The organism is Exiguobacterium sp. EF_C8 (assembly GCF_054956715.1).
On the sequence record NZ_CM143264.1, the window covers coordinates 200,001 to 257,547 of the forward strand.

General features: G+C 47.8%; 57 protein-coding genes, 7 tRNA genes, 2 rRNA genes, 1 pseudogene and 1 riboswitch (2 of these 68 only partly in view). Of the genes and pseudogenes, 50 read left to right on the forward strand and 17 right to left on the reverse strand.

The features are described 5' to 3' along the window. The 19 genes from ACY2IG_RS01150 to ACY2IG_RS01240 form a co-directional block, all read left to right on the forward strand. Positions 1-2,175: ribosomal RNA gene (locus ACY2IG_RS01150) — 23S ribosomal RNA — on the forward strand; it begins 739 nt to the left of the window's first position. Positions 2,176-2,221: 46 nt separating this feature from the next. Further along, positions 2,222-2,337, forward strand: a 5S ribosomal RNA gene (gene rrf / locus ACY2IG_RS01155). 11 nt (positions 2,338-2,348) lie between these two features. Next, positions 2,349-2,423 (forward strand) — tRNA-Asn (locus tag ACY2IG_RS01160). Positions 2,424-2,425: 2 nt separating this feature from the next. Next, positions 2,426-2,500, forward strand: a tRNA-Glu gene (locus tag ACY2IG_RS01165). A 13-nt stretch (positions 2,501-2,513) separates the two neighbouring features. Then, positions 2,514-2,586: transfer RNA gene (locus ACY2IG_RS01170), tRNA-Thr, on the forward strand. A 38-nt stretch (positions 2,587-2,624) separates the two neighbouring features. Beyond that, a tRNA-Tyr gene (locus tag ACY2IG_RS01175) sits at positions 2,625-2,708 on the forward strand. A 4-nt stretch (positions 2,709-2,712) separates the two neighbouring features. Then, positions 2,713-2,785 (forward strand) — tRNA-Lys (locus ACY2IG_RS01180). Between the two features lie 6 nt (positions 2,786-2,791). Beyond that, positions 2,792-2,863, forward strand: a tRNA-Gly gene (locus ACY2IG_RS01185). Positions 2,864-2,872: 9 nt separating this feature from the next. Beyond that, positions 2,873-2,948, forward strand: a tRNA-Ala gene (locus ACY2IG_RS01190). 211 nt (positions 2,949-3,159) lie between these two features. Then, entirely contained in the window at positions 3,160-4,068 is a 909-nt protein-coding gene (rocF, locus tag ACY2IG_RS01195) for an arginase (protein WP_056064598.1), read from the forward strand. A gap of 124 nt (positions 4,069-4,192) precedes the next feature. Then, positions 4,193-4,756: an RNA polymerase sigma factor SigW gene (gene sigW / locus ACY2IG_RS01200; protein ID WP_056064595.1), complete on the forward strand. Its 564-nt coding sequence runs from the start codon at positions 4,193-4,195 to the stop codon at positions 4,754-4,756. A gap of 16 nt (positions 4,757-4,772) precedes the next feature. Continuing rightward, entirely contained in the window at positions 4,773-5,393 is a 621-nt protein-coding gene (locus tag ACY2IG_RS01205) for an anti-sigma factor (protein WP_308102266.1), read from the forward strand. Between the two features lie 79 nt (positions 5,394-5,472). Next, positions 5,473-6,333 (forward strand): diadenylate cyclase CdaA, encoded by an 861-nt coding sequence (gene cdaA, locus ACY2IG_RS01210; RefSeq protein WP_056064589.1) that lies wholly within the window; start codon positions 5,473-5,475, stop codon positions 6,331-6,333. Continuing rightward, a complete protein-coding gene (locus tag ACY2IG_RS01215; protein WP_056064586.1) occupies positions 6,333-7,619 on the forward strand; it encodes a CdaR family protein in 1,287 nt (428 codons plus the stop codon). The genes cdaA and ACY2IG_RS01215 overlap by 1 nt, the downstream gene beginning before the upstream one ends. A 29-nt stretch (positions 7,620-7,648) precedes the next feature. Beyond that, a complete protein-coding gene (gene glmM / locus ACY2IG_RS01220; RefSeq protein WP_029343107.1) occupies positions 7,649-9,004 on the forward strand; it encodes a phosphoglucosamine mutase in 1,356 nt (451 codons plus the stop codon). A gap of 411 nt (positions 9,005-9,415) precedes the next feature. Beyond that, positions 9,416-11,212 carry a glutamine--fructose-6-phosphate transaminase (isomerizing) gene (glmS, locus tag ACY2IG_RS01225; protein ID WP_056064583.1) on the forward strand — a complete coding sequence of 599 codons (1,797 nt, stop codon included), beginning with the start codon at positions 9,416-9,418 and terminating at the stop codon, positions 11,210-11,212. Positions 11,213-11,287: 75 nt separating this feature from the next. Continuing rightward, on the forward strand, positions 11,288-11,854 hold the full coding sequence (locus ACY2IG_RS01230; RefSeq protein WP_308102265.1) for a hypothetical protein: 567 nt from the start codon (positions 11,288-11,290) through the stop codon (positions 11,852-11,854). 23 nt (positions 11,855-11,877) lie between these two features. Beyond that, complete coding sequence (locus ACY2IG_RS01235; RefSeq protein ID WP_462618252.1) at positions 11,878-12,645, forward strand: alpha/beta hydrolase; 768 nt, start codon at positions 11,878-11,880, stop codon at positions 12,643-12,645. A 38-nt stretch (positions 12,646-12,683) separates the two neighbouring features. Next, positions 12,684-13,283 (forward strand): short chain dehydrogenase, encoded by a 600-nt coding sequence (locus ACY2IG_RS01240; RefSeq protein WP_329469766.1) that lies wholly within the window; start codon positions 12,684-12,686, stop codon positions 13,281-13,283. A gap of 39 nt (positions 13,284-13,322) precedes the next feature. Here the strand turns inward: ACY2IG_RS01240 and ACY2IG_RS01245 are convergent, their stop codons facing one another. Further along, on the reverse strand, positions 13,323-13,496 hold the full coding sequence (locus tag ACY2IG_RS01245; protein WP_155960197.1) for a hypothetical protein: 174 nt from the start codon (positions 13,494-13,496) through the stop codon (positions 13,323-13,325). Between the two features lie 129 nt (positions 13,497-13,625). Between ACY2IG_RS01245 and ACY2IG_RS01250 the strand changes: the two genes are divergently transcribed. The 4 genes from ACY2IG_RS01250 (at position 13,626) to ACY2IG_RS01265 (ending at position 16,629) form a co-directional block, all read left to right on the forward strand. After that, positions 13,626-14,186: an isochorismatase family protein gene (locus tag ACY2IG_RS01250; protein ID WP_308102262.1), complete on the forward strand. Its 561-nt coding sequence runs from the start codon at positions 13,626-13,628 to the stop codon at positions 14,184-14,186. 13 nt (positions 14,187-14,199) lie between these two features. Next, on the forward strand, positions 14,200-14,682 hold the full coding sequence (locus ACY2IG_RS01255) for a GNAT family N-acetyltransferase (protein ID WP_462618253.1): 483 nt from the start codon (positions 14,200-14,202) through the stop codon (positions 14,680-14,682). Further along, a complete protein-coding gene (locus ACY2IG_RS01260; RefSeq protein WP_308102261.1) occupies positions 14,679-15,572 on the forward strand; it encodes a phosphotransferase family protein in 894 nt (297 codons plus the stop codon). The genes ACY2IG_RS01255 and ACY2IG_RS01260 overlap by 4 nt, the downstream gene beginning before the upstream one ends. A 64-nt stretch (positions 15,573-15,636) precedes the next feature. Beyond that, complete coding sequence (locus ACY2IG_RS01265) at positions 15,637-16,629, forward strand: NAD(P)/FAD-dependent oxidoreductase (protein WP_056064559.1); 993 nt, start codon at positions 15,637-15,639, stop codon at positions 16,627-16,629. Between the two features lie 59 nt (positions 16,630-16,688). Here the strand turns inward: ACY2IG_RS01265 and ACY2IG_RS01270 are convergent, their stop codons facing one another. Then, positions 16,689-17,021 (reverse strand): winged helix-turn-helix transcriptional regulator, encoded by a 333-nt coding sequence (locus tag ACY2IG_RS01270; RefSeq protein WP_369814222.1) that lies wholly within the window; start codon positions 17,019-17,021, stop codon positions 16,689-16,691. Positions 17,022-17,143: 122 nt separating this feature from the next. Between ACY2IG_RS01270 and ACY2IG_RS01275 the strand changes: the two genes are divergently transcribed. The 12 genes and pseudogenes from ACY2IG_RS01275 (at position 17,144) to ACY2IG_RS01330 (ending at position 26,342) form a co-directional block, all read left to right on the forward strand. Further along, on the forward strand, positions 17,144-17,998 hold the full coding sequence (locus ACY2IG_RS01275; RefSeq protein WP_035411591.1) for an SDR family oxidoreductase: 855 nt from the start codon (positions 17,144-17,146) through the stop codon (positions 17,996-17,998). Between the two features lie 74 nt (positions 17,999-18,072). Next, positions 18,073-18,927: a PPK2 family polyphosphate kinase gene (locus ACY2IG_RS01280; RefSeq protein WP_035411588.1), complete on the forward strand. Its 855-nt coding sequence runs from the start codon at positions 18,073-18,075 to the stop codon at positions 18,925-18,927. A 194-nt stretch (positions 18,928-19,121) separates the two neighbouring features. Then, positions 19,122-19,547, forward strand: a complete 426-nt coding sequence (locus ACY2IG_RS01285) for a DMT family transporter (protein ID WP_035411585.1) — start codon at positions 19,122-19,124, stop codon at positions 19,545-19,547. 12 nt (positions 19,548-19,559) lie between these two features. After that, positions 19,560-20,222, forward strand: a complete 663-nt coding sequence (locus ACY2IG_RS01290) for a Crp/Fnr family transcriptional regulator (protein WP_056064548.1) — start codon at positions 19,560-19,562, stop codon at positions 20,220-20,222. A gap of 12 nt (positions 20,223-20,234) precedes the next feature. After that, positions 20,235-20,705: a DMT family transporter gene (locus tag ACY2IG_RS01295; protein WP_035411580.1), complete on the forward strand. Its 471-nt coding sequence runs from the start codon at positions 20,235-20,237 to the stop codon at positions 20,703-20,705. Positions 20,706-20,707: 2 nt separating this feature from the next. Beyond that, the gene (locus ACY2IG_RS01300; protein WP_056064543.1) at positions 20,708-21,409 is read left to right on the forward strand and encodes a YjjG family noncanonical pyrimidine nucleotidase; all 702 of its coding nucleotides are present in this window, start codon (positions 20,708-20,710) and stop codon (positions 21,407-21,409) included. A 107-nt stretch (positions 21,410-21,516) separates the two neighbouring features. Continuing rightward, the gene (locus tag ACY2IG_RS01305; protein WP_374120248.1) at positions 21,517-21,954 is read left to right on the forward strand and encodes a GNAT family N-acetyltransferase; all 438 of its coding nucleotides are present in this window, start codon (positions 21,517-21,519) and stop codon (positions 21,952-21,954) included. A gap of 102 nt (positions 21,955-22,056) precedes the next feature. Continuing rightward, the gene (locus ACY2IG_RS01310) at positions 22,057-22,599 is read left to right on the forward strand and encodes a sigma-70 family RNA polymerase sigma factor (RefSeq protein WP_312452036.1); all 543 of its coding nucleotides are present in this window, start codon (positions 22,057-22,059) and stop codon (positions 22,597-22,599) included. Then, positions 22,574-23,929, forward strand: coding sequence for a DUF4179 domain-containing protein (locus tag ACY2IG_RS01315; RefSeq protein ID WP_308102258.1), 1,356 nt, complete (start codon positions 22,574-22,576; stop codon positions 23,927-23,929). Before ACY2IG_RS01310 ends, ACY2IG_RS01315 begins: the two co-directional genes overlap by 26 nt. A 65-nt stretch (positions 23,930-23,994) precedes the next feature. Next, entirely contained in the window at positions 23,995-24,477 is a 483-nt protein-coding gene (locus ACY2IG_RS01320) for a GNAT family N-acetyltransferase (RefSeq protein ID WP_308102257.1), read from the forward strand. Between the two features lie 97 nt (positions 24,478-24,574). Further along, a complete protein-coding gene (locus ACY2IG_RS01325; protein ID WP_056064534.1) occupies positions 24,575-25,642 on the forward strand; it encodes a YcjF family protein in 1,068 nt (355 codons plus the stop codon). A gap of 118 nt (positions 25,643-25,760) precedes the next feature. Next, a pseudogene (locus ACY2IG_RS01330) lies at positions 25,761-26,342 on the forward strand (peroxiredoxin-like family protein). A gap of 60 nt (positions 26,343-26,402) precedes the next feature. Here ACY2IG_RS01330 and ACY2IG_RS01335 read toward each other — a convergent pair. Continuing rightward, positions 26,403-27,521 (reverse strand): glycosyltransferase family 4 protein, encoded by a 1,119-nt coding sequence (locus tag ACY2IG_RS01335; RefSeq protein ID WP_462618254.1) that lies wholly within the window; start codon positions 27,519-27,521, stop codon positions 26,403-26,405. A 193-nt stretch (positions 27,522-27,714) separates the two neighbouring features. On the opposite strand from ACY2IG_RS01335, the gene ypfJ reads away from it, so the two are divergent. Both ypfJ and ACY2IG_RS01345 read left to right on the forward strand, forming a co-directional pair. Then, a complete protein-coding gene (ypfJ, locus tag ACY2IG_RS01340; protein WP_056064528.1) occupies positions 27,715-28,557 on the forward strand; it encodes a KPN_02809 family neutral zinc metallopeptidase in 843 nt (280 codons plus the stop codon). Positions 28,558-28,640: 83 nt separating this feature from the next. Continuing rightward, complete coding sequence (locus ACY2IG_RS01345) at positions 28,641-28,808, forward strand: hypothetical protein (protein WP_155960196.1); 168 nt, start codon at positions 28,641-28,643, stop codon at positions 28,806-28,808. Positions 28,809-29,080: 272 nt separating this feature from the next. On the opposite strand, the gene ACY2IG_RS01350 is transcribed toward ACY2IG_RS01345, so the two are convergent. Together ACY2IG_RS01350 and ACY2IG_RS01355 are read right to left on the reverse strand one after the other, a co-directional pair. Continuing rightward, positions 29,081-29,449: a nuclear transport factor 2 family protein gene (locus tag ACY2IG_RS01350; protein ID WP_308102255.1), complete on the reverse strand. Its 369-nt coding sequence runs from the start codon at positions 29,447-29,449 to the stop codon at positions 29,081-29,083. Positions 29,450-29,471: 22 nt separating this feature from the next. After that, positions 29,472-29,957: an Rrf2 family transcriptional regulator gene (locus ACY2IG_RS01355; RefSeq protein WP_308102254.1), complete on the reverse strand. Its 486-nt coding sequence runs from the start codon at positions 29,955-29,957 to the stop codon at positions 29,472-29,474. A gap of 208 nt (positions 29,958-30,165) precedes the next feature. Between ACY2IG_RS01355 and cydD the strand changes: the two genes are divergently transcribed. The 3 genes from cydD (at position 30,166) to ACY2IG_RS01370 (ending at position 34,365) form a co-directional block, all read left to right on the forward strand. Next, positions 30,166-31,896: a thiol reductant ABC exporter subunit CydD gene (gene cydD / locus ACY2IG_RS01360; protein ID WP_308102253.1), complete on the forward strand. Its 1,731-nt coding sequence runs from the start codon at positions 30,166-30,168 to the stop codon at positions 31,894-31,896. Further along, positions 31,893-33,602: a thiol reductant ABC exporter subunit CydC gene (gene cydC / locus ACY2IG_RS01365; RefSeq protein ID WP_462618255.1), complete on the forward strand. Its 1,710-nt coding sequence runs from the start codon at positions 31,893-31,895 to the stop codon at positions 33,600-33,602. Before cydD ends, cydC begins: the two co-directional genes overlap by 4 nt. 124 nt (positions 33,603-33,726) lie before the next feature. Further along, positions 33,727-34,365: a cyclase gene (locus ACY2IG_RS01370; RefSeq protein ID WP_462618256.1), complete on the forward strand. Its 639-nt coding sequence runs from the start codon at positions 33,727-33,729 to the stop codon at positions 34,363-34,365. Positions 34,366-34,402: 37 nt separating this feature from the next. On the opposite strand, the gene kynB is transcribed toward ACY2IG_RS01370, so the two are convergent. The 4 genes from kynB to kynU are packed head-to-tail and all read right to left on the reverse strand — an operon-like array spanning position 34,403 to position 38,570. Next, the gene (kynB, locus tag ACY2IG_RS01375) at positions 34,403-35,026 is read right to left on the reverse strand and encodes an arylformamidase (protein ID WP_462618257.1); all 624 of its coding nucleotides are present in this window, start codon (positions 35,024-35,026) and stop codon (positions 34,403-34,405) included. Positions 35,027-35,039: 13 nt separating this feature from the next. After that, entirely contained in the window at positions 35,040-35,879 is an 840-nt protein-coding gene (gene kynA / locus ACY2IG_RS01380) for a tryptophan 2,3-dioxygenase (protein ID WP_462618258.1), read from the reverse strand. A 23-nt stretch (positions 35,880-35,902) separates the two neighbouring features. After that, positions 35,903-37,282, reverse strand: coding sequence for an amino acid permease (locus ACY2IG_RS01385; protein WP_426272607.1), 1,380 nt, complete (start codon positions 37,280-37,282; stop codon positions 35,903-35,905). Between the two features lie 10 nt (positions 37,283-37,292). Then, on the reverse strand, positions 37,293-38,570 hold the full coding sequence (gene kynU / locus ACY2IG_RS01390) for a kynureninase (protein WP_035411535.1): 1,278 nt from the start codon (positions 38,568-38,570) through the stop codon (positions 37,293-37,295). A gap of 108 nt (positions 38,571-38,678) precedes the next feature. Between kynU and ACY2IG_RS01395 the strand changes: the two genes are divergently transcribed. From ACY2IG_RS01395 to ACY2IG_RS01405, 3 genes are all read left to right on the forward strand, one after another. Beyond that, positions 38,679-39,308, forward strand: a complete 630-nt coding sequence (locus ACY2IG_RS01395) for a TetR/AcrR family transcriptional regulator (protein ID WP_290756060.1) — start codon at positions 38,679-38,681, stop codon at positions 39,306-39,308. Positions 39,309-39,357: 49 nt separating this feature from the next. After that, positions 39,358-39,810: a DUF4385 domain-containing protein gene (locus ACY2IG_RS01400; protein WP_056064504.1), complete on the forward strand. Its 453-nt coding sequence runs from the start codon at positions 39,358-39,360 to the stop codon at positions 39,808-39,810. A 67-nt stretch (positions 39,811-39,877) separates the two neighbouring features. Next, positions 39,878-40,177, forward strand: coding sequence for a hypothetical protein (locus ACY2IG_RS01405; RefSeq protein WP_329469789.1), 300 nt, complete (start codon positions 39,878-39,880; stop codon positions 40,175-40,177). Positions 40,178-40,256: 79 nt separating this feature from the next. Here the strand turns inward: ACY2IG_RS01405 and ACY2IG_RS01410 are convergent, their stop codons facing one another. The 5 genes from ACY2IG_RS01410 to ACY2IG_RS01430 all read right to left on the reverse strand — a co-directional run bounded on the left by ACY2IG_RS01410 (position 40,257) and on the right by ACY2IG_RS01430 (position 45,398). Continuing rightward, a complete protein-coding gene (locus tag ACY2IG_RS01410; protein ID WP_056064497.1) occupies positions 40,257-41,453 on the reverse strand; it encodes an MFS transporter in 1,197 nt (398 codons plus the stop codon). A gap of 221 nt (positions 41,454-41,674) precedes the next feature. Continuing rightward, positions 41,675-42,286, reverse strand: a complete 612-nt coding sequence (locus ACY2IG_RS01415) for a nitroreductase family protein (RefSeq protein ID WP_462618259.1) — start codon at positions 42,284-42,286, stop codon at positions 41,675-41,677. 69 nt (positions 42,287-42,355) lie between these two features. Further along, complete coding sequence (locus ACY2IG_RS01420; protein ID WP_035411503.1) at positions 42,356-42,907, reverse strand: hypothetical protein; 552 nt, start codon at positions 42,905-42,907, stop codon at positions 42,356-42,358. Positions 42,908-43,037: 130 nt separating this feature from the next. Continuing rightward, positions 43,038-44,729: a DHA2 family efflux MFS transporter permease subunit gene (locus ACY2IG_RS01425; protein ID WP_056064486.1), complete on the reverse strand. Its 1,692-nt coding sequence runs from the start codon at positions 44,727-44,729 to the stop codon at positions 43,038-43,040. A gap of 12 nt (positions 44,730-44,741) precedes the next feature. Next, a complete protein-coding gene (locus ACY2IG_RS01430) occupies positions 44,742-45,398 on the reverse strand; it encodes an HlyD family secretion protein (RefSeq protein WP_056064483.1) in 657 nt (218 codons plus the stop codon). A gap of 192 nt (positions 45,399-45,590) precedes the next feature. Here ACY2IG_RS01430 and ACY2IG_RS01435 point away from each other — a divergent pair, with 192 nt between their 5' ends. Then, complete coding sequence (locus ACY2IG_RS01435; RefSeq protein WP_290748409.1) at positions 45,591-46,196, forward strand: TetR/AcrR family transcriptional regulator; 606 nt, start codon at positions 45,591-45,593, stop codon at positions 46,194-46,196. Between the two features lie 41 nt (positions 46,197-46,237). On the opposite strand, the gene ACY2IG_RS01440 is transcribed toward ACY2IG_RS01435, so the two are convergent. Both ACY2IG_RS01440 and ACY2IG_RS01445 read right to left on the reverse strand, forming a co-directional pair. Continuing rightward, positions 46,238-47,329 carry a diguanylate cyclase gene (locus ACY2IG_RS01440; protein WP_235514047.1) on the reverse strand — a complete coding sequence of 364 codons (1,092 nt, stop codon included), beginning with the start codon at positions 47,327-47,329 and terminating at the stop codon, positions 46,238-46,240. Positions 47,330-47,466: 137 nt separating this feature from the next. Next, positions 47,467-47,922, reverse strand: a complete 456-nt coding sequence (locus ACY2IG_RS01445; protein WP_056064474.1) for a MarR family winged helix-turn-helix transcriptional regulator — start codon at positions 47,920-47,922, stop codon at positions 47,467-47,469. A gap of 165 nt (positions 47,923-48,087) precedes the next feature. Then, positions 48,088-48,276: riboswitch (Lysine riboswitch) on the forward strand. Between the two features lie 131 nt (positions 48,277-48,407). On the opposite strand from ACY2IG_RS01445, the gene ACY2IG_RS01450 reads away from it, so the two are divergent. The 6 genes from ACY2IG_RS01450 (at position 48,408) to ACY2IG_RS01475 (ending at position 56,087) form a co-directional block, all read left to right on the forward strand. After that, positions 48,408-49,889 (forward strand): amino acid permease, encoded by a 1,482-nt coding sequence (locus tag ACY2IG_RS01450; RefSeq protein ID WP_313586646.1) that lies wholly within the window; start codon positions 48,408-48,410, stop codon positions 49,887-49,889. A 151-nt stretch (positions 49,890-50,040) separates the two neighbouring features. Further along, positions 50,041-51,801, forward strand: a complete 1,761-nt coding sequence (locus ACY2IG_RS01455) for a solute:sodium symporter family transporter (protein WP_308102241.1) — start codon at positions 50,041-50,043, stop codon at positions 51,799-51,801. Positions 51,802-51,861: 60 nt separating this feature from the next. Further along, positions 51,862-52,044 (forward strand): hypothetical protein, encoded by a 183-nt coding sequence (locus tag ACY2IG_RS01460; RefSeq protein WP_035411695.1) that lies wholly within the window; start codon positions 51,862-51,864, stop codon positions 52,042-52,044. A 69-nt stretch (positions 52,045-52,113) separates the two neighbouring features. Continuing rightward, positions 52,114-53,061, forward strand: coding sequence for a peptide-methionine (S)-S-oxide reductase MsrA (gene msrA, locus ACY2IG_RS01465; RefSeq protein WP_056064465.1), 948 nt, complete (start codon positions 52,114-52,116; stop codon positions 53,059-53,061). A 68-nt stretch (positions 53,062-53,129) separates the two neighbouring features. Beyond that, complete coding sequence (locus ACY2IG_RS01470; RefSeq protein ID WP_290785907.1) at positions 53,130-54,425, forward strand: DUF2252 domain-containing protein; 1,296 nt, start codon at positions 53,130-53,132, stop codon at positions 54,423-54,425. A gap of 225 nt (positions 54,426-54,650) precedes the next feature. Further along, complete coding sequence (locus ACY2IG_RS01475) at positions 54,651-56,087, forward strand: amino acid permease (RefSeq protein WP_462618260.1); 1,437 nt, start codon at positions 54,651-54,653, stop codon at positions 56,085-56,087. A 47-nt stretch (positions 56,088-56,134) separates the two neighbouring features. On the opposite strand, the gene ACY2IG_RS01480 is transcribed toward ACY2IG_RS01475, so the two are convergent. Then, positions 56,135-57,547 carry the 3' portion of a glycerol-3-phosphate dehydrogenase/oxidase gene (locus ACY2IG_RS01480; protein ID WP_462618261.1) on the reverse strand. The gene runs 249 nt beyond the window's last position, so the window shows 1,413 of its 1,662 coding nt (coding positions 250-1,662); its start codon lies beyond the right edge, outside the window; it ends in the stop codon at positions 56,135-56,137.

The following is a 57,547-nucleotide window of genomic DNA, read 5'->3' on the forward strand; positions in this document are numbered from 1 at the left end:
TGTCCAGGATGAAGGTCAGGTAACACTGACTGGAGGTCCGAACCCACGCACGTTGAAAAGTGCGGGGATGAGGTGTGGGTAGCGGTGAAATGCCAATCGAACCTGGAGATAGCTGGTTCTCCCCGAAATAGCTTTAGGGCTAGCCTCGAGGTTGAGAGTTCTGGAGGTAGAGCACTGATTGGACTAGGGGCCCCCACAGGGTTACCGAATTCAGTTAAACTCCGAATGCCAGCAACTTATACTCGGGAGTCAGACTGCGAGTGATAAGATCCGTAGTCAAGAGGGAAACAGCCCAGACCGCCAGCTAAGGTCCCCAAGTGTATGTTAAGTGGAAAAGGATGTGGCGCTGCCTAGACAGCTAGGATGTTGGCTTAGAAGCAGCCACCATTCAAAGAGTGCGTAATAGCTCACTAGTCGAGTGGCGCCGCGCCGAAAATGTAACGGGGCTAAACATACCACCGAAGCTGCGGATTCCGTAAGGAATGGTAGGGGAGCGTTCCAAACCGCTGTGAAGCTGTACCGGAAGGAGCAGTGGAGCGTTTGGAAGTGAGAATGCCGGTGTGAGTAGCGAAAAGAGGGGTGAGAATCCCCTCCGTCGAAAGCCCAAGGTTTCCTGAGGAAGGCTCGTCCGCTCAGGGTTAGTCTGGACCTAAGCCGAGGCCGAAAGGCGTAGGCGATGGATAACAGGTTGATATTCCTGTACCGCCGATCCACCGTTTGAACAATGGGGGGACGCAGGAGGATAGTGACGCATGCGGATGGAAGTGCATGTGCAAGTTTCAAGACCGTCTGATTGGCAAATCCGTCAGGCACCACAGTCAAGGAACGACGCGGAGTCCCGTAGGGACGTAGGTCACGATTTCACACTGCCAAGAAAAGCCTCTAGTGAGGGGGAAGGCGCCAGTACCGTAAACCGACACAGGTAGGCGAGATGAGAATTCTAAGACGCGCGGGATAACTCTCGTTAAGGAACTCGGCAAAATGGTCCCGTAACTTCGGGAGAAGGGACGCTCTACACATGTAGAGCCGCAGTGAATAGGCCCAAACGACTGTTTAGCAAAAACACAGGTCTCTGCTAAATCGCAAGATGACGTATAGGGGCTGACGCCTGCCCGGTGCTGGAAGGTTAAGGGGATGGGTTAGCGCAAGCGAAGCTTTGAACCGAAGCCCCAGTAAACGGCGGCCGTAACTATAACGGTCCTAAGGTAGCGAAATTCCTTGTCGGGTAAGTTCCGACCCGCACGAAAGGCGTAACGATTTGGGCACTGTCTCAACGAGAGACCCGGTGAAATCATAGTACCTGTGAAGATGCAGGTTACCCGCGACAGGACGGAAAGACCCCATGGAGCTTTACTACAGCCTGATATTGAGGCTTTGTGCATGATGTACAGGATAGGCGGGAGACGTCGAGCCCGGAGCGCCAGCTTCGGAGGAGTCACCCTTGGGATACCGCCCTTCATGCATAGAGTCTCTAACTCGCAGCCGTGATCCGGCTGGAGGACCGTGTCAGGCGGGTAGTTTGACTGGGGCGGTCGCCTCCTAAACAGTAACGGAGGCGCCCAAAGGTTCCCTCAGAATGGTTGGAAATCATTCGTAGAGCGCAAAGGCAGAAGGGAGCTTGACTGCGAGACCTACAAGTCGAGCAGGGACGAAAGTCGGGCTTAGTGATCCGGTGGTTCCGCATGGAAGGGCCATCGCTCAACGGATAAAAGCTACCCTGGGGATAACAGGCTGATCTCCCCCAAGAGTCCACATCGACGGGGAGGTTTGGCACCTCGATGTCGGCTCATCGCATCCTGGGGCTGGAGTAGGTCCCAAGGGTTGGGCTGTTCGCCCATTAAAGCGGTACGCGAGCTGGGTTCAGAACGTCGTGAGACAGTTCGGTCCCTATCCGTCGTGGGCGCAGGAAATTTGAGGAGAGCTGTCCTTAGTACGAGAGGACCGGGATGGACGCACCGCTGGTGTACCAGTTGTTCCGCCAGGAGCATCGCTGGGTAGCTACGTGCGGACGGGATAAATGCTGAAAGCATCTAAGCATGAAGCCCCCTCCAAGATGAGATTTCCCTTTGAGTAATCAAGAAAGACCCCTCAGAGACGATGAGGTAGATAGGTCACGGGTGGAAGCATGGCGACATGTGGAGCTGAGTGATACTAATCGGTCGAGGCCTTGTTCTAGCAGATGCTTGTTGATGACTTCAGTTTTGAGGGCGCGAGCCCGTCGTCTGGTGACGATAGCCAAGTGGTCACACCCGTTCCCATGCCGAACACGGAAGTTAAGCACTTGAACGCCGAAAGTAGTTGGGGGCTTCCCCCTGTGAGGATAGGACGTTGCCAGGCAATTCATTTATTCCGCAATAGCTCAGTGGTAGAGCAACCGGCTGTTAACCGGTAGGTCGTAGGTTCAAATCCTACTTGCGGAGCCAATGGCCCGTTGGTCAAGCGGTTAAGACACCGCCCTTTCACGGCGGTAACACGGGTTCGAATCCCGTACGGGTCACCATTATACTTTTTGTGCCGGTGTAGCTCAGCTGGTAGAGCAACTGACTTGTAATCAGTAGGTCGCGGGTTCGACTCCTGTTGCCGGCACTGTTTTTTCTCAATCGTATAAGTTTCCTAGACAAACTGGGGGGGTAGCGAAGTGGCTAAACGCGGCGGACTGTAAATCCGCTCCCTCGGGTTCGGCGGTTCGAATCCGCCCCCCCCCACCATGTCGAGCCATTAGCTCAGTTGGTAGAGCATCTGACTTTTAATCAGAGGGTCGCAGGTTCGAATCCTGCATGGCTCATTTCTTGCGGAAGTAGTTCAGTGGTAGAATACGACCTTGCCAAGGTCGGGGTCGCGGGTTCGAATCCCGTCTTCCGCTTTTTCTTTCGGGGCCTTAGCTCAGCTGGGAGAGCGCCTGCCTTGCACGCAGGAGGTCAGCGGTTCGATCCCGCTAGGCTCCACCAATTTTATTTAAAGATCTTAAGCGAGTTTCGTTCGTCTTAAGTTTTTTTTATATGAAATGCCAAGCATAACCAGAGTACGTACGCAAGAACACCGTGATTCCCTTCACGGTGTTTTTTTGTATATTCATGCGTTTTTTTGTTGAGTTGAACCACCTATTTGTTACCGCTTACAATACATGTAGAAGTGACTATGACATAGGGGGAATATCGAATGAATATCGCGTATATCAGCGTACCGTACCGTTATGGACAAGGAAAGCCGGGCACTGAACACGGACCTGCTGCTGTCGAAAAAGCCGGTTTGTTAGCGACACTTGAAGCACGGGGACAAGAAGCAGTACGCTACGGGGAAGCGGCTGTTTTATCCGAGGATGCGGTCCGAGAAGAAGATCCGAAGCTAAAGCGTCTTGAAGGCGTCGTCCACACGACGAATGACTTGCATCTGATTGTTCGCGATGCGTTATCAGAGCAACGCTTTCCGTTGTTAGTTGGTGGTGATCACAGCATGGCGATCGGAACGATTGCGGGGTTACGTCAGACTGTACCACGTCTTGGCGTCATCTGGTTCGATGCACACGGTGACTTGAATACACCGGAAACATCACCGTCTGGCAACATCCACGGTATGCCGCTCGCTGTAGCCCTTGGGGAAGGACATCAGCGTTTAACGGAAGTAGGAGGAACAGATGTTAAGCTGCAACCGGAACATCTCGTCTTCATCGGATTACGTGACGTTGATCCAGGCGAACAAGAACTGATTGATCGTCTTGGTATTCGTGTCTACGATATGGAAGCGATCCGAACTCGGGGGATGGACGCGATCATGGAAGAAGCGATTGCCTATTTGAAGGAAACAACGGATGCATTCTATCTTAGTTTCGATATGGACGGTCTTGATCCATCGCTTGTCGTCGGTACAGGAACACGTGTTGCTGATGGCATTTTCTTAGACGATGCGAAGACGGTGTTACAGCATTGTGCGGTAGCAGAAGATTTCATTGCAGCTGAATTTGTTGAAGTGAATCCTTTGCTTGAAGAAGGAAACGGAACCGCGGAACTTGCGAATGAACTGATCGGAGATTTACTTTTGGCAATGGAAACACATCGCTTAGTAAAATAATGGATAGAACTTGAACTCTTTTCATCGGGGTTCAAGTTTTTTTGTTACAATTTAAAAGGAGATGAAACATTTATCGGTCGACTTCGTATAAGAGATTGACCGCATAGAGCGGGGGGTATTCAAAGTGGAAGAAACGACACTACGCTTAATTGAGCGAGTGAAACAGGGAGACCGTGATGCTTTTGCGGCACTTGTTGATCTATATAAGGAAGGTGCCTTTCTTGTGGCTTTCCGGGTCTTGCGCGATCGAATGGAAGCGGAGGATGCGACACAAGAAGCCTTCATCCGTGTATTTACGAAGATCGATTCGTATAATGCACAATGGAAGTTCCGGACTTGGTTATACCGAATCGTTACGAACGTATCGATTGACCGATTACGGAAAAAGAAACCTGACTATTCTCTTGATGCTGAGATGTCAGGTACTGAAGGACTGACATTGTATTCACAACTCGAAAGCAAGGACACCTTGCCGGAGGACCAAGTGGTCGATAACGAGCAACGAAGTGAAGTCGGGGATGCGATTGCAGCTTTACCAGAAAAATACCGCGTCCCACTCGTCCTGAAATATATAGAGGATCTTTCACTAAAGGAAATCAGTGAAATGATCGAATTACCTGTCGCTACTGTCAAAACTAGAATTCATCGTGGACGGGAAGCGCTGAAGAAGCATTTTGCCAAACGATGAGAAGGAGGAACTCACCATGTCACGAGAGCATGTACATGAACGGATTCAGGATTATTTAGATCAAAACCAACCACCTGAGGAATTCGAGCGATTGGAAGCAGAGTTACGGGAAGCGGACGCGATGGACGAGTTCGAAGAGTATCGACTCCTTGATGCTCGACTGCGTCAACTTCCAGCGCCCAAATTATCGGCAGATTTTACATCCCGCGTGCTGGCACAATTGCCCGACCAGGTGGATACGCCGAGCGCTGCTTTACTGCACCAACCGCAACCGTCCCGTTTTGGAGGGAAGATGAAGCAATACCCATTGCTCGCGGCGGCGGCTGTTTTCTTACTTTTGTCGATCGGTAGCCTTGGTGGTTATATGGCACAGGAAGAACATGACTTATCTTATACAAATGCACCAGGCATCGTCGCTCAAAATGGTGAGGTCGTCGTGCCAAAAGGCGTCACGGTCGATCAAGATCTCTATGTCGAAGGCGGGAACGTCCGAATCGAAGGGAAAGTTAATGGCGACGTCATGACCGTTGACGGGAAAGCTTACACGGCGAGTGCCGGTAGCGTGACCGGAGAAATCAAGGAAATTGATCAATTATTCGAACGCGTTTGGTACGGAATCAAACGTCTATTTCAATAATCAGATGGGACGAGTCGAACTCGTCCCTTTGTGCTATAATGGAAACTGTTTAAATCAGATGAGTTAGGGGGCACGGTTGGTGAATTACTTCAGCTGGCAACCACTTCAATTTCAATTGTTGAAACTGGGAGAAAACGTACATTGGTACGATTATATTAATGATGTGATTGATATCGCGGTTGTGACGTTCGTTATTTACCGTCTCATGATCATCGTCAAAGGAACAAAAGCGGTCCAGCTCATTAAAGGGATTTCGGTCATTTTGATCAGTTGGTTCCTGAGTGGCTTTTTTGGACTCAAAACACTTCAATTCTTACTCAATCAAATTATCACCTATGGGTTACTGGGGATCATCATCATCTTCCAACCCGAACTCCGGCGTGGACTGGAACACTTAGGACGAACGAGTAAATTCTTCTCACGTAGTGCGATCAGTGATGAAGATGAACAAGTTCGAATCGTCGATGCGCTCGTATCGTCTGCCCAGTACATGTCAAAACGCCGTATTGGAGCACTCGTGACGATTGAACGTGAGACAGGACTGAGTGAATACGTAGAGACGGGCATTCCGCTTGGTTCACAAATCACGAGTCAGTTGCTGATCAACTTATTCATTCCGAATACACCATTACATGATGGCGCTGTCATCGTCCAGCAAGGCAAGTTAGCAGCTGCCGCTTGTTACTTACCGTTGTCAGAAAGTGCACATATCTCAAAAGAGCTTGGAACACGTCACCGCGCTGCAATCGGTGTCAGTGAAGTAACGGATAGTGTTACGCTCGTCGTCTCGGAAGAAACGGGTGGTGTCTCACTCGCCATCAATGGACGTCTGTACCGGGAACTCGATGAAGAATCCTTACGGACGAAGTTGCTTGAGACGATCGTTAAGGTCGAACAGACGAATACTTCCTTCTTGAACTGGATGGGGGCGAAAAAATAATGTTCGAAAAATGGTTCAATGAACGATGGTTTTTACGCATTGTTGCGGTCGTCTTAGCCGTCATGTTGTATTTGATGGTGGCAGGTTCGAATACGACAGGAAAGAGTGACGCCGCTAGTCTGTTGCCGATCGCAGGTCAAGGTTCGACGAAATTTGACGTGCCGGTCACGGTCCAGTATGATGAATCGCAGTGGGTCGCCTATAATATTCCAAATACGATGGAGGTAACCGTTAAAGGTCCATCGAGTAGCTTGACGATGCTTCGGCTTGTTCAGGATTTTGGGTTATCGATTGATTTAAAAGGACTTGACCCTGGCTATCATCGTGTCCGTGTCACAGCAACTGGCTTCGGAAAAGATGTCGAGGTGACGCCAAAGCAGGAGACGATTGAAGTCTTCCTCGATAAGAAGATTACAAAGGAAGTACCGGTACAAGTCGCCTTACTCAATAAAAACAAAATCGCTGAAGGATATGTCGCTGGGGAAGCGCAACCGAATCAACAAACCGTTGAAGTTACGGGAGGCGCAGAGAAGTTACAGGCGATTTCAGCGATCCAAGTACCGATCGATGTAACTGGTCGGGCAGAGACGTTTAAAGAGACGTTCAATGCCAAAGCGACCGATGCGAACGGGAATACGATCAATGCATCTTATCAACCGGAACAACTAGAAATCACAGTACCGATCTATAAGGAAAGTAAGACGGTACCGATCAATGTGCAGACAAAAGATGACGTCAAAAAAGGATATACCGTCGTCAAGATCGTTCCCGTTACGACGGAAGCTCGTCTATATGGAACAAAAGAAGAGTTAGAGCGTATCGGTTCCGTTGATACGGAAGCGGTCTCGCTCAAAGGATTGACGAAGACGACAGAAAAAACCGTCAAACTTGTTGAACCGGAAAATGCGACAGCGATGGATCCGACACAGGTCACCGTCAATATCGTTGTCGAAAAGGAAAATGCGAAGTCGACGACGGAAACCGTCGAGGATCGGGCAGAGAAAACGATTCCCGGTGTGACGGTCACGTTAAATGGGTTTGATGAATCGAAGTATACGATTGATTACAACCAAACGATTGATGTCGTTGTCCGTGGGAAAGAATCTGATTTAGCATCGATCGATGCGACGGATATCAAAGCGGTCATCGATGTGACGGGACTAAAAGAAGGAACGCACGGATTGCCGATTTCGTATCAGACGTCAAAAGCCTTTGATGTCCTGCGTCCGGATAATATGGATGTCACGCTAAAAGCTGTTCCGCGGACATCCGTTCCGACCAATTAAAACAAATTAGTGAAATGAGGAAATAACACATGGGTAAGTATTTTGGAACTGACGGCGTACGCGGCGTCGCAAACGTAGAATTGACACCGGAACTAGCATATCGCCTCGGTCGAACAGGTGGTTACGTGTTGACGAAACACGAAAGCACACGACCAAAAGTCTTGATTGGACGCGATACACGTGTTTCTGGTCAAATGCTTGAGAACGCACTCATCGCTGGTCTTTTATCAATCGGTGCAGAAGTCATGCGTCTTGGTGTCATCTCGACACCGGGTGTCGCGTATCTGACAAAAACGATGGATGCCACAGCGGGAGTCATGATTTCTGCATCGCACAATCCAGTTGAAGATAACGGAATCAAGTTCTTCGGTTCAGATGGCTTCAAGCTCGATGACGCAACTGAGCTTGAAATCGAAGCATTGCTCGATGAAGCAGAAGATACATTACCACGTCCAGCCGGAAAAGAACTCGGTTTCGTTCACGATTACTACGAAGGTGCACAAAAATATCTTCATATGCTTCGCCAGACATCGGATGAAGATTTCTCAGGCATCCATGTCGCGATCGACGGCGCACACGGTGCGACGTCAAGCCTCGCACCACGCCTATTCGGTGACTTGGAAGCAGAAGTATCGACGATCGGTACAACTCCGAACGGACTCAACATCAATGATGGTGTCGGTTCGACACACCCAGAACATCTCGCTGCCTTCGTTAAGGAAAAAGGCGCAGATGTTGGTTTATCGTTTGATGGAGACGGCGACCGCTTGATTGCAGTCGATGAGAACGGTGATATCGTCGATGGCGATAAAATCATGTTCATTTGCGGAAAATACTTGAATGAACTTGGTCGTCTGAAAGACAACACGATCGTTGCGACGGTCATGAGTAACCTCGGCTTCCATAAAACTGTTGAAGAAAACGGGATGACGGCACTTCAGACAGCAGTCGGTGACCGTTATGTCGTCGAAGAAATGCGTAAGAACGACTACACGCTCGGTGGTGAACAGTCGGGGCATATCATCTTCATGGATTACTCAACGACAGGGGACGGCATGTTGTCAGGCGTCCAGTTGTTGCAAATCATGAAAGCGACAGGGAAAAAGTTATCGGAACTCGCAGCTGAGATGCCGATCTTCCCACAACGTCTCGTTAACATCCGTGTCTCAGACAAAAATGGTGCAATGAGCGGTCCTGCCGTACAAGCGATCATTGCAGAAGTCGAAGCAGAGATGGCAGGCAACGGACGTATTCTCGTTCGTGCGTCAGGAACAGAACCACTCGTTCGTGTCATGGCAGAAGCCCCGACACAAGAAGCGTGTGATGCATACGTCGAGCGGATCGCGAACGTCGTTCGTGAGAACTACGCGTTACAAGAAAACTAAGCAGCCCGAAGCAGAGCGATTGCTCTGCTTCTTTTTTACAATTATTTTAGAAAAACAAATTGATATTTTTACAAAAAATAGGGATTATGCGTATTGAATAGAAAAATATCGGGAATAGTTACAAATACGTTACCTTTCTTGCTTTTTCAGATTAAAGTTCGTATGATGGTGAAGTCGGACAGAAACGGGGTCGGACAGAAACAAGAAGCGCCAGGGCTTTCTCCGTAGGACGAAAGCTGACGAGGTGGAGGTTTATCGAATGATTCGGCGGATGCCTCCCGGTACCAGATCCATACCGTAAATCGTTCTGAAATCGTCCAAGTGATTGGGCGGACAAACAGACCGATCGGGATCCTCTCAACAAGAGCCGTTTCCTCTTCAGGGAAATACTTGTAAATGGAGAGATGTAACATGTGCGGAATCGTAGGTATGATTGGACAGGTCAACACGAAAGAAATTTTATTAAAAGGTCTCGAGAAGCTCGAGTACCGCGGCTATGACTCGGCAGGTCTTGCGTTCGTCAACGACGGCGTCCAAGTCCACAAAGAAGTAGGCCGGATTGCTGCGCTACGCGAAGTCGTTCCTGCAGATGCAGACGGCACAGTCGGAATCGGACACACACGCTGGGCGACACACGGTGTCCCAAGCGTACCAAACGCGCACCCGCACCAAAGTGCGTCAACACGTTTCACACTCGTGCACAACGGTGTCATCGAGAACGATGAGCAGTTGAAAGCAGAATTGAATGTCGATCTCCTCAGCGACACGGATACAGAAGTCATCGTTCAGATGATCGAAAAGAACTTCAACGAGACAGGTGATGTCGCGGAAGCATTCCGTCAAACACTCCGCGTCTTGCACGGTTCGTATGCCCTCGCATTGATCGATGCTGAAAATCCAGACGTTTTGTACATTGCGAAAAACAAATCACCACTTCTCGTTGGTCTCGGTGACGGGACGTTCAACGTCGTCGCATCAGACGCAATGGCAATGTTACAAGTAACGGATCAATTCGTTGAGCTGCATGACGGTGAGATGATCATCTTGACGCGTGATAGCGTTACGATTCAAGATCTCGACGGTAACGTTCAAGAGCGTGAAGCATATACGGCTGAAATCGATGCATCAGATATCGAAAAAGGAACGTATGCGCACTACATGCTCAAAGAGATGGATGAGCAACCAGCTGTCATCCGCAACATCGTTCAACAATATCAAAATGAAGCAGGCGACATCACACTCGACCAATCGGTCCGTGATCTCGTACTCGGTCGTGACCGTGTCTACATCATCGGTTGCGGAACAAGCTATCATGCTGGTTTGATTGGGAAACAGTTGATTGAACAAATCGCAGGCATCCCGACAGAAGTGCACATCTCTTCTGAGTTCGGATACAACATGCCATTATTGACAGAGAAACCACTCTTCCTCTTCCTTTCACAATCAGGTGAAACAGCGGATAGCCGTGCGGTTCTCGTTGAAGCGAAGAAACTTGGTCACCCGGCACTGACGATCACGAACGTTCCAGGATCAACATTGTCACGTGAGGCGAACGCAACATTATTGCTCCACGCGGGTCCAGAAATCGCCGTTGCTTCAACAAAAGCGTATACAGCTCAAATCGCTGTCCTCGCTGTTCTTGCGTTTGACCTCGCTCAAGCGAAAGGGGTTGCTGTCAACTTCGATCTCATGAAGGAACTCGGTAAAATCTCAAGTGCGATGGAATCGGTCATGTCTCAAAAAGATCGTTTCCAAGAAATCGCGACAGAGTACTTGTCTGAATCACGTAACGCGTTCTTCATCGGTCGCGGACAAGATGCATACGTCGGGATGGAAGGTGCATTGAAACTCAAAGAGATCTCGTATATTCAAGCAGAAGGATATGCGGGTGGCGAGCTCAAGCACGGTCCGATCGCTTTGATCGAAGATAACACACCGGTCATCGCACTCGTGACACAACCACACGTTCACCTCAACAACCGTGGGAACGTCAAGGAAGTCGTCGCGCGTGGTGCAAACGCGTGTGTCATCGCAGCAGAAGGTCTTGAATTGCCGACGGATGCCTTCGTCATCCCAGCAGTCGAGCCACTCTTGTCACCGCTCTTGTCTGTCTTGCCACTTCAATTGATTTCATACTACGCGGCACTCGGTCGCGACTGTGACGTCGATAAGCCACGTAACTTGGCGAAGTCAGTAACGGTTGAATAAGAAAATAAATCGACTCCAAACGATAGGCGCGAAAGTGTCTGCCGTTTGGGGTTTTTTATATAGGAGGACAACAAGATGAATCGCTGGATCGCCGCATTTCCTAAACGATATGAACAGGACGTCCGAATCGTCCAAGCGTGTCTACCGTTTGCTTGGACGCGTTTATCACCCGGGGCGATCGAAGTAAATACAGAGCACGAACAGATACAGATTCCGACTCGCTTATATGTACCAGAGGTTGACTCGGAGCGGATTAAACAACTGACGTCGACTCAAAAAACGATGTTATTTTGCCTTTACACCCGTCACCATGATGGTCACATCCGTGAACGTTATCTCCGTCAGTTACTCAAAACAAATCAACAAGATGAATGGATACTCATCTATATTCTTGAACTTGCTAGTGAATACGTCTGTGAAATCGTTGATATCATCGTACCTGTGATCGAGCAATGGGATCCGGAAGTGAAGCGGCGATTCGTCGAGGATGATCCGGCATACATGAAGCGAATCGAAGACCGGATGATCAGTTACTGGAATGCTTATTATCGGTCAAGTGGCGAACGACGATCTGAAGCGGACTACCCAGGCTTTCAGATTATAAAATCGTTACGGGAGAATACTTCGGTGGAGGAAGTTTAAAGAGATAAAAAGGAGGTGCGCCCATGATCACGAAATCAAAGGATCTGTACTTAGAAGGACCCGGACCTGCTGTTTTGCTGTTACATAGTTTTACTGGTAGTGCGAATGAGATGCGGGGGCTCGCTCGCTTTTTACATGTAGCCGGGTATACCTGTTACGCGCCCAATTACGCCGGGCACGGGGAATCGCCGGAGCGCTTGTTTGCGACGACGATCGAAGACGTCTGGCAGTCCGCGCAAGTCGGATGCGCCTTTTTACATGAGCAAGGGCACAAAAACTTCTTTTTGATTGGGCAATCACTCGGTGGGGTGATGGCTCTTCGACTGGCAGAACAGTCAGGATGCGCAGGACTCATCTTACTCTCGACGCCGATTCTTGAGCGGACGATTGCGGGACTCGAACATAGAGTCCGCCGTTATACGGAACGGTATTTTCAATTTGACGATCGTTCGCAAGAGTGGATCGCAGACTTTGTCGACCGTCATTTTCCACGACCGGAAAAAGACTTACGAGCACTGCAACAGTTCATTCTCGACACAGGAGTCGTCTTACCGAAGATCACGCAGCCCATCGCTCTATTCCTTGGTGTATTAGATGATATCGTCTACCATGCAAGTCTTGAACGAATCGAAACGACGGTGCCGAGCCGAGATCAGAAAAAGCTCCTTCTTCCGAACAGTAAACATTTACTGACGCTCGATCGGGATAAACAGTGTTTGTTCGAAGAAATCCTTGTCTTCTTGAAGACCCATCCGGTAGATTCCTTGAAACCATCATCTGCTGTGCAGTAGGCTAGATAGGTAAGCTAGACGTGAAAGGGGAAGGGATCATGCGAATTTTAGTAGTAGGAGCAAGCGGAACGATTGGACAGGCAGTCGTCGAACGGCTGAGTGAGCGGCATGACATCATTCGTGCCGGACGAAGCGGAGCGGATGTGCAAGTCGATATTACGTCAGAAGCAAGTATCCGAGCGATGTATGAAACAGTCGGTTCTGTTGATGCTGTTATCAGTGCCACAGGTGGCGCTCATTTTGGTCCATTGACGGACTTAACAACGGAGCTTAATCAAATCGGAATCGACAGTAAACTAAAAGGTCAGGTTAATCTGGTCCTACTTGGTTTACAGTCAGTACGAGACGGAGGAAGCTTTACGCTGACGACTGGCATCATGATGGACGATCCGATTCGCCAAGGCGCATCTGCTGCGCTGGCGAACGGTGGGGTCAAAGCGTTCGTTCATGCAGCGGCGATCGAGATGCCACGAGGCATTCGAATCAACAGTGTCAGTCCGAACGTACTGATTGAGTCGCTCGAGAAGTACGGACCCTTCTTCCGTGGTTTTGAAGCCGTTCCGGCGTCACGTGTCGCGACGGCGTTCGAAAAAAGTGTCGAAGGGGCACAGACGGGGCAAAACTACGAAGTTTATTAAATGAAAAAGCAGGTAGCGAAAAATCGCTACCTGCTTTTTTTACAGACCGGATAGGATATAACGTTCGATTCCGAAAAGTAATAGAGTGATCCCGAGACAAATGAGTAAGTTGCGTACGAACCAGCGACCTGTCATCGTCCGGTTCATGATCAGTTTCTCCAGTGTCAGATTGACGAGAAGCACACATAAGAAGATGACGCCAAACCAAATCATCCAGACACATCCTTTCTTTCTTCTTAACGAATCCAATAGCTAAAAAGTTTCGCGCCCGTCAGGAGCAGGAAATCATTCAGATGAGCGGGAAGGAAACAAGCAGTCGATTTTACAAGGAGGAACATGACGATGAAACAAGCGGTCCTAGTGATTGATTTTCAACAGGAACTCGTTGACGGAAACATCGAAGAACGTCCGGTATACTTAAAGGAACAAGTTGCGCACGTCATCGAAGCGGTCGTACTCGAAGCAGACGAACGGAACATCCCAGTCGTCTTTATTCGGGATCTAGATGTCGCTGGCGGAACAGGACCCGGTTTTGCAGTCCATGATTCGATTCCCGTTCCAGCGTCCAGTGTCACGTTTGATAAAGCAGCGACGAATGCGTTTCATGGTACCCCATTGCTCGATCATCTACGCCAAGCATCGATTGAACATCTAATCGTCTTAGGTTGTAAGACGGAACACTGCATCGATACTGCGGTACGCAGTGCGACAGTACATGGTTTTGATGTCACACTCGTTGCCGATGGACATACGACGAACGGTTCTGATGTATTGACGCCGGAGCAAATGATTGCCCACCACAATCAAGTCTTGCACGGTCATTATAACGTCGAACACTTTTCGATCGTTCGTCCGTCAACGGAAGATGTCTTCACCCCAATCCACAATGACTACCGGACATGAAGAGGAGAATAAGATGATTGAATTACGAAAAATGACAGCGTCCGATTACGATCGCTACGCGACGCTCGTCCAAGATGAACGTGTCATGCGTTACATCACGGAACAGGCATTAACAGATACGGAAACGAAACAACGCTTTGAGCGAATCCTTGAACAACAGCAGCACGACCGACTCGGATCGTATCTGATTTATACCGAAGAGACATGGATTGGAATCGGGCACATGACCCGGAGTCAAACGCAACCGTTCGAAGCAGAGCTCGGTTACATGCTACTACCCGATCAGTGGGGACGCGGATACGGCACAGCCATTGCAGAGCGTCTCTTACAGTTAGCGACAGAAGAAGAGCTACAGGTCGTCACGGCGACGATTGATCCAGCACATGAAGCGTCGCGCTGTATTTTGATCGGATTAGGTTTTGAATCGACCTATGTTGGACCGATTGACGGTCTACCAGGTGAAACGCTACAGAAAATAGTGGGAACGACGGAATGACGCGAGACGAATGGATTGAACATTTTCAACTCGACGTCGCAGTATGCGCGACTGTCGACGAATCGTATAGTTCTGAAGTCGATCGTCTCGTCCTAACGGATGGTCAGGTCGTCTTCTTGAAGCGCCCGTATACGGCTGAAAAGTGGTACCGGGAACGTGGCTGGATTCATGCACTAGAAGAATTTGTACCCGTGCCGCACATCTTAGCTGAAGCAACTCCCGGGCAGACGACCGGGGCGTTCGTACTTGCTGCCTTAGCGGGACAGGCACCGATCACGATGAATAAAAAATTGGCGTACGAAATTGGTCGAACGCTCGCAATGCTGCATACGTGTACAGGAGAAGATTACGGCGAGTATACGGAAGATGGATTTTATGCCTATCCGGTTCAGGACTGGCGACGCTTCCGGAATGAAAAACTCGATGGATTCATGCCGTTCATCACGACCGAACTCGATCCCAGTTTTTTAGAGAACATCCAAACAGAGTTAGTCAGACGAGAACAGTCGTTACCGGAGCCTTCACGTCCCGTTGCCACACATTGTGACTTCCGCCTAGCAAATTTACTGACGGTAGGTGATCAAGTCACAGGGGTGATCGATTTCGAGACGACCCGCTACGGGGCCGTCGAGATGGACTTCACGAAGATCGTCCGTAATCTCAATACGTTCGGTTCCATTTACGTCACGGCATTTCAAGAAGGATACGCGACATTACACCCAGACGTGCCGTTTGAGACGTATCTAGCATACTATCGTTTGTGGGAAGCACTCACGGCCGTCGGCTGGTGCATCAAACGTGGACTAGAAGAGCACCGGGTGTTCTTTGAGGAGAACATCATGCTTATCGAGCAGGAATTACAGATGACAAGCATATCGGACGGGTATTGATTCACCCATGTCTTGGAAGAAACCTCTATACTTAGAGAAATGAGGAATATGAGGGGGAAGCGAGATGACAGGGAAACGAATCGGAATCATCGGTGGTGGACTCGCCGGAATCTTTGCGGCACGTCAATTGCAGGCAGCAGGACATGCTGTTGAAATCATCGAAAAAAGCCAGAGCGTCGGGGGGCGAATGGCGACTCGTCGGATTGATGAAGGAACAGCGGATCATGGTGCCGTCTTCTTCACGGTTCGGACGGAAGAGTTAGGACGCGAAGTCGACGACTGGCTTGAGAAAGGGTGGGTTCGTAAATGGTTCGGAACGGATTTTCCACGCTATGTCGCGACGGACGGCATGAATCAACTCGTACAAGCGATTGGTCGAGGGATTCCCGTCCAGTTGAATGAACAGGTCACGCATATTACGGCAATGGAGGACGAACTCGTCACACAAGCGACGGATCATCAAGGTGCGTATGATGCGTTACTTGTGACGGCGCCTGTACCGCAAGCATATGAACTGTTGCAGGCTTCTGATCTGGCGCTCGGAGAGGACGATCATGAGCAGTTACGCCAAGTGACGTTCGAGCCGACATTCGTGGGTCTGTTTGAAATCAAAGAGCGACTGACGATCGGGGAAGTCGGCCTACAAGACGAACAACTCGTCGATGGGATGTTAAAACTCGTCAATAATGCCGAGAAACAGATTTCGAAGACGACACTCCTGAGCGTCTATATGACAGCTCGCTTCAGTGAAGACTGGTACGAGCGCCCAGAAGAAGAGACACTCGCGGAAGTCGAGCGTCTGTTACAACAGCAACTCGGACCAGTGACGATTATCTCCCGCCAGCTCAAGCGTTGGCGTTACGCTCAGGCACGCGCAGTTTACCGGACACCGCATTTGAAACTGTCGTCACATCCACTTTGGCTTGCTGGTGATGCGTTCCTTGAAGCCGATGATGCGTCAGGACGGACGCGCGTCGAGAGCGCTATCATCTCCGGATTACGTGTCGCAGAAGCGATCGACACCCACTTACGTCAGACGGTAACAGCGACGGAATGAACGAAAACATGCACTTCTTTTCTGACTCGAGAAGAAGCGCATTTTTTTGTTACTCACGATCATTTCACCTGAAAGTGTTGTTCACTCCAAGCTGCCATGTGATCAAGAATTGGTAAAAAACTATGACCAGCATCCGTTAGAGAATATTCAACACGAGGGGGAACTTCGCCAAAGACGTGCCGTTGAATCAACCCATCCGCTTCAAGCTCACGTAGCTGACGTGTCAATGTTCCCTTAGAGATACCTGTTAATTGTTGCAGTTCATGAAAACGATGTGTCCCGTGTGTCAGGTGCCACAGCAAGATGATCTTCCATTTGCCAGCGACCATCTGTTGGACCCGAGTGACTGGACAGGCAGTGCGTTGATTGGTCGTTGTATCGAATACAGCCACATTCATCCTCTCCCATTGGTTCGTTTTGAGGGACCTAGTTTCAGATAAGTGCCTACTTTTTTTAGTGTATCACCTAGCGTATCATGAAGAACAACATCAAACTTCAAAGGAGTGGTTTCATCATGAAATGGTTAATTACAGGAGCAACCGGAAAATTAGGCGCGCGGATCGTGCAGCACCTCAGTGAACAAGTCGGCAACGAACATGTAGCGGTTAGTGTCCGCGACGTCGAAAAAGCAACAGAGCTTGCAGCACAAGGAATCGATGTCCGATACGGAGACTTTGATCAGCCCGAAACACTCGGACAAGCGTTTCAAGGAATCGATCGATTGTTGATCATTTCGACGGACGGTGAAGAGGCGACTCGGATCCGGCAACACCAAGCCGCTGTCACGGCAGCAAAAGAGGCAGGCGTCAAGCTGATCGGCTATACGAGCATCGCCAATGCGGCACACAGTACAAACGGACTTGCTCGAACGCATCGTGTCACAGAGGAAGCGATTCAAGCGACAGGTATCCCGTATGTCTTTTTCCGTAACAACTGGTATCTCGAAAATGAACTCGGAACGATTGACGCCGTCGCGCAAGGCGCAGACTGGTTAACGGCAGCAGGCGAAGGGAAAGTCGGATGGGCGTTACAAGATGAGTATGCGTTAGCCATTGCGACGGGACTGACGCTTGAGCATCCAAACCCCATCTATGAACTATCGGGTCCGTTGCATACACAAGCAGAACTCGCGACTGCAGTCGGAACAGTGCTTAACCGATCGGTCGCTTTAGATGAAGTGGATGAAGCGACATATGGTGAGCGGATGCAAGCAGCTGGCTTACCTGACTTCTTGATTCCAATGCTGACTGGTATCCAGGCAGATATCGCAGCAGGGACTCTGGCAGTAGAAAGTACTGATTTTGAAGCATTACTTGGTCGTCCCGTGACGACGCTGGAAGAGGGAGTCCGTCTCCTTTTGAAAAGATAAGTTCATCTGAACGTTTTCAGGATGAATGAGTAGGGTAAATCCCCTTTAGAAGCAATTAAAGGAGGAGCCCTACCATGAAACTGTCATCCTATCGTGTTAAGGAAGGCGAGCAAGTCTCGTTTTCGAATTACCCGACATCAGAAGAACATAAAATTTCGGAAGCAGAATTGCGAGAGAAACGGATTCCAAAAAGTGTTGAGACGTTACAAGAGTTACATTGGCGTTTGCATGCTGAAGAGAAAAATGGCGTCCTCGTCATCCTGCAAGCAATTGATGCAGCGGGGAAGGACGAGGCGATCAGCTATATCTTTTCTAACTTGAACGCACAAGGACTCCGAACGATTTCCGTCAAAAAACCGTCGGATACGGAGCAAAAACATGACTACCTATGGCGGATCCACGAAGGACTACCAGAAAAAGGGGAAGTCGGCATCTTAAATCGCTCCTATTATGAGGAAGTCATTGCCCCACGAATCCATGATTTGCTCGAGGAGGAAGAAAAGCCGGATGAGGGTGACGTGTGGCAGATGCGCTATCGTCAAATTAATGACTTTGAACGCTATCTCGTCGAGAATGGCTTCCGAGTCGTCAAGTTCTTGTTCCATGTCTCAAAAGAGGAGCAACGGCAACGGCTGTTGACTCGTCTGAAAGATCCAACGAAAAACTTCGAATTCTCGTTTAATGACATTGAGGAACGCAAGCACTGGGACGAATACCATGAGATTTTTGCTGAGCTTGTCTCAGCGACATCGACATCGTATGCACCATGGTATATCTTACCGGCAGATGACGAATGGTATTCCCGCTATATCGTCACCGAAGTCATGAATGACGTCCTGAAGGAAATTGATCCGCAATATCCAAAGCTATCAGAAGAGGATCAGGAACAGCTGGATGAAGCGATTAAACGACTGGAAGAAGAAGCATAAACTATTTAAATACACCAAATGCGATTGTTCTCTTGCTGAGAAGAATCGCTTTTTTAATACACTTAGAGTTGTATGAAATTCTATTTACTCATCATGATTTCTGAACTTCTGAACATCGCGGGACAAATGTCCTGTTCAAATCAGAAGGACTCTCGTTAAATGAGAGTATCATGGAAAAAGAGAGGAGTATGCATATGCGTGGTATCTTATTTGCGATTGCTGGTGGCTTTTTCTTAACGCTTCAAAGTGTCGCCAATGCCCGGATCAGTCAAACGATCGGGACGTGGCAAGCAGCGACGATCACTCAGATGACCGGGTTCATCGTTGCGATCCTCTTAGCGGTCGTCTTACGGGATCGTAGTTTTTCAGCGATGCGCCGTGTCAAACCGCTTTATCTAGCAGGAGGTGCCTTTGCGGCGATCATATTATTCAGCAACATGACGGCGGTCCACCGGATGGGCGTGACCTTGACGATTTCGCTCTTTTTATTGGCGCAATTAGCGCTGGCACTCTGGATTGACGGAAGAGGCTGGTTCGGCGTCATGAAACGCCGACTGCGGGGGCCGCAGATCATCGGCATCTTGATGATGGTTGCAGGCATCTTCATCTTAAAGAGCTAAGGAGGAGAAGAAGTGACGGACATTGTGAGCTATTTGGAACGGTATCAGTTAACGCATGTCTTTGATGTATCGCTACGCAAGGCGATGCACATCCAGACGTTCGCACCGGGTGAGGCTTTATGCCGACAAGGCGATGTTGCGCATGAACTGTACCTGCTCGTCGAAGGGAAATTGAAGATTACGCATATGTCGGCAACGGGGAAACGTCTCGTGTTGTCCTTCAAGCATCCGTTTGATCTCGTCGGCGATATTGAGTTTGTCCGAAAGATTGATTTGATGAACACGGTTGAGGCAGTGACACCAGTAACCGTCTTACGCATCGCCTATGCGGATTTGGAAGAGGCACGTGTACATCATTCTGCTTTTCTATTATTTTTACTCGAGACGATCACGAAAAAGTTTGAATTGAAATCGCATACGCTCAGCTTCAATCTGCTGTATCCGGTAGAAGTTCGGCTAGCCAGTTATTTGCTGTCGATGACACCTGATACGGATGCTTTTGCGAGTAAGGAACTGGTCGATGCGGCAGATTTGATCGGGACGAGCTACCGTCATGTCAACCGTGTCTTACGTCAGTTCGTCGACGATGGGTTGATTCGCAGAACGCAGCATACGATTGAGATCATTGATCGAGACGGATTGATGGAGCGCGTTGGAGAAAGCATTTACGAATGAAAGAGGTGCGACATGGTTACGGGAATCATCCTTGCTCTTTGTGGGGGCATGCTCGTTTGTATTCAAAATACGTTTAACGCAAAAGTCAAAGAACATGTCGGTGCTTGGGCGACGACGACGCTAGTCCTTGGACTCGGGTTCCTCGCTTCACTGACGATTGGTTTGATCGTCGAAGGGTCACAATTGTTTGCACTCGAACAGGCGCAAACTTGGTTTTGGTTCAGTGGGATCATCGGTGTCGGTGTCGTCCTCTGTGTGACGCAAGGAGTTCAACAACTCGGACCAAGTCGAGCGATTTCGATCGTCATGGTGTCGCAAATCTTATTTGCCTTACTGTGGGATACGCTCGGTTGGTTCGGGTTACAAGCCGTTCCATTTACGTGGACGAAAGCACTCGGTGTGTTGCTGATTGGTGGGGGCGTACTGTTATTTCAACTGGGCGGGAAAACAACAACTGTACGACAAGTACGTAAAGGAGCTTGAAGATGTTTTATACGACAGTATTATTCGATATTGACCATACACTACTTGATTTTGAAGCGACGGAACGGATTGCCTTTCGCCGCCTGCTCGAGCAACAAGATCTAACGTGGACGATTGAGCGAGAAGCGCGCTACAAGGAAATCAATCACGCGCTCTGGAGAGCACTCGAACGGGGTGAAGTGACACGTGAGGAAGTCATTCACTCGCGATTCGTGACGTTCTTTGCGGAAGAAGGACGAGAAGTCAACGGACGAGAAGTTGACGAAACGTATCGCGGATACCTCGCGCAAGGGACGGAATTGATTCCGGGTGCGACTGCCCTGTTAGAGCAACTAGAAGGGAACGTCGAGATGTACGTCGTCACGAACGGGATTTCAAAGACGCAACGCGCGCGACTTGATGGCGCCGGATTAACGGACTTCTTTAAAGCGATTTTCGTTTCAGAAGAGACAGGTTTTCAAAAGCCGATGGCAGGATTTTTCGATCATGTGTTTGCGCAGATTCCACAATTCGACCCGGCGCGAACAATCATTATCGGAGATTCCTTGTCAGCTGATATTGCAGGTGGCAATCAAGCTGGTATCGCAACATGTTGGTTTAATCCAGAAGGAAAGCCGGCAACGGATATCAAGCCCACGTTTACGATTACCTCTTTAGCCGAACTACCTGCAGTGCTTGAAAACGCAGCAGTCCTTCAACAATGAATCAAATCAGTCGATAGGAAAGAGAAGGAAAGGGGGCGATCACCGTGCAACGATGTGATCAACAGACGCTGGAGGCAACTCCCGTCTAATTAAAAGGGGAAATGAACATGATTCAACTCGTACCGGTAACAGCAGAAAATTGGGAAGCTTGTTGTGAGCTGACGCTGACAGCAGAACAGCAGGACTTCATGGAAGCGAATGTCTATTCGATCGCGCAAGCGAAGTTCGAACCAAGCCTTGTCCTTCGGGCGATTATGATGGACGATACGGTTGTTGGTTTTGTGATGTACAACACGGAACTAGAAGAACTCGACGGTTACTGGATATACCGCATCATGATTGATCAGGCGCAGCAAGGGAACGGTATCGGGCGATTAGCGATGCAAGCCCTGATTGAAGAGATGCGAATGTTACCTGCAGCGAAACGAATCGTCGTCGGCTATCGACCGGATAATCAGGCGGCGCACAGTCTGTATGCGAGTCTCGGCTTCATCGACCACGGGGACCGATTCGGTCGGGAAATGGCAGTACGATTAGACATTTGAAGGATGGAAGGACTCTTGAAACGCAAGAGTCCTTTTCTTTTGGATATTTTTTGAAACTTTTTGTGACTCGTCATGCTCTAATAAGTAAAGGGAGGGAACACGATGGACTTACGAAACGAGCACACGACACTTGTCCGCCGTGCGATGAAGCACGATGAAGCGGCGTTCGAGCAATTGGTGCTCCTACATAGCGAACAACTCTACCGAACAGCATATCTTTATGTGAAGAACGAACACGATGCCTTAGACGTCGTACAAGAGACAGTTTATAAAGCGTTCATCTCGATCGAACAAGTGAAGGAACCGAAACATTTCGTGACGTGGATCACGAAAATTCTGATCCGTAATTGTTACCGCGCGTTGGAAAAACAACAACCAACAGATGATATCTTACTTCATGTTCCGGTACAGGAAGACCGATCGCGAGACGAACACCTCGATCTCGTGCACGCGTTATCGCATCTGCGAAAAGAATACCGGGATGTCTTAGTTCTTTTCTATTTTCATGATATTCCGATGAAAGAGATTGCAAGCTTCATCGGGATCACCCTTAATACGGTGAAGACCTATTTAAAACGAGGACGCGAAGAGTTAAAAATACAGTTAGGAGGAATGGATTATGGCACAGCACGATCTACAAAATGACTACGAAAAAATTCCCGTACCGACGAACGCGTTACAAGATCGAATTCGTCAAGGAATTACGCAAGGCGTAGCGGAACGACAACACGTACGTCCGCGCCGGAAACAATACGTAGCTATTGCCGGTCTTGCAGCATCGTTGTTCGTAACGACATTCATCGTCCCACCGTTTGCTTCCGCGATGTCACACGTTCCGTTGATTGGTGGACTGTATCGTCCCTTTACAGAACAGGGGACAGTCGGAACTGAAATCGAGAAGAAACAGCTCGCAACAACAATTGATCAGACGGTAACCGATCAAGGCATTACGATCAAGGTCGTCGACGCCTACTATGATGGTACGACGATCGGGATGAACCTGACGGCAACTGGTGTACCAGACGTCAACGAAACGAAACGAGCTGCTTTTTATGAAGTGTTCAAAGGGGATAAACGATTCGAAGGTACTGAAAATCAAGAACTGGCACATTTCAAACAGGACGGTAAGGTATGGAAAGCACGAATCGAATATGATGTCGGCTTACAGAAATTAAGTGATTCCATGCAGGTGCCACTCGTGATTTCGGAAATGTTTGGTCTAGACGGAAACTGGCAATTCGAGGTTCCGGTCAAACGATTGCAAGCGATTGAACAGACGTTTAATACGACGGTGAAGAATCCTGATTATGCAGTTGATGTCACATTGAAACAGATGACAAAAGGACAGGCAAGTACGACGTTTGATTATACGGCGGTTTATCCGAAGTCATATGATTACCGAATCATATTTTCATTGTTTGATGATAGTGGGAAAGAAGTCATTCACAATTGGTCAGAAAGTACAGCCTTAGTAAGCCATACGAATACTTCATCCGAGCGAACCGATACGTCACGGCTTAGTCTAGGCAACTATGTGATTCCGAGTGGGGCATACACATTGCATCCTCAATTAAGCATTACACCTAAAACAACGTTTATTCCATTGACGACATCGTTACCTTACGCGGAGCAGAATCCAACACATCCGTTAAAAATGACGACACAAAACATTAAGATTACGGACTCTCAAGTAATCGTCGATTTTGAAACGAATGCAGTCGAAATGTTATCAAACATTAAATTGGATGCAGTGAGAAGCATGTTCTTGATTCAAGGAAACGAACCACCGGATGGGCGTGAAATCAAACCACACATCACGGTACGAGATGCGAACCAAAAGCAATTCCGAGCAACGTTTACGTTATCAGCTTCACAAATGGCATCCATTGACGAATTTTATCTGGAGACAGGTTACTCGAATATCATGACGAACACACCAATCGACTTGAAACCGATTCCGTTCACCGTCGATTAAACAGGAGACTCCTGACATGCTGTCGAACTAGAATCAGCATGTGAGCAACAAAGGAGTCTGATGAAATGGAAATACGTCAAATGACAGCGGAAGATTACCCAGAAGTCGTTCGGATCTACGAACAAGGAATAAAGACGGAGAACGCGACGTTTCGCACGGAAGCATTACCGTACGAAGAATGGACGAGGCATCACCATGAACACAGTCGTCTCGTTGCGATTGAAGGCGAGCAACTGCTCGGCTGGGTTGCGTTGAGTCCATTTTCTTCGATTCCAGCATACGCTGGTGTCGCTGAAATCAGTCTTTATATTGCAGAAGAAGCACGCGGTAAAGGTGTCGGCACTCGCTTGATGGAAGACGTCATTGCAACAAGTGAAGCAGCAGGCATCTGGACCCTGCAATCGCAAGTCTTTCCGGAAAATCATGCGAGTCTGCGCCTTCATGAACGTTTTAATTTTCGCGAAGTTGGTCGCCGGGAGCGAATTGGTCGGCTCGGAGGCAGATGGCGCGATACGGTATTGCTCGAGCGACGCAGCACATATCTCTAAAATTCGGCAAGTGGACGCAATGTTCCCTTGCCTTCTTTGTGTTGAAAGCAAGGGATAACGGGAAAAGACAGACAGCAAAAGAAGGGGAGGGATCACGATGGATGATTTTTTTGGTGAGGGACTTGAGACCAATCAACAAAAGCGGAAACGCAAACTGGAGGAAATCTTTGATCAGTCGTTTGAATCGGAGCGCCGGGATTTTAATCAATCGTTGGAGCAGGACGTGACGGTTGCTCTGATCGGAGATGTCAATGCGGGAAAATCCTCGACCTTGAACGCAATTCTTGGTCGCGAAGTCGCAACGGTCGGAGCACGCCCAGGTGAAACGGTCCGCATCGATCAAGTAAGGCAACATCCGGAAGATAAAGTCATCTTTGTCGATACACCGGGACTAAATGATGCCAATACACAGAACTCGGAAGCGACATGGACGTATTATCAAAGTGCCGATGTCATCCTTTATTTTTTAAATGCGGCAGGTACTGTCTTGTCTGAGACAGAGACGAAGAATTTCCAGAAAATCTATCAACATAACCAAAATGTCTTGATCGTTGTCACGAAGATGGATGCGACGGATGATGTCGACACGATCGTTCGCCATATTGCAGAAAAACTACCAGGACCAAAAATCATTCCCGTATCAGCACGAGAAGGAACGAATATTGATCGGCTCCGCCGGGAGGTCCTCGATATCTTAAAAAAGTTCGACAAGGATAATGTGTTCGTTCGCCAGATGGATCCGACCGTTCGCGGGAAGATCGCCAACAATTGGATCGTGGGTGCCGGAACAGCTGCTGGTGCGATCGGTGCTGTCCCGTTTCCAGGAGCTGATATCATTCCGTTGACTTCAATTCAAATCGGCTTGATGCTCAAGTTATCAAATCTGTATGAACGGCAGTTATCCAAGGAGAGTGCCAAAGAGTTGCTTGTCGTGACAATCGTCGGAAACTCCGGAAAGACGGCTTTTCGACAAATAGCGAAACTGGTTCCGGGATATGGTGCCGTCATTGCTGCGGGAGTCGCTTCGACCGCCACCCTTGCACTCGGATACGGAACGAAATATGTCTATGAGAATAAGCTCGAATTAACACCGGAACAACTAATGGGGTTCGTCAAACGATTCCGAAAGAAGGCGGAGGAGTCGTCAGAAGAGACAAACGAGTAATCTCCTTGCTATTCCATACAGCAATGAAGGGGGAGAACATATGACACGACTACTCGAAGAAATCAAACAATATCAATCGAAATTCCGACAAAAGGCACCTGCTGAGAAACAACGGCTGATGGCGGAAGCGACAGCTGAACTGGCTGCTTCTGGAGTCGTACAAGGTCTAGGTGTCGGTGACACAATCCCACACTTTACATTACCCAATGTATCTGGAGAACCAGTCGCAATCGAGACATTACTCGAGCAAGGTCCTGTTATCTTAACGTTCTACCGGGGTGGCTGGTGTCCGTACTGCAATCTCGAGCTTCGCGCGTACGAACGGTAAATCGACCGAATCCGCGCTCAAAGAGCGACTGTCATTGCAATTAGTCCGGAGACAGCTGATTTTGCTGAGCAAACGGCGAATAAGAATGCGTTAAGTTTCCCTGTCTTAAGTGACGTTGATTTACATGTATCCCGTCAATTTGATTTGGTGTTCGACTTGCCAGATTATTTGATTGAGATTTACAAAGCATCGGGACTTGATGTAGCGAAGCACAATGGAAATGAGGATTGGCAGTTACCGAAACCGGCGACGTTTATCATTGATACGAATGGTGTGATTCGTTTCGTAGAAGTGCCGTCCGATTATACGAAACGCGTTGATCCAGAACACATCCTCCAAAACCTTGAACAGAATAAAAAGTATGAAGATTGACTTAAACGGTCTGGCTTCTCTCTACTTGTTGGGAGAAGTCAGACCGTTTGAAGTTTCCCTTTATTTTGTATCAAGAAGTACTCGTCTCAGCCATTCTTGAAATGTGAGATCAGTCTGTTGCCAATCCATTGCCCGTGCAAAATGATGAGCGGAGATGCGAATGGCTTCGTACTCCTCTGGATCTCGGAAGCAAGCTCGCATTTCGGCAGCGAGTGCACCAGGTGTTTTGTTTTTAGCCATGTAGCCTGTCATGCCGTACTGAACGGCGTCTCGTACACCAGGAGCATCATATACGATGGATGGTGTTCCGACCGCCGCCGCTTCAATAATAGAAAAACCTACGCCTTCACGTATGGAAGGGAAAAGGAGAGCGGTGGCACGACTCATCATGCGGCGCGTTTCTGTTTCAGTGACTGAATCGTAATATGTGATAGCATCCTTCACTTCTTTAGGAAGGGGAAGTGTAAGGTATTGCAAAAGATGAGAGCTGTTACGAATACCAATCAGCCAGAGGCGTGTCTCAGGAAACTCACGTTGGACCATGAGGAATGCCCCAATCGTATCTTGAAGTTCTTTTTCGTTCAGACGGTTGATATATAGAAAGGTTGGAACATGTTCTTTTAACTCCCATTCCTGTTCAGACCACGGGGAAAAGGAAAGTCCTGGCGGCAACATCGTGATATGACTGTTAGTAAAACCAGCACTTTGTAGTTCATCTACAACAGAGGGGCTGACAGTCAAGGCATGACTATCTTTATACCAGCTTAACCGTCGAGTCTCTGTCCATTCGCCAAGCTTTGAAAAAGGAAAAACAAGTGTCGTCGACCAACGCTCACGAATCAATTGATAAAGAAATAAAGTTCGTTTATGACGTGGAACATAAAGTGGTGTGAAGAAATGAAACCCATTCAAATGATCCAGAACTAAATCAATCGTTTTAGCATAAGACCAGTAATAATAAAGTGCATATGGAATAAGAGAAGCTGTCGTACCATAACGGAGGTAAGTGATACCATCTCGATACTCCGTCGGTGATCCGCCCTTGAATGAGACAGACAAATGGGTAACTCGGTAGGTAGTACTGACACGCCGCAACATTTCATGAATAAAAGTTTCAGCTTCTCCGGCTTGTGGATGTCGAGCATCACGCCAAGATAAAAAAAGTAGATGAGGTTTCATGTCGTACCTCCTTTGCGTAGAAAAAATTGGATCCGAAAGATCGGTTCTGCTAATAATCTTCTCTAAAGTAGAAGGATATTCCTAGAAAATGCATCAAATCAATAGACTTCTGTTTCATCCATGATGTCCTGAAGCGTTACGTATAAAAGCTTTTGGGTAAAGAACAATAACGAAACGGGTAGGAGGAAAGCGCATGAAATGGAAGGGAAGAGAACGGAGTTCGAACGTCGAGGACCGGCGGGGAATGGGTGGGAAAGGAATCGCCGGTATCGGCGGTGGTGTCGGGATCATCCTGCTGATCGTCATCACTTTAATGGGCGGTAATCCAACTGAACTACTCGGAGACTTAACCGGTGGGGATCAGCAAAATACGACGTATGAGGAAACAGCGCAGGAAAAAGAAGCAGCGGACTTCGTCTCCGTCGTCTTGGCCGATACGGAACGAGTCTGGACGAAAGAATTTAAAGAAGATGGTAAGACCTATAAAAAACCGACACTCGTCTTATATACGGATCAAGTTAGTTCGGCTTGCGGACAAGCAGGGAAGTCCGTCGGTCCCTTTTACTGTCCCGGTGATCAGAAATTATACATTGATTTAAGCTTTTATGATGAACTGCAGACGAAATACGGAGCACCGGGCGATTTTGCGATGGCGTATGTCATTGCGCATGAAGTAGGGCATCATGTCCAGACGTTACTTGGAAAATCGGATGAGATCATGCCACTTCGAAAGCAAATGAGTGAGGAGAAGTTCAATAAATACCTCGTTCGATTCGAGCTACAGGCAGATTATTATGCCGGCGTATGGGCGCATCACGCGCAAGGAGAAAACTTGCTCGAAGAAGGCGATCTTGAAGAAGCGTTGACAGCAGCCAATGCTGTTGGGGACGATACGTTACAAGAGAAAGGACAAGGATATGTCGTACCGGAAAGTTTCACTCACGGCACATCGGCGCAACGAGAGCGTTGGTTCCAAAAAGGCTTTGATAACGGCACGATCGAAGGTGGAGACACATTCAAAGCGAAGAATCTATAAAACGAAGTAAAGACATACCTTTTGAAACATTTTCCAGTCGTTTCCGTAAAGAAGAGAGAAGGATTCAAAGGGGAGTGTCGAAGTTGAAGCACATCAGTCTATTTTTGTTGCTGTATACGGCTGTCGTCGTATTGACGTACATCGTGTCACGATTTGCGCCAAACTTGTTGGTCTACATGGTTTATATCGCGATTGCGTCGTTACTCGTCATCACGGGCTATTTATTGAAACGGCTTGTACTGAAACGTTAAATACCAAAAAGGGGCTGACTCACATGTCGTCCTCTACAAAGATAAGGGTGGCAGAATGATGATCTGCCACCCTTATTTCGTAAAAAAAAGAATGACGCGTCACACGCCACTCCTACAGGAAAAAGCGCATTATGCGCTGCCAGAGACAAATAAGACCCGCTTTCCTGCTTGAATGAAGCAGGAAAACTGGCTTGTGTCTCGCCTGAGGAAAGGGGGTGAAAAGACGCGTCATTCTTTTTTGAGTCAGCCTCTTTCGCTATTTAAAAGCAATCTTATGAACGGAACATCGTCGGATCATCTGGAACGTTCTCCAGGTAAGTGATCCGTCCGTTTTCATCGAGACGTGCGATATCTTTTCCGTCCTGCGTGAAGACGCTACCGTCTGCCCGTTTTCCGCAAACTGCCCAGCGTGTTTCATACGTTCCTGGTGTTGTTTCTTCCCAGCCGGCGTACATGTGCTTAATATCCTGATTCGCCGTGAACACATGACGGACGAATTGTTTCCAGGCGTCGATGCCGTGCTTTGGTTGTCCGTTCAGAACGAACGTGATGTCTGTCGTAAACAAGGAAACGAGATCCTCGAACGCTTGTGCGTCCGTGCGTGACGCGTCGAATAAGTCGAAATAACGATTCAATACCATAGTAAAAACCTCTTTCTGTTCATTAAAAAAGTGTCATCATCCGATCTGTGATTAACGCATGCAACCGTTCTAAATGTTCCGGTGGACAGGAGGTATCGATTGCTTGACGGATCGAGCCGATTGATTCGCGCTTCAACGTCGATTGCCAAGCATCTTCTGCCTCTGTCATCAGATTCGAGAGCAGACCGATCTCCTGTTCCTGAATCCCCATCAAATCTTCAAAGACACCACTTGACGCGTACAATGTCTGTTTGCCCTCAATGGCTTGATAGACATCGAAGATTTGAATTTCTTCTGCCGGACGTCGCAAGCGAAAGCCCCCTTTGACACCAGGTACGGAATACAACAGATCCGCCTGAACGAGTTTTCGTAAGAGCTTTTGGAAATAGGTCGGTGAAGCACCGAGTTGCTGACTAATGAACTCACCGGACAAAACGGCGCGCTCCGGCAGGAAGGTTAAGAGCAACATCGCATAAACGGATTGCTCGACTCCTGTTTTCATTTGCATAGAAAGACTCCTTTCGTTAAACGTGGATAATGTATATCCATAATAGTTCGATGATGAAAAATTGTCGAATGATATGCTCTCACAAAACCGTCACACCTTTTCGACAGCATCTGCATAGCATCCCCGTTCCGGATTCGGTATACTAAATGTACGATATGTGAAAATATTCACTAAAAGTCGTTCACACTTTGTGAAAGGACGTTTGTATATGAATCCATTAAAAGGAATCGTCCAGATTCCACGTAGTATTCTCATTCAATTCATCATTGCGGCTTTCTTAATGGGGGTCGCGGTCGTCGGTCAGTCATACGGCATCGTGTTGACGGTCGATCGCATTTTCCTAAAAGAACAACCGTTTGAAGCCGTCATTCCTTTACTGCTCGTCGTTCTCGGGATGCTGTTGCTCCGAGTCGCTGTGACGTATTGGAACGGTCGTCTCGGTACGACGTTATCGGCACACATGAAGCAGGCGCTTCGGGAAGCACTCGTTGCGAAATATACGAGTCGCTCAGTCGAGATGATGCTACAAGGGCAAGCGGGACAGAAGGTCAGTGTCTTGCTCGATGCAGTAGACGAGATGGACAGCTACTATAGTCAATATTTGCCGAAAGTCGTCCAGACGACGATCGTTCCCTTGATGGTCTTGATTGCGGCATTCAGCTATGACTGGATCACGGGTCTTGTCATGATGATCACGGCGCCGTTCATTCCGTTGTTTTACATCATCATCGGCATCATGACGCAAAAGCGGGCCGATGCTCAACTCGAGAAGATGACGGCATTCTCAGGAACGTTCCTCGATACGTTACAAGGACTGACGACCTTGAAGTTATTCGGTCGCGCGAAACGACAGCGTGACGTCATCGAAAAAAGCAGTCTCGATTTCCGAGATGCGACATTAACGGTCTTGAAGCTCGCCTTCTTGTCGTCATTGATGCTTGAGTTCGTCTCGATGCTCAGCATGGGAATGATTGCACTTGAAGTCAGTCTGCGTTTGATTCTGTTTCAAAGCATCACCTTTATCCCAGCGTTCTTGATGCTCGTGTTGGCACCAGAATACTATCTTGCCTTAAAAGAGATGGGGGCTGCTTTCCACACGGGACGCGGTAGTGTGGCAGCAGCGAAACAAATCGCAGCCGAATTGACGGCAGACGATCGTCCTGTTGCATTCGGTCAATCGGAACTCACGATGAATCGTCCACCACAAATCGTCTTGGATGAAGTCGGCTTTACGTACCAAGAAGGACGTTTTGCCTTGCAAGATATCGGGCTTACGATTGAGCCGTATCAAAAGGTAGCGTTGATCGGTCGCAGTGGGGCCGGTAAATCGACCGTCTTGCAGTTGATTGCCGGACTCGCGAATCCACAAGAAGGACGGATTCTACTCGACGGAACCGAGCGCGGTCAGGTGGAGGAAACAAGCTGGTTCCGTCAGTTGAGCTACATTTCTCAACATCCGTATCTGTATGCCGGAACGCTGGCAGAAAACATCGCGATTGGTGAGCTTCGTCAAGCGACGCCGGAAGAGATTTTCGAAGCGGCGCAGGCGGCAGGGCTCGAGGAGTTGATTGCGACGTTGCCTGAAGGGATCGACACGGTGATCGGAGAAGGTGGACGCGGTCTATCGGGTGGCGAAAAACAGCGTGTTGCGTTAGCACGAGCGTTCTTGAAACGACCGAACGTCGTCGTCTTTGATGAACCGACGACTGGACTTGATGTCAAAACGGAGCGACTGCTCCAACAAGCGATTGAGCAACTCGGACAATCGGCAACGGTCATCACTGTCGCGCACCGTTTGCATACGATTGAACGATCGGATCAAATCGTCGTTCTCGACGGCGGACGAATCGTCGATCGTGGCACCCATGATGAATTGCTTGGTCGCGATTCGGAATATGCGCGGATGCGTAGCGTCCAGAGAGGGGAGGAAACACGATGAAGGAATTATTAGGAGTCTTTCGGTTGATGGTGCATCAAAAACGCGATATCGCCTGGTCGATCTTCTTCGGTGTCCTCGCCGGTGTGACAGCGGTCGGTTTATTCGCAGCAAGTGGTTACCTGATTTCAAAGGCAGCCTTGTTGCCACCGATCCAGACACTCGCCGTCTTGATCGCCCTGCAAAAAGTGTCGAGTCTGACGCGCGCCGTCAGTCGGTATGCGGAACGTTACTATTCGCACCGGGCGACGTTTACGATCCTTAGTGACATCCGAACGTCATTTTACCGTCGTCTCGAGCCGCTTGCGCCAGGGATTTTTGGTAAGTACCGCAGTGGTGACTTACTTGCGCGGATCGTCGGGGATGTCGAGAGTCTACAAAATACGTTCTTACGTGTCCTCTATCCACCGATCGTGTTACTGCTCGTTTTCTTCTGTACGATTTTTTTCGTCAGTTTCTTCTCATGGACGATTGCCGGGATTCTGTTGCTTGGTTTAATTTTGACCGGTTTCTTGATTCCGGGATGGTTCGCGTACCGTGAACAACGCTTCGCCCGTTCAGTCCGTGTTCGACGTGGTGACTTGTCGACAGAAGTGACAGAGTTATTCCAAGGCTATCGTGATTTGAAGATTTACCAACAGCTCGACCAAAAGGAACAGGACTTGAATGCCGTCGCGAAACGGTATGTCGAGGAAGAGAAACGTAATGGTTTACACGCTGTCTCGAACCTGGTCTTAAATACGATGGTGACGTTGATCATCTCTTGGCTTGTCCTCGGTGTGGGTGCCTATCTCGTCGCAAGCGGACAACTCGAGGGAGTTTTCCTCGCTTTACTCGTCATGACATCGCTGACCGTCTTTGAAAATGCGGCACCGATGGCGATCTTACCCGGCTTTTTTGAAGATAGCCGCCATGCTGCGAAACGACTCGATGAAGTCGTGACTGAGCAAGAGGAGCCGACGTACGCTCCGTTCGTCCTCGATCAGGCACCGTCCTTTGAAACGAATGCGCTGACGTTTACGTTTCCTGATGCACCCCGTCCAGTCTTACGTGACGTCACTGTTTCGATTCCGGCTGGTAAGAAGACGGCAATCGTCGGAGCGAGTGGTTCCGGGAAATCAACGTTACTTCAATTGATGTTACGGATGTATCCGACGGACGGATTAACGATTGCTGGACAGGACAGTCAGACGGTTGATCCGGAAGGACTCTGGCAGCACGCGAATGTCGTCCTGCAACAAAATCACTACTTTTATGGAACACTTCGTGATAATCTACTTCTCGCAAACGAAGCAACGACGGACGAAGCGATGCGACAAGCACTCGATGATGTCGGATTAACGACATTCGAGTTGAGTGATCGTGTGTTTGAAAAAGGAGAGAACTTATCCGGAGGAGAAAAACAGCGGCTAGCGATTGCCCGCGTGCTCTTGCGAGAAGCATCGCTTTACTTGCTTGACGAACCGACGTCCTCCGTTGATGCTTTGACGGAACAGATGATTCTCAAGCGACTGTTTGCGCGAGCAATGGACGCGACACTCGTCCTCGTCAGCCACCGCTTAGCGGGTCTTGAAGCGATGGACCAAATCATCGTCATGGATCAGGGTCACGTCATCGAAGTCGGAACGTATGCCGAATTGATGGCACGACAAGGGGCGTTTTATGAGTTAAAACAAGTCGAGCAGTCGGTGTTTGCTCCGATTGGATAAAAAGTATGGAAGGCAATGAATCAAGTAAGGTTCATTGCCTTTTTTATTTACCTTGGAAAAACTGAAAAGACATGACAGTCTACTTCTGAAATGGTAAAGTCTAGAAAAAACGTAGGGGGATTTCATGCATATCACACAATCATCCATCGTCGTCGATCAGACGACCGTTTCATATGATCATTTTCAAATGGGATCCAAACAGGTCTGCTTCTTGATTTCGGGAGCATCGTACGTATACGACCATCCATACTTTTACTACAGTCGAATGGCATTACTCGCGCGAGGCATCGATGTCATCTGCATTCACTATGTGACAGAAGATCTATTTTCAATGTCAGACGCTGAATCAAATGCCTGCATGACGCGCCGGGTTGACGCTGTCGTCTCGGAAGTGCTGACAAAGCATCCATACGAAAACGTTCAGTTTATCGCAAAATCGTTAGGCACGATTCCGCTTGCCGCGTTACTTGCTAAGCCGAGTCTACAGACAGCGCGCTTCGTTTTCTTAACACCCGTCCTAAATGAAGTGGTCGAACAAATCGCCACATCGACGCAAGCTGGACTGATCGTCATTGGCACGGCCGATAAGTTTTATGATGAGGCAGCACTTGAAACGTGTCGGACATCACAATTAATGATCGATGTTATCGAAGGAGCGAATCATTCACTAGACCAAGGATTTGAGGTCGATTCGTCACTTGCAGTTCTCGGACATGTCATTCGTCAGATCGAAGCCAGTTTATTCGAACCACTACATCAGTAAAAAATCCGTCCAGCAGAGAGGTTGCTGGACGGATTTTTTAGTATGGACGAAGTAAGGCGCGAACGGGACTACCATCGCCGTCGACGAGCGGGAGCGGGACGGCATTCAAGTGGTAATCACCAGGCGTGATCGCATCGAGGACGAGTCCTTCGAGGATATGGACTCCATGCTGTGCCAGTGCGTGATGGGCTGCCATTTCCTTGCTATCAATCGCATCGACGCTTGGTAAGTCAAGACCAATCAGCGAAATCCCGAGTTCCCCGAGACGTTCAGCAAGACTTGGTGTCAACACAGGAATCGTCTCTGGGAAAGTCGATTTGTCGATCCAACCATCCGTTTTGATGATCAAGCGCTGGACGTCATTTAGCTCAAAGCCATCTAAATCAGCGGCTGTGATTTCTGTACGACCTGGTAAGTAAATGACACGCGCATGTCCGATATAGAGGTCTGGATCCAGGTTGATGATTTTTTGTCCGGCATCATCAAAATGAAACGGCGCGTCGACATGGGTACCGGTATGCAGACTCATCGTAACTTTGCCGACGTTAACGGAACCGGTGTCTGCCTTATTCCATGTCAATGTCGCTTCAAACGGTGTATCCCCCGGCCACGTCGTGACGTGACGATCAAGTGGTTGTGAAACATCAATCCATCGTGTCATCGTTTCATCCTCCTCATAATGTCGTGCGGACCGACCACAGTTCCGGGAAGAACCGGTGGTCGAGCACACGCCGTAGATAACTGACACCAGACGAACCGCCCGTTCCTGGCTTTTGTCCGATGATCCGTTCGACGGTACTCATATGGTTAAAGCGCCACATCTGTTGCTGGCTCCCGATATCCAGTAATTTTTCACCGAGTTCATACAGATCCCAGTATTGCTCGACATCACGATAGACGCTTGCCCAAGCGGCCTCGACACTTGCATTCGGCGTCCAGTCTTCCGTGACATCACGCTCAAGGACGGACTCGTCGATCGGTAGCCCATGGCGCGCCATCGCGCGGATCGTTTCATCGTAGATGCTTGGTGTCTTCAAGTCTTCGAGCATCATCGGATAGAGTGTTTCGTCATGTGCATAAACTTTTAGCATCTGCTCATTCTTGAAACCGAGCGCGAATTCGATTTGACGGTTTTGATACGACTGAAAACCGGACGAATGACCGAGCGCGTCACGGAATTCCAGATATTCGGCAGGGGTCAAGGTCGACAAAACATTCCACGACTGGATCAACTGGTGCTGAATCTTTGAGATCCGTGCGAGCATCTTAAACGATGATTCGAGATCATCGTTTGCAACGGCTTGCGTCGCTGCACGCATCTCATGCAGGATCAGCTTCATCCATAGCTCGCTCGTTTGATGAATGATGATGAACAGCATCTCGTCATGATGCCCCGATAAGCGATGTTGACTCGTAAGCAATGGATCCAGTTGCAAATAATCCCCGTAGGACATATCTTTCTTAAAATCCGTTTGAATCGATGCTTCAACAGACGTAGGATCTGTCTTTGTCATTCCCATTCATCCCCTTTATCGAGTTAATTCAGTTTTCGTTTTTCAGCGGTCTTCAGTTGTTCTGGATGCGCCCGTTTCCAGAAGAAATAGGCGATAGACAAGAACACTAACCACGGTACACCAAACTTCAAGACGATTTGGAAATCTGTGAACCATGTCGTCAGGACGAGTGCGAATAATAACAATGCACCGAGGGCCGTCAGATACGGATAGCCCATCATCCGAACCGGTAATGTCCGTCCACCTTCACGTTCCCAGGCTTTACGGAAGTACAAATGGGAGATGAAAATCATGAACCACGTGAAGATCGCCCCGAACATCGAAATCCCCATCATGAACGGATAAGAGACGCTCGACTGACTGCTGATGATCGCTGCGAGAAAAATGCCGAGTGTTGATAAGGCGAGTGCAAAGAGCGGTACACCTTTTCGATTTAAACGACCAAATACTTTTGGCGCATACGTTGCCTTGGATAATGAATACATCATCCGTGTCGAAGCATACAGCTGACTGTTCATCGCGGAGAGCGCTGCTGTCAGGATGATGAAGTTCATGATACCGCCTGCATATGGAATCGATAGCATCTCCATTACTTTGACGAACGGACTTTGATCGACGCCGCCTGCTTGTTGCCACGGGACAATCATCAACATTAAAGCAATCGTGACGACATAAAACGTCGAGAGACGGAAGACTGTCGCTTTCAATGCTTTCGGTACGGCAACGTCCGGGTCCTTTGCTTCACCGGCAGTGACAGCAATCAATTCCGTTCCGAGGAAACTGAAAAGGGAGATGAAGATCGCAATCCAGAGACCCGAGAAGCCGAATGGCATGAAGCCACCATCATTCGTGAAGTTTTGTGGACCGATCTCAGGGCTCGGACTACCGATGACCAAGTAAGCACCAAGCAGGATGAACAGTAAGATGGCACTAATCTTAATGACCGAGAACCAGTACTCAAAGGTTGCGAACGTATTGACTGTCGTAGCATTGATGTAAATCAACGCGGCAGCGAATACGAGAATCCAGACGACCCCGGGAACGTCCGGGAACCAGTATTTCATATAGATGGCGATCGCACTAACTTCAACGCCGATTGCGAGAACGTTTGCGATCCAGTACGAATAGCGGACGAGAAAACCCGCGTACGGACTAATGTATCGTTCGGCAATCGTACCGAACGAGCCAGATGTCGGATGAGCGACCGTCATTTCAGCCAGACAGCCCATTAAAAGTAGGACGATGAAGGCGCCGACTGCGTAACTGATCAAAACGCTCGGTCCAGCAAGCCCGATTGCAAGCCCACTTCCGAGGAAGAGACCGGTACCGATCGCGCAGCCCATTGCAATCATCGTGAGTTGACGTGTCTTGAGTTCACGCCGTAGTTCAGTAGGTTGTTCCATGGTGTACTCCTTAAGCAACGACTTCGCGTTCATTCGCGAAACGTTCGTATTCTTTATCTTCCATGATTCGTTTAAGTGTCGCGACGACGTCATAGACATCGGTAAACGTGTTGTAAAGCGCGACGGGTGCTAGACGGACAATGTTCGGTGCCCGGAAATCGGGGATGATCCGATTTTCCTTGAGTGCTTTACAGATCCGCGCCGCTTCCGGGTGCTCGAGGCTGAGATGCGCCCCACGGCGTTTATCGTCAATTGGATTTCCGATGACGAAACCGTACGGTATGAGTTCCTGCTCGACAAGGTCCATCATGTACTGCGTCAGGGCGAGTGACTTCGTTCGGACGGCTTCAATACCGACTTCGTCAAACATCTCTAACGCACCGATTTGTGGGGCGAGACTTAAGACGTGTGGTGTTCCAATCTGGAAGGCACCTGCGTGCGCGGCCGGTGTCATCGTGTGATCCATGTCAAACTGCTTGTCCTTGCGCGAACCGAACCAGCCCGTCAGCCCAGGCAACGTTCCGAAATGACGTTCGTGGACGAATAATCCACCGACTGTTCCAGGACCGCCGTTCAAGTGCTTGTAATTACACCAGTAAGCAAAGTCGACGCCCCAGTCATGGAAAGCGTGCGGAACGGCTCCGACGGAATGACAGCCATCAAAACCAATCAAGATGCCGCGGTCGTGTGCCGCTTTCGTTAAACGCTCCATATCGAGAATCTGTCCGCTTCGGTACAGCACCGCCGGCAAGACAATCAAAGCGATATCGTCTGTCATCGCGGCAATGATATCGTCCTCCTCTAAAAAGCGACCATCATGACTTGGTACTTGGACGAGATGTGTCTCCGGATCCAGTCCGCGTAAACGAAGCTGACTTTGTAAAGCATAGATATCCGACGGGAACGTCAGCGCATCCGCTAAAATCTTATCTCGTCCTTCTGTTGGTTGGAAGAATGTCGCGACGAGTTGATGTAGATTGACGGTCGTCGAACCGGTGACCATGACTTCTTCCGCTTGTGCGCCGACAAGCGGAGCATTGAGGGCAGCGAGACGTTCTGATAATTCGAACCAAGGATGACGTCCTTTCATCCAGCCGTCGATTCCGAGTTCTTTCCAGTCTGATAGCGACTCGAGCAACGTCTTCTCGGCACGCTTCGATAATAAACCGAGCGAGTTTCCGTCCATATAGATACTACCCGGTTGCAGATAAAACTCATCACGATAGGTGGACAATACATCTTGATCGTCCCGAGCAACGGCATCCGTCCGTTTTGCTTGTAATGTCATACGTCATCCTCCTCAAATGAATACTCAATCAATTTTGACAAAAGCGTAGCAAACAAATTGACATTGTGTCAATATTATCGAATAGAGAAAACAAAAGGAGTGAAGGACATGTCATCTTCTCAACCAGAAAAAATCGATAAACGGCATCTGCGCACAGTGCGGACACGCGAAAAACTGTTGAGTGCGGCACGTGACGTCTTCTTAGAACAAGGGTTTCAAACGTCAACGATTTCACAAGTGATCAAACAAGCTGGCGTCGGCTACGGAACAGCCTACGTGCATTTTGAAGGGAAAGATGAGTTGCTCGTCGTCCTGATGGAAGATGTCATGAGTCGCTTCCATGCGATTGCGGAACGAACATTTGAACCGACGACGTCGCTAGAGGCAAAGGAACGTATCGTGACGCAAGCTACGGATTTCTTACGTCTCGCGGAAGAAGAACGAGCGATGCTACGGATCGTTGAGCAAGCAATCGGCGTCTCTTACATCGTCCGTGCGAAATGGAAAGCGATTCGAGAACGCTTCATTGATCGGATCAGTCAGGACATTCAATATGCTCAGGAGACAGGACTCGCGCGACAAGATGTCGATTCGAAGCTCGTCGCCCGTGGCTGGTTCTTCGCGAACGAGATGTATTTATTCGAAGTCGTCCGTGAAGAAGCAACAGCGACGATTGAAGAGATCGCACACGTCTTAGCGACGATTTATACGCAAGGACTCTACCGGATCGAGGATTGATGAACGGACAGGAAGGGAACGTTTCAAAGTAGAAGGGAGCGTGACCGGGATGGCGTTTGATTACGATCTCGATTTCAAGACGACGGATTTTCGTAAGGAGCCGGAAAAGTACCGGGTCGGACGCGGAGAGCAAGGCGTTTTGCTCGTCGAACCATATAAAAGTGAGATTTTGCCGCATTGGCGTTTTAAGACGCCGGACATCGCGAAGGAATCTTCCGAGAAAATTTATGAGATGTATTTAGCTTATAAAGAAGACGGAGACTTCGTCGGTATGGATATGGCGCGGAAGTTCATTCAGATGGGACATACGCGCGCACGACGTTACGCGAACTATAAGGGTGGGCGTAAATATAAAGATAAAGAGACCAAAGAATTGCACACGCGCGAGATCGACGAAGAAAAAGCAAAATCTGCGGCTATCTTCCAAGAAAAATGGGATTTGATCCGGGCAGATGAAGAATACCTTGAACTTAAACGTGCGCATCAAAAGCAGTACGGATAAGTCATTTCAAAATAAAGGGAATCCATTCAAACCATGCGATACTGAAAAGAAAACGGGAGGCCTCGGTATGAATCGTTGGTGGGTTCCGCTGTATCCGATTGGTCTGTTTTTACTGGTCGATCACTTTTTCTATGATATTTCATTGATATGGCTTATCATGCTTGGTATTGTGAGCATCCTTTTAAGTATCCGTCCGAAGCGACGATCCTTTTCGTCATATCGTCCGTTAATGATTGGGACACTTTTGATCGGCTGTGGTCTGATACCGTGGTTGACGCTGGATTTTACAGGAATCGTCTTCGTCTTCTTGTTAACAGAAATCGTTGCGAAACTGCTCGTGTCAGGAACAGAGGAACAATCCGTATGACGTGCGAATATCGTTAAACGAAATAGCCTCGACTGCTCTGTCCGATGGGATGGAGCAATCGAGGCTATTTTTAATGCGTTTAAGAACTCTGTTCGACTTTGGCAATCAGTCGTGATTGACGTTTTTGCCAGATGAACGATCCGATGAACGTCACGACGAGGAAGATCAGACCAAGTGCGAATGGATAGAGAATGTTGACGTCATACAGTACACCGGCAAGCGTTGGTCCGAGCACGTTCCCGATGCTCATATAGGCATTGTTCATTCCCATAGCAAAGCCTTGCTCATTACCAGCGAGCTTTGAAATCATCGTATTCAAGACGGGGCGTAAAATCGATGTCGCAAGGAAGATGACGAGGGTAATCGCAAAGAATCCACCGTAACTTGATGTCAATAATGACAACAGGAAGCCGAGTGCTGCGATGAACAGGAACAGGTTCAGGACCTTTCCTTCGCCTAAATTACGGGATAACTTATCGACGATGAAGATTTGAGCAATGACGCTGATGATTCCAGTTGACGTCACCATGATCGCGATGTCCTTCGGTGAAGCACCGAATTGATCATCAACGAACAGACCGAGTACCGATTCGTATGCCATGAGACCAAAGCTCATGACGAGTGTAATGACGAGCGGTACGAAGTACGGTTTTTTAAACGATGTCCCCAGTTTCTTAAGCATCGACCCTTCATCTGGTGCCATCGCTGTTGCATCGTGTTGTTCGCTTTCTTGAAGTAACAGGACGCTGAATAAGACAGCTGCACCCGAGACGATCGCTGAGATGAGCAACGGCAATTTTAAGTCATACTCGGCAAGGAATCCACCGATTCCTGGACCGATGACGATCCCGAGTGACATCGCAGCTGAGACATAGCTGTTTCCTTTTGCACGTTGATCCATCGTCGTGATGTCCGCAACGTAAGCAAAAATCGCTGGAATCAGGAGTGCGGCACCGGCACCACCGATTGCGCGCGAGATGTAGAGAACCGTGACAGAGTTTGAGAAATAGAAGACAAACATCGAGAGCGTCAAGCCGATCAATCCATAGATGATCATCTTACGACGACCATATTGATCTGCCCATTTACCAGCAATCGGTGACATGACGAGCTGTGCTCCGGCAAAGATGGCAATCATTAATCCAGCCGCCGTTCCACCTTGTCCAATCGACGCTAAGTAAGCGGGTAGAATCGGAATGATGATCCCGAAGCTCCCGACCGCAATAAACATATTGATCATGAGGACCGTTAATTTTTTTCGTTGATCCGCGTGCAAGGGGACCCCTTCTTTCGACCCGCTTTTTGTAAGCGGTTATTTGTTTCACCTTCATTATCTTAGATTCAAGCTAAAGCGTCTGTCAATCATGAAGAATTTCTCTAACAAAAAAACGTTCCGATTGCGTCTCCATTTGGGGAGAGAGACGTCATCGGAACGTTTTTATTTTGAATTGGGGCTTGATTGGCGCGAGCAGGGGTAGCTCGCAGAATGCGCACCTCTTAAAAGTGCGTCAACTTGTCCTTCAGGGACGTTCTCGGTTTGACAGGTGGAACGAGGGCTGGCCAGCCGATTTGAATGACGCCGAGAACCCGTTCATTTTCTGAAGCGTGAACGATTGAAGCATATTCTGGTGTAAACCAATGTTTTCCGCTCTTCCAGCAGCAACCAAGGCCGCGCTCTGTCGCCACCAACTGTAGATTTTGAATCATGGCAGCTGTTGCGAGTGTATCCTCTAGCTGTTGATCCGGTGTCCCTTGTACCTGACAAAGTACTGTTAAGTAAACCGGGACTTCCCGTAATTTTTGTTCAGCCTGTTGACGTTGTTCAGATGTTTTCGTCTCGAATTGACCACGCGCTGTCAGTAACTCCATCAAAGCATCGACGTACCGAGTTTGTCCCTCTTCGATTGCGAGAACAAAACGCCAAGGTTCTCGTAATTTATGATTCGGGGCATACATCGCCGTTTCGAGTAATGCCTCTACTAATTCGACCGGAACTGGTTGTTCCGTATAGGACCGGATGGACCGGCGTGTTTCAATCACTTGTTGGACATGCATCCGTTTCATCTCCTCACTGAGTACTTTTTCACTATAGATGATAACGATTATCATTGTCAATGTTATTTGTCAGAAAACAAAAAGACGATTCCTAAGAAGAAATCATCTTTCGTTGAATTTGTATTAAGAGGCTTTTCGTTCCTCTTCTTGAGCAACAGTCGTTAGTTTCTTTTTCATGAGACGAATCCGGTACAACGCAAATAAATAATGGGCGAAATAAATCGTGAATCCCAGAAAAAGCGTTAATGCTACATGAATCTGAACGCCAGGAACAGCATGAAGCTGAATGAAGAGCAAGACAGCCATTGCCATCGTATAGAGCACCATTTCCACCGATTGTGGCATGACGCGTTGACGTTTTAGGAAAAAGGAACGCATGAGTGGTAGGACGACGAGACTGACGAGACGATCGACAAGACCGATGACGAGCACACTGATCACCATCGCTAAACCATTTTCAAAAGTGATTAATCGTGGAAAAACAAGATATGTGACGAGTAATAGTGGTCCAACTAACAAAAAGATTGAAATCGAGGCACGTGCAAAGACGAAGAGCCCGTTGACACTTGTTAAAAAGGCGCGAAAAATCTTTTGCGACCAAGGCGATGGTCGACCGACTTGCCAAGCAAAACAACAAGCAAAGATAAACGCATAAAATTGCAGAAAGGCAACCATAAAGCATCTCCTTTAGATATGAAACTCATTGTCCCTAGTGTATCGATTTTAAGAGAGAAGTGCAAAGAAGAACTTTTCACGAAGTATAGCAAAAGACCAGCTGATATGACATCAACTGGTCCTTCATGAATCAATCCAGATTTGGTTCTTTTTTTCCGTGCAAGAAGAAGGACAGAATCAATGCGAGCGCAGATAAAACGGTCGCAATCCAGAACGCGTCAGTGATCCCTTGGATCGTTGCTTGTTTTGTCAGCATCGTAAACCAACTCGTTGAAGCAGCTTGTGAGCTACCCAGCTGTTGTCCAAGATCGTTTAAATGTTGCGAAAGCGTCGGGTCGAGCGTCGTGAACTGATTCGCATCGTCTGCCAAGTGAGCCGTCGTTTGACGGGTCATGACGGTGACGAGAATTGCCGTTCCGATGGAGCCGGCGACTTGACGAAGTGTGTTTTGGGTTGCGTTTCCGTGCGGGATCATCTTCATCGGTAAAGCGTTCATACCGGCAGTCATGATCGGCATCATGATGAATGCCATACCGAATGACCGAAGCATGTAGATGCCCATGATGGAATAATACGACGTATCCATGTTTAATTGCGTCAATTCCCATGTCCCGTACGTCATCAACGTCAAACCGAAGATAGCGAGCGGTCGAATACCGAAGCGGTCAAATAAACGACCGGCAATCGGTCCGGTGATTCCCATGATCAGTGATCCGGGCAAAAGGAGAAGACCTGAATCGACCGGTGAAAAACCGCGAATGCTTTGAAGGTAAATCGGTAAAAGCAACATCCCACCGAACAACGCCATCGTGACGATGACATTGATGAAGAGGGTGAACGAAAATTCCGGAACCTTTAACACACGAATATTCAACATCGGATCTTCCATCGACAGCTCACGCATTGCAAAAGCAGCGATTCCAATTAAGCCGATGACGATCGTGCTGATGACGATCGGGCTATCCCAGCCGTCATTCCCGGCTTCACTGAATCCATAAAGGAGACTCCCGAATCCGATCGTACTGAATAAGACGCCCAGTGCGTCGAAAGAAGGTTTCGAGAGTGGCTGCGTCAGGCGGAACCAGGCCGTACCGAGTAACAATGTCACTAATCCAAAGAACGACATCGCATAAAACATGACGTGCCAGTCATAGTTTTGGATGACATATCCTGTGATCGTAGGTCCGACAGCAGGAGCGAGAATCATAGCGATTCCGAGCATTCCCATGGCAGCACCGCGCTTATGCGGTGGGAATAATGTCATGAAGACGTTTGATCCGAGTGGCATCAAGATACCAGCACCTGCCGCCTGAACGACACGCCCGATCATCATGACCGGGAAGTTCATTGCCATCGAACAGATGACCGATCCGAAGAAAAAGAGTGTCATCGAAGCGAGGAACAACTGGCGGAACGTATAACTGCGCATTAAAAAAGCACTGATCGGAATCAAGATCCCGTTGACGAGCATGAAACCTGTCGTCAACCACTGGGCAGTGGACGTCGACACGTTGAAGTCATTGATTAGAACCGGTAACGCGACATTAATCAACGTTTGGTTCAAAATAGCAATGAACATACCAATCAGTAAGACCGTCAGTACTTTCGGAATACTGACGTTTTCAGTCGATACTTGTTTTGAAGGTGCTGCGACTGGTGGTGTCACGGTCATCGTCGGTTCCGTCTCGAGGGACTCCTCAAGTGTCGGTCCGTCAGTGGCCAGTGCGATGTCGGATTGACGATTCCGGCGGGCGATCCAGTTGACGCCGATGATGATCAGAATCGTGAACGCACTATATCCGAACAAGAAGGTAGTAGACATGAACGTCCCTCCTTAATCCTTATGAATGCGGACGGTCACATTCATACCAGGTCGAATGTCGAGTGATTTTTCTTGCGAGAGTGATACTTTAACTGGAATGACTTGTGCGACTTTCGTGTAGTTCGCATTTCCGTTTGAAGAAGGCATCATCGAGAACGTCGAAGCTGTCGTCATTCCGATCTGTTCCACTTCACCAGAAAGTGTCGTGTCAGGATAGCTGTCGACATATACGTCAACGGTTTGTCCGACTTTGATTTCATCGATTTCTGTTTCTTCGATGTTCGCTGTGACCCAAAGGTCGTTTAAGTCAAAACCATAGGCAAGTGGTGTACCTGCTGCGACGAAGCCATTCTTTGTCGCCATCGACTGAACGATCGTTGCCTTCGCAGGCATCGAAACAGAAAGATCTGTTGGTTTTTGTCCAGCTTGCGCAGTCATGATGTGACCAAGTGTTGCACCGCTGTCGAGCGATTCGCCTGTTTTAGCAGACCAGTCCGTTAATTTACCAGCGCTTGGGCTAGCAATCGTTATCATTTTGCCATCGATTTTCGCATTGTCTGTTTTGACATAGCTTGTTGCTTGATCGTAATAGTAGTATCCGACGACTCCACCACCGATCAAAACGATGAGTGTAACGATATTAATGATTAGTAATTTCTTCATACTCATGGGTGTGTTAGCATCCTTTCTTGTGTACAATCGATTCAAAAAAAGTACTCCTCTGGGGGGAGGAGTAATTAATATAGTTAATTATATGGATAGTTAGATAACAAACAACCAACAGTTTCCGACAAAATGTTGGAAAAATAAATGATAACGGATTCATTTTTAAAAAGAGGATGGAAAAGGAGTGAAATGCACATGAAAGAGAGCCGTGATCCACGACCAAAACGGTCACGTGACCGTATTACGATGGAATTGTTTCGTTTACTGAAGACAAATAGCTTTTCGAGCATCACCGTCAAGATGCTGACGGATGGGGCGGGTGTGAACCGCTCGACCTTTTATGCGCACTACACAGATAAATATGATTTGCTTGACCAAATCGTTGAGGAACAGATGATGGCACTCGAACAAGCGATTCGGATTACAGGTACAGGCACCGTATTTCCGACAGTCGAACAGGTCAGTCGTTATTTTGCTCGTTTGTTCATTCACATTGAAGAAAACGAATTGTTTTACCAAACGATGCTCGTTCAAGGTCCTATCAAAACGTTCATCTCACGTTTTCTTGATACGTTGAAAGAAAATTATCGCCTCGTCTTTCGATCCCAAGTCGCAGAGGATGCGACTTTCGTCGATCGGGATTTGTTACTGAACTATGTCATTGGTGGACAGTTAGGATTATTGATTTCCTGGTTACGAAACGGTCGGCCATATTCATCCGCATATATGGCGGAGCAATTGAGCCGGATGATCGTCTTTGGAACGGTTGAAAGCATCGGTTTTCCGAAAGAAACGGAATAAGGTCATAGAAAAAGACACTCCCGCTAGGAAGTGTCTCATATTCAAGCTTGTCGGAAGGCAAGTTCCTTCGTATAAATCGTACTTCGGTTTCGTCCGCTTTCTTTTGAGTAATACAACGCTTTATCTGCTTGTTGTAATGCTTCAAGAGACGTATGGGAACCACTAGAATGTGCAATCCCAAGCGAAATCGTGATTTGCAGATCAGGTACGTCTGCCGTCGGGAACAGGTTGCGTGCGACTGTCATCCGAGCCAACTCTGCGATTTTTTGAGCTTCTTTAGCTGTAGTGCTTGGTAAAATGATCAAAAACTCTTCACCACCGTACCGTCCGACGAGGTCATCCGGTCGTGTTAAGGAAGCGAGTGTCATGCCGAGTTGACGTAGGACATCATCCCCGGCGTCATGACCATATGTATCATTGACGTGCTTGAAGAAGTCGATATCAATCAAGACAAGTGAATACCCTTGATCCGTTGAACCGACAAGTGACAGTGAATCATCGAGACGGCGCCGATTGGCAAGTCCGGTCAAAGCATCCGTCATCGCTAGTTTTTGTTGATACTGAATGTTTTCGAAGTGACGGCGTAATTCCGTCAGCAGTCGAAAAGCAACAAAGCCAGCTAATAGATTAAAGAAGATATAAGCGATTGAGATTTTAAAGAATGTCGACCAGCTGTTTGTCAGGATATAGATGGCAGGTAACGAATAGAGAACACCAATTGACACCAATAATTGAAAATGGCGTGTCGAGACATGAACGAATCGACGTACGATTCCGATCGTCGTAATGATTAAGACGATAATCAGTGTGGACAGATAAAAACCTTCCATTTGATCGACGGGTGTCAAAAAGTAACGTGTCCCGATGATCATTATACCGGCGACGATGGCGCTCGGGAAACCACCGAATAGCATAGCGATCGCGACTGGGATGATTCGTAAATCCACACGGGCGACATCGATCTGAATGCCATTAAACATCAACAAAACTGCAATCAGACCACAGACAGTTCCCAATATGAGGCGTGTACTCCAGCTGGAATTCAGCGAAATACGTGGTCGATTCCGAAATGGTAAGAATAAGAGAGTAATCGTCGTGAACAGTAGACAAAAGTTAATGATGAATTGATTCATGATGGACAACAAATCCTCCCAACTCCCCCAGCTAACAGATTTCCATATATATACTCCAGTATACTCATCTAGGTAACGGTTAGACAGAGGTAAATGTTTAGATAAAACATAAAAAACGGTAGAAAATCTACCGTTTTTTATGAAGACGAAGTGAGCGTATCCTCATCCATCGTCAGTAAAATCTTATCGAAGACGCGAATCATCGTTTCCAGTTCTTCTGCTGTTAAAGTTCCGAAGCGATCTTGTAAATAGTTTCTTCGGACGACCTCGAGTTCCCGAAAAGCACGCTCTCCGTCATCCGTCAAAGCGAGGACAATCGAGCGACGATCTTCCGTCGAACGCGTCCGTGTGACATATCCTTGTTTATAGAGCTTATCCGTTAAAGCAGTGACTTGACTCGTCGCCAGCTCAAATTGTTCCGCAAGAAGTGTCGGACGCTGAGGACCGTTTTCTGAAAGACTCCGTAAGATGAAAAATTCGCTTCGGGTCGCTGTTCCTTCAAATAGTCGATTAAGTTCACGTCGCAGGGTACGAAGAATGACACGCATTTGTTCCTCGAGTCGGTAAGTCAGCAAATCACGTTCCTGTGGCATGCAAGCAGCATCCTTTCTCTCAGTGGACTTCTATCATTTAGTGTACTAAACATATCGGATTTTTACCATCTACTACCCCAGATTCAAAAAAGGCAATTGACAATTTCGTGGCGGTTTGTGTAATATGGCGTAGTAATAACTAATTTAATTCAGTTCTCACTCAACCAGTGGGATGGAGGTTGCAGTTCTTAAGAGTACGGTTACGGATGTCGTCAAGCGACAAATGAAGTGACCTGAAAGGAAGAATTGCCGAAATCAATCATCGCTTTGAAGATGATCGATTGGGATTAGATCGAATAGGTCTAATACTGTCACAAGTCGGGTATCACTTACTTGTGGAGAGCTATCTTTCACGACGGTAGAATGAGGCGCATTCATTTTATTATGTTGCGTTCTCATCTTCCATCTGGAAGATGAGGGCGCTTTTTGTTTTTTCATTCAAAAAGTGTCCTCTCAAAAAATCTAAACAGAGAGAAGCGAACGAAATGAACAAACTAGATGTGAAACAAACAACAGATTCGACAGCCGAAGGATTAAAACGTGGATTACAAGCCCGTCATATGTCGATGATCGCCATCGGTGGGGCAATCGGAACAGGACTTTTCATCGCGTCCGGTGCTTCCGTTGCAGCAGCAGGACCAGGTGGTGCACTCCTATCGTATGCAATCGTTGGTCTGATGGTCTACTTCCTAATGACGAGTCTTGGCGAAATGGCGGCGTATATGCCTGTCGCCGGATCCTTCTCGACATACGGGACAAAATTCGTCGATCCATCATTCGGCTTTGCACTCGGCTGGAACTACTGGTACAACTGGGCGGTCACGATCGCAGTTGAGCTCGTTGCAGCACAAATCGTTATGACGTATTGGTTCCCGGACGTTCCTGGATTTTACTTCAGTGCCTTATTCCTTTTACTCATGATCGGCTTGAACTACTTCTCCGTTAAAGGTTTTGGGGAAGCGGAATATTGGTTCGCCATGATTAAAGTCGTCACTGTCATCGTCTTCTTAGTCGTCGGTGTTGCGATGATTTTCGGTGTCTTTACATCGGAGCCACCAGTTGGCTTTAAAAACTTTGCTCTCGGGGATGCGCCGTTCGTCGGTGGTATTCCTGCCGTCATCGGGATCATCCTCGTTGCTGGATTCAGTTTCCAAGGAACGGAACTAGTCGGAATTGCCGCAGGTGAATCGGAAAATCCGAAAAAAAACGTTCCAAAAGCAGTCAAACAAGTCTTCTGGCGCATTTTACTCTTCTACATCCTTGCTATTTTCGTCATCGGTATGCTTATTCCGTATACGAGCCCGAACTTGGTTTCCAATGACATCACGGACGTTGCCGTTAGTCCGTTTACGCTCGTCTTTGAAAAAGCAGGTCTTGCGTTCTCGGCAGCACTCATGAACGCCGTCATCTTGACATCTGTTCTATCTGCCGGTAACTCAGGTATGTATGCTTCCACACGGATGCTGTATACACTTGCTCGTCAAGGAGATGCACCAAAGTTCTTTGCAAAAGTGTCGAAAAATGGGGTACCGCGTAACGCCTTGCTTGCAACAGGAGCAATCGGTGCGCTCTGTTTCTTAACATCGATGTTTGGTGGACAAGTCTACCTGTGGTTACTCAATGCTTCAGGTATGACAGGATTCATCGCATGGCTCGGAATTGCGATCAGTCACTATCGTTTCCGTAAAGGATTCCTTGCACAAGGTCATTCGTTGAAAGATTTACCTTACGTTGCACCAGCGTTCCCGTTCGGTCCGCTGTTTGCATTCGGTCTTTGTTTCCTTGTCATCGTTGGTCAAAACTATGCAGCATTCCTTGCTGATCAAATTGATTGGGTCGGGATTGCCGCGACATATGTCGGAATTCCGTTGTTCCTTGCCTTCTGGTTAGGACACAAATTCAAAAACCGGACGTCGATTGTTCGTTACGAAGAGATGGACTTCCCAGAACATCCACGTCAATCGTAATCAACTAGCCGCCTTCTATTTATAGAAGGTGGTTTTTTGTTCTTAAAAAAGAAAACGTTTTCTAAAATATAGTTTTGAAAAAGTATAAAAAAGGAATCAATGAATACATATTTGAGAATAGGAATTTTGAAAAAGAGAGGGAGGGAGATACATGACTACATCTGAATTATTTTTTACATTAGGTTCTGCAGCATTTTTCATGTTGCTCGTTGCCTACATATCGTACCGGTTGACGCGCGGGAAAACACAAGGTGTTGATGAGTACTTCTTAGCAGGTCGAGGGCTAAGTGGCGTGTTCATTGCCGGCTCGTTACTGCTGACCAATTTATCAGCAGAGCAGCTGATTGGGCTCAATGGGCAATCCTTTATGGGAAACATGTCAAGTATGGCATGGGAAGTCACAGCGGGCTTTGCTGCGATCATCATGGCCATCTATCTACTTCCGAAGTTTCTTGGACTTGGTATCTCGACGTTACCGGAATACTTAAGTCACCGTTATGATGAGACGGTTCGTCGGATGACAGTTTTACTCTTTTTACTCGGATATATGTGTGTCACGATCCCTTCAATGCTGTACTCAGGTGGGATTGCTGTCTTGCAGTTGTTCGATGTCCCTGAGTTGTTCGGCCTCAGCTATACGCAGTCCCTCTGGTTAGTCGTTTGGGTCGTCGGGATCATCGGAGCGATTTATGCGATTTTTGGAGGACTACGTGCGGTGGCTGTCTCCGATACGTTGAATGGGATCGGACTCGTCTTCGTTGGATTCTTAGTTCCAGTACTTGGCTTTATTGCGCTTGGTGACGGGAATCTCCTTCAAGGGATGAAGACGATTGCAACTGTGCAACCGGAGAAGCTGAACGCAATCGGAAGCTCAACCGATGCCGTTCCGTTCTTCTCGATATTTACGGGAATCTTATTCGCAAATTTATTCTATTGGTCACTAAATCAATATGTCATTCAGCGTGTGCTCGGCGCAAAGGATTTAAAAGAAGGTCAAAAAGGAGTCTTAATGACAGGATTTTTGAAGTTGTTAGTTCCAGTCTTCATGCTGATTCCTGGAATCATTGCTTATCACTTGTATGGAAATACACTGACGAGCGGTGATTTATCATATCCTCGACTGATTACAGAATTGCTGCCAGTCTCGATGATGGGATTTTTCTTAGCTGTCTTACTCGGAGCCGTCTTCAGTTCGTTTAACTCGCTTTTAAACAGTATTGCAACACTTTTCGTACTGGATGTCTATCAGCCAGTGTTTGCGAAAGAGGCAAGTGATGAACATCTGATTCGCGTTAGTAAATGGTTTGGAACGATCGTTGCCTTGATTTCTTTCATCATTGCGCCGTTCTTAATGTATGCACCGGACGGCTTATGGAGTTTAATCCGACAATTCACAGGATTTTTCAACATTCCGATTCTTGTTATCGTATTAATGGGGATTTTCATGAAACGAATCCCGGCGATTGCAGCGAAAATCGTCATCATCTTTCACGTGTTCGCATATTACTTATTCGTCTTCGGTTTCAAACAACTGTTCGGTTGGGATCATGGCATTAGCTATATTCATGGGTACGGTATTCTACTCGTGATTGAAGTATTGTTCATGGTATTCATGGGGTATCGTTACCCAGCAGTCCAGTCAAAAAAGGTCAATCGACTACACTCTGTCGAGCTCATTCCATGGAAATTCGCGATTCCAGTCTCAATCCTATTATGTACATCTATCGTTTGGACGTACGTTTTGTTCTCAAAGATCGGACTAGCTTCGACAGTAGGCATCGTATCAACTTGGTTTTGGCCGGTTACGTTGGGGCTTGCTATTGCAACGATCATATTATGGCGTGTGTCGCTAAATGCTTGGGAAGCGAAGTACCGGACCTATCTCGAAGAAGAGTACCGTCAAGCTGAATAATCCTCTCGCAGAAGGTATGACATATCGGGTAAGATGAAAGAAAAACAGGAGGCGATCTTCGTGAATTACTGGTACCACTTTAAGCGTGCCTTCTTACCGATCGCATTATTGCTTGTGACGCTTGCCTTGTACCAAATGATTTATCGTTTGAATAACATCTGGTACTCGCTTGGAGGACTTCTTCTTGTCTTCGCGGCAATTTACTTCGTCATGCGTCGCCTAAAAACGAATCCAGAGGATTGAATGAGCAGGAAAGTCGAGTCCATTCTCTGAACGCGGTAAAATAGAGACATACAGAGGAGGGGAAGATAGATGGCAAAAGCAATATTTGCAGGTGGTTGTTTCTGGTGCATGGTCAAGCCATTCCATAAATATGATGGGGTAGAGCAGGTCATTTCAGGATATACCGGTGGTCATACAGAGAACCCGACTTATAAAGAGGTCTGTTCGGAAACGACAGGTCACTTGGAGGCGGTTGAAGTCACGTACGATCCGTCCGTCATTACGTATGAAGAATTACTCGATATCTTCTGGCGTCAAATCGACCCGACAGATGGCGGTGGTCAATTCAATGACCGTGGTGAATCATATCAGCCGGCTATTTTTTATGTCGATGAAGCGCAGCGTGAAGCAGCTGAACGTTCGAAAGCAGAGCTTGACGCATCAGGACGTTTCTCGCGTCCGGTCGCAGTAGAGATTCGTCCGGAAAAGCCGTTTTGGCCAGCAGAAGAATATCACCAAGATTATTATAAAAAGAATCCGTTCCGTTATCAGATGTATAGCGTCGGCTCAGGTCGCGCGAAATTCGTTAAGGAAGCGTGGAAGGATCATGGTAAGGAAAAAGAACTAAAAGAGCGCCTGACACCGATTCAGTATAAAGTCACACAAGAGAACGGGACAGAACCCGCTTTTCGTAACGAGTACTGGGATGAAGAACGTCCAGGTCTTTATGTCGATATCGTCGATGGTACACCACTCTTCACATCAAAAGATAAATTCCAGTCAAACTGCGGTTGGCCGAGCTTCGCTAAACCGATCTCAGAAGACAAGATGGAAGTCGAACTCGACACGAGTCATGGGATGACGCGGACGGAAGTACGTTCTGCGAATGCAGATAGTCATCTTGGTCACATTTTCGATGATGGTCCGACAGAGCTTGGTGGTCTACGCTATTGTATCAACTCAGCAGCGTTACGATTTATTCCGGTAGAAGAGCTTGATTCGGCAGGATACGGGGAATATAAAAAACATTTCGAGTAACATGTAGGGAGCAGTCAAACGATTTCGTTTTGACTGCTCTTTTTTTCAAATGGAAAGGAGAGGATCAGATGTTTCAGCCCGTGTATGAAGAGATTCGACAGATGACGATTGCAAAGGTACTTGATTTCTATGATCATGAAATCCGTCAGCTCGATGAGAAAGCACGTCAGGAAAAGTACGACAAGATGAGTTTGAGTCCATTTCGTTTTTTTCGGGGGAGTTCGCATCTTTTTTATTACGATGTGACCCGGATTCCGCTTGGTTTTGACACACCTCGTGATAAGCCAACTTGGATCCAAGGTGATCTTCACTTTGAGAACTTCGGTGTCCATGGCAATGCAAAAGGAGAAATCATCTACGACGTCAACGACTTTGATGAAGGATACTTAGGATCGTATTTATACGATTTGATTCGCATGGCAGTCTCTGTGCGATTATTCGCTGAAGAGGCAGGATATGATTCAGTCCCTGCAATTCGTAATTATGTTCTTGAATACTTACATGATTTAAAAAAGTATGCACTTGGAAAAGATCCAAGTGATGTTTGTTTTACACGGGATAATACAAAAGGACCAATCAAGAAGTTAATCAAAAAAGCAGAAAAAAAACGTGAAGAATTAATGGGGGAGCGAACAGAACTGGTAGATGGCGTGAGACGATTTTGTACACTCCCAGATATGGAAGTAGTAGATGATGCGACACGAGCAGCAATTGAGTCTGCCTGGCCTTCCTACATCGAGACAATCGACACCGAGGATCGCCGTGAGGAATCGTTCTATACGATCAAGGATATCGTTCGTAAGCTAGACAGCGGAACAGCATCCATTGGTCTCGAGCGCTATTACATCTTGATTGAGGGCGAAGGGGGAGAAGAAGATTTGATTCTTGAGATGAAACAAGCGCAAACGTCTGTCCCTTCGTTATTCCTGCCCGTTTATCGTCCAGAAGCAGAAACCGTTCATCAAGGGAGACGGGTCATCACGTCGCAAAAGGCGATGCAGGCACATGAAGATCCATATCTTGGTTATCTGACGATTGAAAAAAAGGAATATTATGTACGCGAGCGCTCACCGTACAAGAAAAAACTAAAGGCGAAGCATATAAAAAGTCAGGAAGACCTTGAGAACGTGTTATGTATTCAAGGTCAAATTACCGCGAAAATCCATGCGCGGGCAGATCAAGATGCGGGAATTCAAGAAAAAATATTGACCCATCATGCGGATGTTGAAATCATTCGAGCTATCGGTGTTTCCGATACCGCTTTTTTGGAGCAGATCGAGCGTTGGTCAGAAGCTTATGTCATGCGAACAAAGCTGGATTACCAAGTGTTTTTAGAATGGACGAAGACGTGGAAAACGACTTAAAACCTGGACTGAAAAAGGAGAAAAATATCGGTATGTAACAGATGTTACATGCCGATATTTTTGAAGTGATTTTTATTCTTTAACAGATGAAAGCGTCACGCAAAAAACAAATAGGTATAATGACCTATATCAATTTATCTGAAAACTTCGTAAATTTTTGATTAAGTTCTTACGAACGACTCTCTTCGTAAGACAAATCACAACGGATATAGGGGGAAGTACATCATGAGTTTGACGCGGAAAAAAGATGTTTCCGCTATGATTGCTGCAAGTAAACGCAACAGTGGACTTGCTCGAAATCTTGGCGCGATGGATTTAACGTTTTTAGGAATTGGCGCCATCATCGGTACCGGAATCTTCGTTTTGACGGGAACAGGAGCGTTGACTGCAGGACCAGGACTTATCGTATCATTCATTCTATCTGCCATCGCCTGTGGTCTAGCTGCTCTTGCTTACGCTGAATTTGCATCAACGATTCCGGTCAGTGGATCCGTCTATACGTATACGTATGCAACGATGGGAGAGATCTTCGCTTGGATCATCGGTTGGAACTTGATTCTCGAATATGGACTCGCCTCCAGTGCCGTAGCAGCCGGTTGGTCAGGTTACTTCCAGTCTTTACTCGCAGGATTTAATATCCATTTGCCAACAGCTCTCTCAGCAGCTCCAGGAGCAGTAGAAGGAGCCAAGACATACTTCAACCTTCCAGCCTTCCTGATCCTCTTTGCCATTACGGCATTGTTGTCGATGGGAATCAAGGAAACGAAACGTGTCAACAACATCATGGTCGTCATCAAATTAGCAGTCGTCGTGTTGTTCATCGTCGTCGGTGTTGGCTACGTTGAACCATCAAACTGGACACCATTCACTCCATTTGGTTGGGGAGGCGTCTTCTCGGGTGCTGCGATCGTCTTCTTCGCGTACATCGGTTTTGATGCTGTTACATCAGCAGCGGAAGAAGTCCGTGATCCACAAAAGAACTTACCACGTGGTATCATCGGTTCACTTGCTGTCTGTACAATTCTTTACGTCATCGTCGCAGCCATCATGACAGGGATCGTCCCTTACAAACAATTCGCTGGTATCGATCACCCGGTCTCACTTGCGATTCAAATGGCAGGTCAAAACTGGGTCGCTGGTTTCATCGATCTCGGTGCGATTCTCGGGATCACAACGGTTATTCTCGTCATGACATACGGAATGGTGCGTCTCGCGTTTGCGATCTCGCGTGACGGGATGTTCCCTAAAGTATTCTCCGAAGTGCATCCGAAATACCAAACACCATTCAAGGCGACTTGGATGATCGGACTTGGTAGTTCACTCGTCGCTGGATTCGTTCCACTCGATGTCATCGCGAACCTCGTCAACATGGGTACACTCGCAGCATTCGTCTTAATCTCTGTCGCTGTCTTGATTCTTCGTAAAACACAGCCGGATCTCCCACGTGCATTCAAATGTCCGGGTATGCCATATGTGCCAATCGCAGCGATCGCTGCATGTCTCTTCTTGATGTTCAACTTGAAACTCGAGACATGGATTGCTTTCGGAATCTGGCTTGCAATCGGTTTAGTGCTTTACTTTACGTTTGCGCGTAAGCGTTCAAATCTACACCCAGGAAACATGCCGGCAGCGGAACTTGCTGCTTCAAAAGAAGAAGAGTAAACACATCAAAAGACCCAGTCGCCTTCAGGCGATCGGGTCTTCTTGTGTTAGGAAAGTGGAACAGGACCTTTGACGCGAACCGCATCAAATTCACGACGAATGCTTTCATTGGCTTTCGCTTCATCTTCTGCCGACCAGCCGAGTTCGCTACGCATCAGGGCAAGAACACCGTCTGCGTATTGTTCAGCATGTGGGAAATCAAAGAAGACGGCTGAAGCACGACGGTTCAAGAAGTCACCGGGTTGCATGACGAGCTCTGCTTCTAGACCATACAGAAGGGCACCGAACCAGTGTAACGGTAATTGATAACGAGCGGCTTCGTCACCGCGTGTCCGAATCAATTCGAAGACACGTTCGACATTCGTACCGTAGCGCTGGATGAGCCATGTCGTCTCATTCGGTGACAACCCAAGTGCTTCGCCTTTTGGTTGTTGTTCCTTCATGTAACGCGCGAATCCTTTACTTCCTTGTTGATGACCACCACCAAGCAAGATATCGTGCGTACGGGAAGCAAGATAAATTCGATTTTCTTCTGTCTTGAATTGCTCCGCGACCATATCGATGATTCGTTCCGCCATTTTCCGGTACCCAGTCAACTTACCACCGGCGATTGACATCAGACCGGATTTCGAAACGAAGATTTCGTCTTTTCGGGACAGTTCACTTGGATCTTTTCCATCTTCATGAATGAGTGGACGTAGTCCAGACCACGTTGATTCGACATGCTCAGGTCGTAACTCGACGTTGAACATTTGATTCGTCGCCTCTAGGATGTAATCCTGATCCTCGACGGTGACACCAGGCTCAAGAATATCTCCTTTATAGTTCGTATCCGTTGTTCCGACATACGTTTTCCCTTCACGTGGAATCGCAAAGATCATCCGACCGTCTGGAACATCGAAGTAAACGGCTTGTTGCAACGGGAAATGTACTTGATCGATGACGAGATGAATCCCTTTTGTCAGGTGTAATGACTTTCCAGACTTCGAACCGTCTTTTTCGCGCAGTTCATCGACCCAAGGACCTGTCGCATTAATGATCTTCTTCGCCCGAATCGTATACGTTTTGCCACTTAAGACGTCGCGGACTTCGACACCAACGACTTTTCCATTGTGGTAGACAAGCGATTCCGCTTTCGTATAATTGACGGCACGCCCACCGTATCCGACCGCTGCCTTTAAGACTTCGACCGTCAGTCGAGCGTCATCCGTTTTATATTCGACATACCGACCACCGCCGACTAAATGCTCTGAGCGTAACAGTGGTTCGTAACGTAATGTTTCTTCTTTGCTAAGCATCGTCCGACGTTCATGGCGTTTGACACCAGCGAGTTGGTCATAGACACGTAAGCCGATCGAGGTCGAGAAGCTACCGAATGTACCACCTTCGACAAGTGGAAGCATCATCCACTCCGGTGTCGTCACATGCGGTGCGTTCTCATACACGATGGCACGTTCTTT

Bases quoted from the DNA above. Each gene is read 5' to 3' on its own strand.
- rocF (WP_056064598.1), top strand. From the start codon at position 3,160: ATGAATATCGCGTATATCAGCGTACCGTACCGTTATGGACAAGGAAAG.
- ACY2IG_RS01205 (WP_308102266.1), top strand. From the start codon at position 4,773: ATGTCACGAGAGCATGTACATGAACGGATTCAGGATTATTTAGATCAA.
- ACY2IG_RS01215 (WP_056064586.1), top strand. From the start codon at position 6,333: ATGTTCGAAAAATGGTTCAATGAACGATGGTTTTTACGCATTGTTGCG.
- glmM (WP_029343107.1), top strand. From the start codon at position 7,649: ATGGGTAAGTATTTTGGAACTGACGGCGTACGCGGCGTCGCAAACGTA.
- glmS (WP_056064583.1), top strand. From the start codon at position 9,416: ATGTGCGGAATCGTAGGTATGATTGGACAGGTCAACACGAAAGAAATT.
- ACY2IG_RS01230 (WP_308102265.1), top strand. From the start codon at position 11,288: ATGAATCGCTGGATCGCCGCATTTCCTAAACGATATGAACAGGACGTC.
- ACY2IG_RS01235 (WP_462618252.1), top strand. From the start codon at position 11,878: ATGATCACGAAATCAAAGGATCTGTACTTAGAAGGACCCGGACCTGCT.
- ACY2IG_RS01240 (WP_329469766.1), top strand. From the start codon at position 12,684: ATGCGAATTTTAGTAGTAGGAGCAAGCGGAACGATTGGACAGGCAGTC.
- ACY2IG_RS01245 (WP_155960197.1), bottom strand. From the start codon at position 13,496: ATGATTTGGTTTGGCGTCATCTTCTTATGTGTGCTTCTCGTCAATCTG.
- ACY2IG_RS01250 (WP_308102262.1), top strand. From the start codon at position 13,626: ATGAAACAAGCGGTCCTAGTGATTGATTTTCAACAGGAACTCGTTGAC.
- ACY2IG_RS01255 (WP_462618253.1), top strand. From the start codon at position 14,200: ATGATTGAATTACGAAAAATGACAGCGTCCGATTACGATCGCTACGCG.
- ACY2IG_RS01260 (WP_308102261.1), top strand. From the start codon at position 14,679: ATGACGCGAGACGAATGGATTGAACATTTTCAACTCGACGTCGCAGTA.
- ACY2IG_RS01265 (WP_056064559.1), top strand. From the start codon at position 15,637: ATGACAGGGAAACGAATCGGAATCATCGGTGGTGGACTCGCCGGAATC.
- ACY2IG_RS01275 (WP_035411591.1), top strand. From the start codon at position 17,144: ATGAAATGGTTAATTACAGGAGCAACCGGAAAATTAGGCGCGCGGATC.
- ACY2IG_RS01280 (WP_035411588.1), top strand. From the start codon at position 18,073: ATGAAACTGTCATCCTATCGTGTTAAGGAAGGCGAGCAAGTCTCGTTT.
- ACY2IG_RS01285 (WP_035411585.1), top strand. From the start codon at position 19,122: ATGCGTGGTATCTTATTTGCGATTGCTGGTGGCTTTTTCTTAACGCTT.
- ACY2IG_RS01295 (WP_035411580.1), top strand. From the start codon at position 20,235: ATGGTTACGGGAATCATCCTTGCTCTTTGTGGGGGCATGCTCGTTTGT.
- ACY2IG_RS01300 (WP_056064543.1), top strand. From the start codon at position 20,708: ATGTTTTATACGACAGTATTATTCGATATTGACCATACACTACTTGAT.
- ACY2IG_RS01305 (WP_374120248.1), top strand. From the start codon at position 21,517: ATGATTCAACTCGTACCGGTAACAGCAGAAAATTGGGAAGCTTGTTGT.
- ACY2IG_RS01310 (WP_312452036.1), top strand. From the start codon at position 22,057: ATGGACTTACGAAACGAGCACACGACACTTGTCCGCCGTGCGATGAAG.
- ACY2IG_RS01315 (WP_308102258.1), top strand. From the start codon at position 22,574: ATGGCACAGCACGATCTACAAAATGACTACGAAAAAATTCCCGTACCG.
- ACY2IG_RS01320 (WP_308102257.1), top strand. From the start codon at position 23,995: ATGGAAATACGTCAAATGACAGCGGAAGATTACCCAGAAGTCGTTCGG.
- ACY2IG_RS01325 (WP_056064534.1), top strand. From the start codon at position 24,575: ATGGATGATTTTTTTGGTGAGGGACTTGAGACCAATCAACAAAAGCGG.
- ACY2IG_RS01335 (WP_462618254.1), bottom strand. From the start codon at position 27,521: ATGAAACCTCATCTACTTTTTTTATCTTGGCGTGATGCTCGACATCCA.
- ypfJ (WP_056064528.1), top strand. From the start codon at position 27,715: ATGAAATGGAAGGGAAGAGAACGGAGTTCGAACGTCGAGGACCGGCGG.
- ACY2IG_RS01350 (WP_308102255.1), bottom strand. From the start codon at position 29,449: ATGGTATTGAATCGTTATTTCGACTTATTCGACGCGTCACGCACGGAC.
- ACY2IG_RS01355 (WP_308102254.1), bottom strand. From the start codon at position 29,957: ATGCAAATGAAAACAGGAGTCGAGCAATCCGTTTATGCGATGTTGCTC.
- cydD (WP_308102253.1), top strand. From the start codon at position 30,166: ATGAATCCATTAAAAGGAATCGTCCAGATTCCACGTAGTATTCTCATT.
- cydC (WP_462618255.1), top strand. From the start codon at position 31,893: ATGAAGGAATTATTAGGAGTCTTTCGGTTGATGGTGCATCAAAAACGC.
- ACY2IG_RS01370 (WP_462618256.1), top strand. From the start codon at position 33,727: ATGCATATCACACAATCATCCATCGTCGTCGATCAGACGACCGTTTCA.
- kynB (WP_462618257.1), bottom strand. From the start codon at position 35,026: ATGACACGATGGATTGATGTTTCACAACCACTTGATCGTCACGTCACG.
- kynA (WP_462618258.1), bottom strand. From the start codon at position 35,879: ATGACAAAGACAGATCCTACGTCTGTTGAAGCATCGATTCAAACGGAT.
- ACY2IG_RS01385 (WP_426272607.1), bottom strand. From the start codon at position 37,282: ATGGAACAACCTACTGAACTACGGCGTGAACTCAAGACACGTCAACTC.
- kynU (WP_035411535.1), bottom strand. From the start codon at position 38,570: ATGACATTACAAGCAAAACGGACGGATGCCGTTGCTCGGGACGATCAA.
- ACY2IG_RS01395 (WP_290756060.1), top strand. From the start codon at position 38,679: ATGTCATCTTCTCAACCAGAAAAAATCGATAAACGGCATCTGCGCACA.
- ACY2IG_RS01400 (WP_056064504.1), top strand. From the start codon at position 39,358: ATGGCGTTTGATTACGATCTCGATTTCAAGACGACGGATTTTCGTAAG.
- ACY2IG_RS01405 (WP_329469789.1), top strand. From the start codon at position 39,878: ATGAATCGTTGGTGGGTTCCGCTGTATCCGATTGGTCTGTTTTTACTG.
- ACY2IG_RS01415 (WP_462618259.1), bottom strand. From the start codon at position 42,286: ATGATAATCGTTATCATCTATAGTGAAAAAGTACTCAGTGAGGAGATG.
- ACY2IG_RS01420 (WP_035411503.1), bottom strand. From the start codon at position 42,907: ATGGTTGCCTTTCTGCAATTTTATGCGTTTATCTTTGCTTGTTGTTTT.
- ACY2IG_RS01425 (WP_056064486.1), bottom strand. From the start codon at position 44,729: ATGTCTACTACCTTCTTGTTCGGATATAGTGCGTTCACGATTCTGATC.
- ACY2IG_RS01430 (WP_056064483.1), bottom strand. From the start codon at position 45,398: ATGAGTATGAAGAAATTACTAATCATTAATATCGTTACACTCATCGTT.
- ACY2IG_RS01435 (WP_290748409.1), top strand. From the start codon at position 45,591: ATGAAAGAGAGCCGTGATCCACGACCAAAACGGTCACGTGACCGTATT.
- ACY2IG_RS01440 (WP_235514047.1), bottom strand. From the start codon at position 47,329: ATGAATCAATTCATCATTAACTTTTGTCTACTGTTCACGACGATTACT.
- ACY2IG_RS01445 (WP_056064474.1), bottom strand. From the start codon at position 47,922: ATGCCACAGGAACGTGATTTGCTGACTTACCGACTCGAGGAACAAATG.
- ACY2IG_RS01450 (WP_313586646.1), top strand. From the start codon at position 48,408: ATGAACAAACTAGATGTGAAACAAACAACAGATTCGACAGCCGAAGGA.
- ACY2IG_RS01455 (WP_308102241.1), top strand. From the start codon at position 50,041: ATGACTACATCTGAATTATTTTTTACATTAGGTTCTGCAGCATTTTTC.
- msrA (WP_056064465.1), top strand. From the start codon at position 52,114: ATGGCAAAAGCAATATTTGCAGGTGGTTGTTTCTGGTGCATGGTCAAG.
- ACY2IG_RS01470 (WP_290785907.1), top strand. From the start codon at position 53,130: ATGTTTCAGCCCGTGTATGAAGAGATTCGACAGATGACGATTGCAAAG.
- ACY2IG_RS01475 (WP_462618260.1), top strand. From the start codon at position 54,651: ATGAGTTTGACGCGGAAAAAAGATGTTTCCGCTATGATTGCTGCAAGT.